A 57,671-nucleotide genomic window follows, 5' to 3' on the forward strand; every position below is an offset into this window, starting at 1 on the left:
GAAGGTGACCCTGACCAACCCATTATCACGGGTCGCACCTACCACGCGACCAATGTGCCGCCCTACCCGCTGCCGGCAAACAAAACCCGCACAGTACTTCGAACCGAAACCCATCAGGGAGAAGGCTTCAACGAACTGCGTTTTGAGGACGAAGCGGGGCAAGAAGAAATCTATGTTCATGCCCAAAAAGACATGAACTTGCTGGTCGAGAATGACCGCAAAGACAACATCAAACATGACTTGCATCTGGATGTGGAGAACGAGCGGTTTTCGCACATCAAGGTGGACGACCACCTGACGATAGATGGGCAAAGCAAAGAGCACGTGAAGGGTGATAAAACTGTCACGACAGACAGCTCAATACACATCAAACAAGCGACTAGCCAACTTGTCGATGCTGGCTCTGAAGTTCATCAAAAATCTGGTGCGAAGCTCGTTATCGAAGCTGGCAGTCAAATCACCCTAAAAGCAGGCGGATGTTTCATCACGGTGGATACCGCAGGTGTTCACATTTCTGGCCCGGTGGTCGACCTCAACGCAGGCGGCGGTGCAGGCAGTGGTTCAGGGTTTGGGGGAATCGCGCCGACGTTGCCGGGCCAAGTACCACCAAAGCCAGCTGACCCGTTACCCATGCTCTCACCGGCACAAATCGCGACGATGAAATCTGCAGCACCTTTTTGTGAAGAGTGCGAAGCCTGTAAGGATGGTCAATGCGCAGTGTAGATAACGAGCAAAAGACCCATCTCAACACCTATGCCATTTTTAACGGCACCAGTGAAGAGAACGCGCTCAAGCATTTTTATCGATTAGGTGGCAACGATGCCAAGCCACTTTGGAGCGGGACAGTTTACGCCGAATGGCATGATGTTATGCCCTACATGGCCGATGTCTCCGATCACGCCGCGTTTCTAAACTGGGAACAACAAGAAGCCCCCGACGATTGGGGGATCATCATCACCACAGAAGATACGTTTGAAAACGTGTTTAAACACTTTCGAAGTCTCACCCAAGTTTGGATGCCTTCCAGCGGACACGCTTTTTTCCGATTCTATGACCCAAGGTTCAGCCTGAATGTCGCGCAGTGCTGCAACGATGAACAGCGCAGCACGCTAATGGGCCCTTGTGTTAGCTGGAGCGCGAAAAACTGTTCAGTGACTAACACAACACCCACTCTGTTTCTAAACGAAAAGCCGTTTCCTTGGTGGGATGTGCCGAAGGATGTCGTGAAGCAACTCAACGAAAGCGACAAATCCACACTAATTGCAAACAGCGTTAAATGGCTTCGTGAAAATCATGCCGATCTCTATTTCTACTACCCCGAAAGCACACTGCAAGCAAAGATCACTCGTCTCGTGAACCGTCATAAAGAAGAGCTTGGATCGCTTAATCAATTCTTAAAAACGTCATTGGATAAAGAGGTGTATCGATGAGCAATACCACCATGACAATGGGTGATGTCGATAAAATGTTCAGTAACGTTAAATCTGAATTTGAAAACTCAATCGAAGATTATCGAAAGAAAGCTGATTCATGGATTTATGGCTGGGCATTAGAAATGGATCAGAAGATCTTTTTTAATGATAAATCCCGTTCCTCTGACATCGATTCATCAACAATTTCTGCTGATGTAATTGCCTGCCCGAATGATGGAAAAGTAACGTTAGTTCATGCCTTTGAGGCAGAAAAATTTATACCCATCACTGGCACTCCGTTTAAAATTCAGGCTGTCGAGAAGAAGGTTTACACAAGCTATCGCCACGGTACAAGCACAACAAGTTACAACCCTACAGGCCCCTCATTCAAAGGCAATATTGACGACAACGGATTTGCCGAAGTCAAACTTGGAGAAGAATTTCGTGGAAAACTGATTCGCGTTTATTTCTATCCAGATGTATCTGAGAGCGATGTGAAGGCAATGCTCGACTCATACGATCCGACAATTTCAAAACTAAGTGAATGGTTGGACGGCAAGTGGGAAAGTCAGAGAAACGCTTGGGAATCATTTATCGTATCTGGCTACAACTACAGCGACGAAGTGCTCAACTTTCTGAATGACATGGTGGATGCCGTTGTTGACGCGTGGGATGAAATAGCCGACCTATTTAAGCTTTTGGCAAATCCTACGAAGCTAAAAAACATGCTGTCTAAGTACGTTGAAAACCCAGAAATAATCGCTGATATGCTTGCTAATGCAAAGAAAGAAGCATCAGAAATGCTTTCACTACTAAAAGATGAAGCTCGTTGCTTCCTCTGCATTAAAGCCGTTTTTGCTTACTTCAGAATCCTAACTCCCTTACAAATTGCCGCAATTGTTTCAGTAACACTCGCGTCACTGTTAGTTGAAGTGATCATCAGCATCGTCATTCCTGGCGGCGCAATATTGAAAAACATGAACAGACTCAGGGATGCTGCTGGTGCTGCGTCAATGATTAAGGCGTAGGAGCATCAAAATGAAAGGCCCAGGGAAGAAAGGAAAGTCGGGTTCAAGAAAAACACGCAATATAGATTTCGTTTCTGATATCAAAGAAATTATCGATATCACAAAAACGAGCGCTAAAAACAGCAAGGATGTGTCCACACCTTTAATTCATAAAGGTGAAGGCAAGTTTAGTAATAATGCTGCAGCGACTCAAAATGTCGACGGAACTAATGTTGAAAAAGCAACCACCGGTTCTAGACAAGCAGAGCCAAAAACCTCAGTAAATACAGACGATTCAAAAGACGTTCAGAACAAACAAGGTACGGACGAAAACGGGAAATCTACAGAATCCGTTGAAAACATCGAAACGAAAGGCTGTCCCGTCTCTATGGTCACTGGCGAAGAATTGCTGCAACTCAGTGATGTCACCTTACCCGGTTCATTGCCCTTCACGTTCACTCGGACGTACAAAACGTCTGGCTGCGAGATCAACCAAAACCTTGGCTATGGTTGGACTCACCCACTCAGCCAATCGTTACTTTTCGATGGCGGTAAGCTGTTTTGGAAAGACGCTGAAGGCAAGCGTACCGAACTGCCTGAGCCCAATGAATCACGCCCAGCGATTTACAACGATCTCGCTGGGGCGGCAGTTTTTCTTGGTGAAAAGCCGGATGAATATGTGCTTGCTCAAGCAGGCCAACCCTTTCATCACTTTACTCGCAAAGGCAGCACTGCCCGTTTAAGTGCAATTAGCGATAACTACAATAATCGTCTAACACTCGAATACGATGGCTATGACCGCCCTATCGCGATCATCAATGAACACGGCATTGCACTGTGGCTTGTCTATCAAAATGGTCTCATCTCAAGCATTGAGTTTCGAACGCTAAAAACGGATGGGGCAAACAAAGAGTGGATAACAGAGCGCACCAGCTTTACCTACCACTACAACGATGACAATCAACTCATTGATGCGCTAAACACCGCGGGTGAGGGTGAGCACTACCAGTATGATACCGATAACGTCATTTCTTTGCGTAAGATGGCGGGTGGCGTCGAGTTTGGCTGGACATGGGAAGGTGGAGGCAAATCCGTTCGCTGCATACACCACTGGAGCAACACAGGCTACGACACCAAGTTCGAGTGGGATGATGAATCAAACTCAGTTGTTGTTACCGATACAGATGGCAGTACATCAGCCTATCAACATGATGACAATGCAAAACTGATTGAGCGCACTGACCCTGATGGCGCAGTCACCAAAAACGAATTTAACGAGAATGGTGACTTAGTTCTTTCTATCGACCCATTGGGCAACGAAACCCGCCATGTCTACAACGATTTTCAACAACGCGTTCTTACGATTCTTCCCGATGAAGAAGTCATTGAATACCAATATTGGCGTGGAAATCTTCGCCGAGTTATTCAAGGACAGCGTAATTGGCGCTACAAATACAATGCCACTGGCGACATTACCGAGAAACGCGATCCGCTAGGCCAAGACACCTTTTACCGTTACAACGGACAAGGCCAACTTTCCGACATAACCTACCCCGATGGCAGCAAACACAAGCTTGCATGGAACCGCCTAGGTATGTTGATTGGGGAAACCTACCCTGATGGTTCAAAAGCCTCTTATCGTTACGATATTTTCGGACGCATCATTGTCGAAAAATCCGCGATTGGCGCCGTCACACAATACGAATGGGACGATGCTGACAGGTTACGTAAAGTCATTCTGCCGTCGGGACAATCCAAACATTTTGCCTACAACGGTTACGGCAAAGCTACCCGTGTTGTTGATGAGAACGGGTTAGAAACACAATACGACTATCACCCCAATACTGACCTTGTCAGTCAAGTCATTCAGCCTGACGGTTCAACGCTTCGCTATCAATACGATAACGCCAAAAATTTCGTTACCGCGATCATCAACGAGCGCGATGAAACCTATCACATTGATTATTTCGCCAATGGCTTGGTGCGAAACGAAACCACCTTTGATGGACGTCGTTTCAGCTATGAATACGACCTCAACGGCAAACTGCTGAAGAAAATAGAAACGGGCACAGAAGGCACAGAGCTAGAGACCGTTTTCGAACGCGACGCCATGGGGAGGCTGACAAAGAAAACCTTACCTGATGGTAATGAAGTCGCATACAGCTACGATCAATTCGGGCAACTTGTTGGCGTCGATGACGGCGAAACACCGCTTGCTTGGCGTTACGATCTGCTGGGGCGCTTAACCGAAGAACATCAGAACTGGGCGTCAAACTTCTTTGACTATGACAGTGTCGGTAATTTAACCCACTGGCAGTTACCTGACGCGAATAAACTCAGCTATGAACGTTCAGCGGGCGGCGTACTAAACCGCGTATTGCTCAACGACGAACAACTGACTCGCCACCATTATCAACATGGTCTCGAAACAGCACGTAAACAAGGCGATATTCTTAGCCGTTTTGATCACGATGAACAAGGGCGCTTGACTGCCCATACGCAGCATCAAAATGGCCGACAGACACAGTCTCGCAATTACCAATATGGTGCTGACGGTAATTTAACTGAAGTGGCTGACAGCCGCTTCGGCACCGTCTTCTACGATTACGACCCCCTTTCTCGCCTTCAAAAAACCCGCGGTGTAGTTGAAGAGTCTTTCGCTCATGATCCGGCAGGTAACCTGCTAGACCAAGTGATTGGTGCAGAAGCAGGGAAAAAGCCGTTCGACGTTGACGGAAACCAACTCAAGTTTCATGGCGACAGCCACTATGACTACGACGAATTTGGCCGACTCATCACTGAAAAGCGGGGCAAAGACCAGCGCTTGGTCACAGGCTACGAATACGACGTTCAGCACCGCTTGATCAAAGCGTCACTCCCAGATGGTTCATTTGCTGACTACAAATACGATGCCTTTGGGCGACGCATTGAAAAGAAAGTCACCGATAAATTAGGCACGGAGAAAACCACCGAATTTGTTTGGCAAGGCGACACCTTAATTGCCGAAACCAGCAGCGAGCATTACCAGACATACGTTTACGAACCTGGCACCTTCAAGCCCATGGCAATGCTGTCTGGCGAAGGGGCAGATTGTGAGGTTTATCACTACCACCTAGATCAAATCGGTACACCAACAGACATTACCAATTTACACGGTAAATCCGTCTGGTCAGTACAATACCGCGCTTACGGCAATGTCCTAAGAAAACACGTTGAAGAAATCGTCAGCCCTCTACGTTTTCAAGGGCAATATTTCGACGAAGAAACCGGACTGCACTACAACCGACATCGTTACTACAGCCCAAATACTGGGCGGTTTGTTACTGCTGACCCTATAGGGCTTGCGGGAGGGTTAAACAATTACCAGTATGTGCCGAATCCGACTGGGTGGGTTGATCCGTTGGGCTTGGCGGTTGTTGAAGCTGATGGTGCTTGTTGTGGTAGTTCTTACAAAGAACGTTTAGATCAGACTCCAACCAATGGCGAATGGAGTGGTCCTCGGGGAGAGAGTACATTCACTTCTAATAACCCTGCTGTCAAAGGGCAGAAAGTTAATTATTCAAATGGATATCCAAACTTTACCCCTTTCACAAAACATACCGTTCATATCGATGACTTTATCAATAAAGTCATTAACAGCGCGGGAGACGCTAGATATGATCTACATAAAGAAGCTGACCAAATACTGGCTCAAAAGTTAGGCGTTCAAAGCTCTACCATAAAGAAATTCAGGAAAAAGCAAAAATTCACTTGGCATGAAGTAGAGGATATGGGTACGTTACAACTGGTGCCAACAAAGATAAACTCTAAGTTTGGGCATGTAGGTGGTATTAGTGAAGCAAAGAAAAGAGGACCAAATGATTAAGATGAATGATAAAGTATTTGGGGAACTTAGTTACAGTACCGCATGGAAAAGTTTATATGACATCACTTTATTCAAAAAGCCATATACAATCTCATTAATTGTTGAAGAAAATGACGATGAAAGTAAGAATATTCGTGAAGAGCAAAGGGATTCATATGTGTTTTTTTTAAAAAACATATCTTCCATAGAAAAAACAATTGAGCATATATTGATATCTTATACAAAAGAGTTTCTATCTGAATATAATAGAGAAGCAGAAGATGAAGATATAATAAAGAAATCAATAGAACCAACCTCAATAATATTCCCTATGGTTTTAGATGATGGGGATGTGAATTTCGGGTTTTTATTTGAATCAAAGTTTGACCCTGAAAATGGAATTGGAATTCAATATCTAAATGGTGACTATGAGGTATCAACTCAAGATATACTAACATAGAGTGATAAATATCTGGGACAGCAGATTTCATAGATCATGAGCAAAATTGCGGATTTGAAAGAGAGATATGAAGCCCTATTTGGAGCAGAACCCTGTGATAGTGACACTCTAAGAGATATTTAGAGTGCATTGGATATCTTTCTTCCGCCAGATTTTATGAAAATATCCAGATTTTTTTCTGGTGGCTTGAAAGGGGGAATCAGTCATCTAGCTCATGCTTCCAAAGGACCCGAAGATAATATAGTGATAGAAACCCTCAGATTGAGAAAATCAATAGGACTCAATAACAGATACATAGTAATAGCGGAACCTGCAGAAAGTTTGATCGTATTAAATATCGAGAGCTCAGAAGTCATATGGTGTTATAATTTAGACGTACACAATATTAACAATGGCAACTATTTGGTAACTCCTGACCGATGGGAAAATTACTTGTCATTTTTTAAATATTTACTGGACGAAGAAGATGAAGAATAGTTGGTGAATAACTCTATCCACAAACGGCCACGGCAGAGATTCAAGGGATGTCCCTAGATGCTTCTTTTTGTGGCCTGACACTGATACATAAAATTGCGTTTGAGCACAGATACTCAATCAAATCGAGTAGACTGCGTCAAAGCCAATAACCTCACCCCTTTACTATTGAAAACTTGAACATCAGTTGGGATGGTCGCCTTAGAAAAACAACTCCAATAACAGGGACCAGGCAATAACAGGGACAGTCGCCTTTATAGGAGACGAAAAATCGGCATGAACACCTTTTCAGTTTTGCGGAATAGTGAGCGATTTTAGATTGGCACAGCGCTCTTCTCCATAAAACCAACGTTCTGGCGTTGTAACGAGTAAAGGGCTAGCAACGCTAGCCCAGTTGGTATACAAACTCCACAAAGCTACGCTCACCCCTGCACCTCAAATCAGATCCAACCAATTCTCCTAATCTACTCCTCATTGTTCCGTTTACACGAACTATCAAGTCCAACAATGCGCAATTATCAACCAATCAAAGTTTCGATAAGATCACCTTCATTGTCACATATGGAGCATCACTGCTCTTAACTTGTTGAAAAGGTGAAAGTATGGATACGTTGAAAAGAATAATTGCAGTATCGATCATTTCGATACTTCCTTTGGGTATCAGCCATGCAGATGCTCAATCAGACAACACGTTAGCGGTTGCTAAATCCTTTCTCGAAGCCGCTGGCAGTGGTAACGGCGCAAAACTGACCGAACTCATGAGCGATGATTTTGTTTGGCATAACGAAGGCGACAAGCGCATCCCTTGGATTGGTCCTTGGAAAGGTCAAGAAGACGTGATGGGCAAATTCATGCCCGCATTCGGTAAAGGTTTAACAGTGACAAGCTGGAGCACCGACCACAGTTTTGCTAACGCTGATCAAGCGGTGTTTATGGGTTCAATGAGCGCTATTCTCAACAACACGGGGGTTGATACTGGCAAATTCACGTGGGCTGTTCGTGTTCATGTAGAAGACGATAAAGTAAAAAGCTGGAACTGGATGGAAGACAGCTATGCAGTATCGAAAGCATACAACGACGACACACAAGCGAACAAAGCGACGGTAGAGACCTTCTATACACTTCTGAGTAATCCGGGTTCTGAAGAAGCGGTAAAAGCCTTCAGCGCTAACACGGCAGATAACTGGGTAAGTGTCGGCAACTATTCTGGCAAGAATAAGTCGAAAGGTGCTTTCTTGGGTCAAATGGGATACTTCGCCAAATTAATCCCTGACCTAAATTGGAATATCGAAGAGATGACGCATGCTGATGATCGTGTGATTGTGCGAGGCCGCGCAACCGGCACACCAACGGGTCCTCTCTTCGGCGTTGATGGTGCTGGTAAAAGCTTCGACATTATGACGATTGATGTTCATACCATCGAGAACGGCAAAATCACCAAATCGCATCACGTAGAAGATTGGGCGGGCGCGTTAAAGCAGCTGAAAGGCAAATAAGCCTGGCAAGTAACGTGAATCTAAATGCTGGTCGGTTTGCTATCGACCAGCTTTTTTTAGCAACCTGCCAGTAAAAAGAAGCGAAATACGTAAGCGGTGAATAGAGCAATGTACCCCTACTTAACACCGACCTCTTCTCTTCCTGATTCTCTAACCAGACGGGAACCTACAACAAAGGATCAATCACCGCTTGCCAGTCTTCTAGGCTTGAGTGGTGATCAACAGGCACCAAACCCGCGTTATTGATGAACACCGTTGGCGTTGCCCAGACCGAGCGTGTGGCGGCATAGCGAATGGGCGTTCTTGCCATCACATAGATTTCACTGCTATCCATGCGTTCGAAAAACGCGTCTCTTTCTACCTTGCCGTATTCTTCGGCGTAGTCAGCAACGAGCTGTCGTAAATCATCATGGGTTTTATGAAGGAAAGGCCCGTTGTAGAACGTATCTTGTCGCTCATAGAGGAAGGTAGCGAACCCATAGAATTTTTCGGCGTTTCCTTCTGCCAAGGCAAACAGCCCCAAGCTCATGTCCCACGCTTGCCGATGATTACTCAGGGTTATCAAATGCGTTTTAAGGCTAACCGACGCGCCGGTGTAATGACGCATCACCTCTATGAGGTTTGGCCAAATTGCGCGTGAATGTGGACATTGGATATCGACAAAAACATCAATCGTCACCGACGCTTGGGGATCACCAAGAAGAATACCGCTTGGGCGGTGGGGTATTGGTATGCTCATCACTTCCTTGTGTACATTGAGTTTGTTGTTGTGTGTCTGTCAGTGTAGCGAATGACCTGCAATCCGTTCTAGAGGAAGAGTGTTTAACACATGCTACTGTCGGTTTTTTTCTTGATCACGTTGTCGTGAAATATGTGTCTGCCAAGGTTTGGTCGTTCGAGACCGTTATCGAACCACGCTAACGGCGCGTATCCTCTTTCAATGTGACTCGCAGAAAACAACCGCAACACTCCCTGCAATCAACCTGAATCCAGAGCCATATTCAACCTTGAGGGTTTAACCCCCGCATTTGAGATCACCTTCAAATAGAGAGGGTTACTTGCAATGATATATTCTCCGGTAACACATTGAGAGGTATAGAAAGATCGCCCATTCGAAGATGAAATACATGCTTCGTTTTTCGAAAGAAAAGCTCACTTCGAACACGGCATTTTCAACACCACCTCTTACGTACTTATCAAGCTAACCATGGTCCCCGGATGAAAAAATCACTTATCGCTCTGCTCTTGTTCAGTACACATTCCTATGCCGATAACCACTTTTATGCGGGTGGTAACCTTTCCATCTTCAATGATATGGAACTGAAATACAGTGGCATGTCAGCCGATAAAAACAGCGATATAGGTGGTAGCGCTTTCGCAGGCTACAGCTTCACAGTGTCACCCGGTTTGGAACTTGGGTTAGAAGTTGAATATCTGTACTTTGGTAAAACCGACTTCACCAGTTCAAGCCACGTAGACGCCGATGCTTATTACATAAACGCCAAACCCAAATTCGTCGAGAAAGGCAATAATCTTTACAGTGCCTTGATCTTGGGCGTTGGCTCGATGTCTTCCGAAATTAGCGCGATTGGTCAAAGTATCAAGGACACCGATCTTTCTTATCAGGCAGGCTTTGAAATTGGCTATATGATCGACAACTTAGATATCGGCGTTGGATACCGTTACCAAACGGCTGAGTTTGATGGCTTTGACGGAGCAGATGTTTCTAACCAAAGTGTCACTCTCGGCATTCGATACAATTTCCGATGAAATGAGAAAGGGAATGCGGTTGAGCCAGCCAAACCCTGCGCTGGCTCATGTTTGCTTTGCGACTCAGTACGTCAGGCACAATTGACCTTAGCATCACGCGCCTGAGATTTCCCCCAAAAGCTGCTCACAAAACGCATGCGTCGACAGGTTTCGTCGCTTCACTTGTTCATCCATATGTCCTGACTTCGCCACGCCCACCCAATCTTCCAACATGGCTTTAAAGCCCTTGGTTTCTAGCGTATCTGTCCAATCGGCCATTTCGATGCGTTCAGTTTTGCCGCCTTCAAATTTTTCGCCGCGCAGAAAACTGTCGAATTGGTAGGCTTCGTTTTCAAAACACAGGGATACAGATTCACAGGTTTTACCAAACAGACGGTTCATTTGGCCATTAAACAGCGTGCCGTTTTCTTCCCAACTCAGGTTAATCATGCCGATGTCACTGCCCTGTCGCTGGACTGACACTTGCATGTCTTGCTGGTCGATTTTGCCGTATAGATTGAGAGAATCGATGACATGAATCATGTCATCCAGGACGAAGTCTTGTGCTGTGCCTGTGAGGTTCAATCGGTGTTTGTGCCAGCTGATGGTACGAAGGTCATCACGCGCCACCAGCGAGCGCCAAATAGGAATGTAACGTCGATTGAAGCCGACAAATAAGGGGACGGATTTTTGTTCCGCCAAATCATGCAGCGTTTGGTAATCGTCAAAATTCAAAGCAGCAGGCTTATCGACGAAAACAGGAATACCCAGTTCAATAAAGAACGTCGCGATGGAAGCATGGGTTTCACTGCTTGTATGGATCATCACCCCATCAATGTTCATGTGCACAAGTTCACGATAGTCGCGGCACGTTTCAGCAATGCGGTACTCACGCGCCACTGCGGCAAGTTTTTCGGGGTTGCGAGTACAAAGAACAAGCTCAAGTTCAGGCAATCGCGTCAAGACAGGTAAGTAAGCTTTAGTGGCAATGTCACCCAAGCCGATAACAGCAATTCTCATTCTTTTTCCTTTGATTGATGAAGCAGATAGCAGGCTGATGTAGGCAGCTAAAACATCTATAGAGCTTATCATTTTCTACGCGAAATAAGTTTTTAAAACGTCTCGTTTAAAAGACATCGCCCGGATTCAAACACCGCAAAGGACAGAGCAAAGTGAAGCGAAATCAAAGTCCCAGCACTGATGTGTGTGATTTTTCAGCCCCCAAGGGATGGTGTGCGGGCTGCGGTCGCACTCAGGAAGAGTGCCAAAAATGGAAGGCAATGAAACCCTACGACAAAAACATCCTCCAAAAAGAACTAAAAAAGCGCATGTCCAAAATAAGGGCAAAAAGCACCAAGTGACCATAGAGGAAAACTGACGCTACGCATTTGGCGCTCCGACGCTAAACAAGTCACCTTTCATCGCGTTATAGGCTGTATTCCCGTTCTACTTTGGCAATGCGCGTGGTAAACGCCGCGTACCATTTCTTGCGCCCTAGCTTCTGCGCTTCAATATGCTCGACGTTCGCTTTCCACTGCTTGATGGAATCAAGATCTTTCCAGTAAGAAACGGTAATGCCAAGGGTATCTCGCGCCGATTCTACGCCAAGAAAACCGGGTTGCTGTTCGGCCAATTCAACCATTCTTGCAGCGGTTTCGCCGTAGCCTTCTTCTAGTTCTGTTCTGAGATTGGTAAAGATAACGGCGTAATAAGGGGGTGGCGGTGTGTTAGCGATGTCTGACATAAAAACTCCTTGTCTGTCATGTGTTGAATGTCCTTTCAACATCATGTCGAGCTAGCCTAGCTTGTCTTCATCGTATCGCCAACCCTCGACATTGAGATTACAGGAGAGGAATGATGAATAGATTGGCCTTAGTCATTACAATTCTATGGATCCATCATCACAATATCCCCATCACCGATCTATCACGCCCCACTTCGTTCCTATCACGTAAATATCGCCAATAATGCGACCATGAGCACAATTAAAAACACCAAAAAATCGAAATTGCCGTAATTCAATATCGAAACATTAACGCGAGGTTAAATACTTAACCATAAATTAACGCACTCAATGTAATAGCAATGAAATATCATTACAAACAGTGAATAAAATTCTATATAACATTCACCCTTCAACACGATAATTAATTTGAACTCTAATCAATCATTAACACTTTTTCTTCTGATTAGGGCTCTATAGCTTCCTTCCCAACACAATACGTATTTTCATCGACGACGTTTTCAGTCTCGACACGCCACAAAAAACATAACCCATACTATTCATTAACTTACATGCCACCCCCTCTCTTTCCTCGCGCTCCATCAACAAGAAAAAGATATGCTCTCACACCGAGAGTATATTTCTTCGCAGTCATTCACCCACAATATTGTTTAATTATTTTGCAATTGCGAATCCGTCGCATTTATAGAAAATGATTCGAATCCAAAATTGATTAAAATCAACAAAGCGTCATTCATGTTGCATGTAGCACCAATTTTCCCCGAATAAATATTCCCTCACATTTAGGGAGTATTTATAGTTCTCATCGCAATATTTCATCAAAGATTCTACGTTTCAGACCCTAACAATCATTCATTTGGTGAATGTTTTGTTAATGGGTTTGAAGCAAATAAAAATAGCTAAGTCAATTAGCACACAGATCCGCGAAAGCGATGTGAGAATGACAATGAAAAACTGGATCGATAAGGCGGTATTAGCGCCGATGAAGCGTCGAAGCTTCATGAAGTGGGGGGCTGCCATCAGTGGTGGCTCGGCACTGGCTGCTGGTTTACCACTGAAAGCGGTTGCCAAAACCACAGCACAAAACGCCATTGAAACCAAAACAGTATGGTCTGCCTGTATGGTGAACTGTGGTAGCCGTTGTGCGCTGCAAGTGCACACCCAAAACGGCGTGATCACTCAAATTGAATCAGACAACCGTGGTGATGACCAAGGCTTTGGTAATCACCAAGTGCGTGCGTGTCTGCGTGGCCGCTCTATCAAACACCGTGTTTACAACCCAGACCGCCTGAAATACCCAATGAAGCGTATCGGCAAACGTGGCGAAGGCCAGTTTGAGCGCATTAGCTGGGACGAAGCGCTGGATCTGATGGCGGAAAAACTCCAATACACCATCAAAGAATACGGTAATGATTCGATCTTCATTACCTATGGTTCAGGCACGCAAGGTTACCGCACCGACGGTAAAGACTGCTTCAAGCGTCTGTTCAACCTTGTGGGTGGTTTCCTTGATTACTACGGTAACTACAGCTGGGGCCAAATTCAGTTTGCTCTGCCGTTCACTTACGGCTCCATCAAACCGTCTGCTTACGGTAGCTACACCACGGAAATCGAAAACGCTGATCTGCTGGTGATGTTCGGTTATAACCCTGCGGAAACCCGCATGAGTGGTGGTGGTGAGATCCACGAGCACATCAACGCACAGCGTAAGAATAACGTGCGTACCATCATTATCGATCCGCGTTACACCGACACCATGTTGGGTAAAGAAGATCTCTGGCTGCCAATCCGCCCAGGTACTGATGCGGCACTGGTTGAAGGTATCGCACACACCTTGATCACCGAGAACTTGGTTGACCAAGATTTCTTGAACAAGTACTGCCAAGGCTACGACGCGTCTACCCTGCCAGCCAGCGCACCGCAAAACGGTCACTACAAAGCGCACATTCTGGGTCAAGGTCCTGACGGCATCGAGAAGACTCCTGCGTGGGCATCGAAAATCACCGGTATTCCTGTTGATCAAATCGTGCAACTGGCGCGTGAAATCGGCACCGCAAACGCGTGTTTCATTACCCAAGGTACGGGTATTCAGCGTCAAGCGAACGGCGAGCAAACTTCTCGTGCGATCGTGATGCTGCCAATCCTAACGGGTAACATCGGCCGCCCAGGTACGAACACCGGTGATATGCCTGCGAACTGGAGCTACCCAGCGCCACGCATTCCAACCGGCGTTAACCCTATCCAAGTGAAAGTGCCGTTCTTCAAATGGAGCGATGCAATTTTCCGCCACCACGAAATGACCGACAAAACCGACGGCATTCAAGGTGCTGAACGTCTTCGTACCCCGATCAAGTTCCTGCTGAGCTACTCAGGCAACATGATCATGAACCAGCACGCAGACATCAACAAACACCGCAAACTGATCGAAGATGAAAGCCAAGCAGAATTCATCGTGGTGTGTGATAACCACATGACCTCGTCTGCGCGATTCGCTGACCTGCTTCTACCAGACGTGACCACCATCGAAAACAACGAAGTGAGCTCTGACGGTTACTCTTCGGGTTCATTGGGCGGCGTGTTCCCGCTGGTTCGCGCTATCGAGCCATTGTACGAAACACGTTGTGCCTACGACATGTGTGTGGGTCTGTCAGAGCGCCTAGGCGTGAAAGATGCCTTCACCGAAGGCCGTACCCGTGACGGTTGGTTGGAATACCTTTACGAAGGTGCGCGTGCAAAAGATGCGAACCTACCAACGTTGGAAGACCTGCGCAAAAACGGTCCTTACACCTTGGCAGCGCCAAAAGAAGGCCGCATCGCACTGGAAGATTTCCGTAACGACCCAGAGAAGCACGCCCTAGGCACGCCGTCTGGCAAGATTGAAATCTACTCCACCAAGCTGGAAACCATCGCGAAAGAATGGACCTTGGCTGACGATGAAATCATCACGCCTATTCCTCAGTACGTGACCACGTGGGAAAGCCACTTGGATCCAAAGACCGAGCAGTTCCCGCTGCAATTCTTTGGTTACCACACCAAAGGCCGCACGCACTCTACTTACCACAACATTCCGTGGCTGCGTGAAGTGGTGTTCGACGGCATTTGGATGAACCCAATTGATGCGAAAGCACGTGGTCTTGAAAGCGGCGACTATGTTCGCGTGTTCAACGATCGTGGCGAAATTCGCGTTGCTATCAAAGTGACCCCGCGCATCATGCCGGGCGTGACTGCACTGGGCCAAGGCGCTTGGTACAACCCAGATAAAGACGGTGTCGATTTGGGCGGTTGTATCAACACATTGACCTCACAAAAGAACACACCACTGTCGAAGGGGAATCCTCAGCACACCATTTTGGTTCAAGTGGCCAAGGTTTAAGGGGAGATAAATAAATGACTCAATACGGATTCCACGTCGATACCAGTAAGTGTACTGGCTGTAAAACCTGTCAGGTTTCATGTAAAGACCGCAGCGATCTGCCTGTGGGCGTTAACTGGCGTCGTGTTTACGAATACGCCGGCGGTGACTGGGTACAAAACGAAGACGGCACAGTGAGCCAAAACGTTTACGCCTACTACATGTCGATTTCATGTAACCACTGCTCAAACCCTGCGTGTGTGAAAGCCTGTCCAACGGGTGCGATGCACAAACGTACTGAAGACGGCCTCGTGGTTGTCGACAAAGACGTGTGTGTTGGCTGTCAGTACTGTGGCATGGCGTGCCCTTACGGCGCACCACAATACGATCCAGCAAAGAAACACATGACCAAATGTGATGGCTGCTACGAGCGCATCGCTGAAGGCCGCAAGCCTGTGTGTGTTGAATCTTGCCCTCTGCGTGCATTGGATTTTGGTCCAATGGATGAGCTACGTGAAATGTACGGCACCAAGAACGATGTTGCGCCATTGCCAGATCCACGTCTGACATCGCCAAACCTGATCGTGACCACGTGTCGTAACTCTCGCCCAACCGGTGACACCACTGGCAGCATTCAAAACCCGACAGAGGTATCGCTATGAGTGAATTATCACTGGTTTTCTTTACCGTTCTGGCGCAATCCGCAGTCGGTATGTTTATCGCGCTAGGGTTGGTTGAGCTGTTCTTCAAACCTGAACGCAAAGGCATGAACATCGCATTCATGGCATCCCTAGCATTGCTAGGCTTGGGTGCAATGGCATCGGTGACGCACTTGGGTCAGCCTTTCCGCATGTTTAACGTGATGTTTGGTCTGGCACACCTATCAGCACTGAGCTTGGAAATCGTCGCGCTATCCCTGTTTGGTGGCGCAGCCTTTACCTACACCGCACTGCGCGTGTTGAACATTCAACCAACCCTGCAAAAGCTAACGCTACCAGCCGCCATGGCACTGGGTGTGGTCTTCATCCTTGCGATTGTTAACGTGTACCGTTTGCCAACCGTGGTGAGCTGGAACTCACATTGGACAACCTTCCAATTCCTGATGACCGCAGGCGTTGTTGGCCCTGTTGCAGCAGCGATGGCATTGCGCGTTCTGGCGCCTCAGCTTGGTAAAGCCCAAGTGTGCGCTGACCGTGCACTTGGCATGACAGCGCTGATCACCATGGCTGTTTCGTTGATTGGCTTTGGCGGGTATGCAGTGTGGCTAGGCCAACTAGAGGCTTACACCAACCCCTTCGCGATTGCGAACGCAGGAGCCTTCACCATGGCGCGCATCGGTTTGATGGCATCAGGTGTCGTGTTGTTTGCCTCTCAAGCATTGCGTGGCAACAACAAAAATGCGGGCATCGCCATTGCCGCGTTTTTGATGGTTGTGATGGCGGAACTGTCTGGTCGCGCGTTCTTCTACGACGCCTTCATCAGCGCAAGTTCTGGCATGTAAATCATCGCCGAATTGTTCTCAAGGGGCTGAATAGCCAGCCCCTTCTTTTTTGTTTTTTCTCGCTAGCTCTTTGTTTTATCGCGTTACCTTTTTCTTTTTTGCACCGTCTTTTTGTTTTTTTTGACAACACACGTTGTTTTTACCTTATTAATTTCAGTCGAATAAGCCCATTGCCATGAATGACTTTCGTTACCAAACGCTTGCAAGCCTTACCATCGCCAGCCACTTTTTTTACAGAGCTTTGCACCAAGCGCCAGATGCCGCGTTTATTGATGCGTTGTACGACGAAACGCTGTTCGAAGAGTGGCCTGTTGAAGTAAGAAACGACAAAGTGGAACACGGCTTAGCCCTGTTAAAAGCACGCCCTGACCTACACGCCATTTCCCGCGATTACGCACAATTGTTTGTAGGACCAAACACCCTTGCGGCTGCCCCGTGGGGTTCTGTGTATCTTGCAGAAGAGCAAACCACCTGTGGCAAAACCACCTTGGCGATCCGCGCCTTTTATGCAGACCACGGCATTGCCATCGACACGGGCGAGCGCGAGCCAGAAGATCACATCGGCTTGGTGTTTTCCTTCATCGCTTACTTGGTTGAAACCGCGCTGACCACGCAAGTGATAGAAATGGCCCACAACGACAGCTTGTTATCGCTGCAAACCTTCCTGACGGAGCATGTACTAACATGGGCACCGCGTTTCTTCGCCGTGATGCGTGAAGGCGCAACCACCGAGTTTTACCAAGGTCTCGCCCTTTTGGCCGAAGGTACGCTGGAACAATTGGCTTCTCAGGTAGATGCTCACTACAAGATTGTGACGGTTTACCGTTAATACAGGCGGCGATTTATCATGTCAGACAGAGACGAGCGTTATTACGCCGCGCAACTCAACATGCAAACATGCAGCCGTCGTGGGCTGTTTCGTGGCTTGTGGTCTGGCGTCAGTAAGCCCGTAAAATCACAAGCAGGCCTTGCCGCAAAGCGCACCGTGCCAAGGCCACCGACAGCGGTTGATGAAAGTCTGTTGAAGCGTTTGTGTGACGGGTGTGGAAAGTGTGCCGATGCTTGCCCACCGCGTATTATCAGCATGATTGAAGGTAAGCCAGTACTTACTTTAGATGGAGGCGCGTGCACTGAATGCAGAGAATGCCAACGCGCGTGTCCCACCCTGGCATTGGCCAATGCATCACCTGATACATTGCCATCCACAGGGGCTATTGCCACGCTGTCTGGCATGTGCATTCGCCAAATGAGTGCGCCTTGCCAATCCTGCTCTGAGGCATGCCCTCATCAAGCAATTGACACTGTAAATCGCAGTATCGCTATCGACTCAGAAAAATGTTCCGGTTGCGCCCAATGCCGTGTCGCCTGCCCTTCTCACGCCATTCAGATATTGATGAGATAACGCATTGCTCACGCCAAATGCTGCGTGCGATAAGCGCGTGGCGAATGCCCACTCCACTTTCGAAATGCCTGACGAAAATTCGCCGAATCCGAGTAACCTACGCGCTCAGACACCTCTTCAATACTGATGTGGGTAGACAGCAAATAATGGCGGGCTAAGCTGTAGCGCACATGATCCAAGATATGTTGATAGCTTGTGTTTTCGGTTTTCAGGTGACGTCGCAATGTACGAGAAGACATCCCCAGTTCCGAAGACAGGACTTCAATGGAAGGGTATTGCCCAGGTCTTTCCAATAGCATTTGCGTGATTTTTTCATGCAAGGTGAGCGCGCCATTCACCTTTGCCAGCATTTCATCACACGATTTTAAACACTGCGTCAGTGTCATGGCGTTGGCGGTGGGGAGTGACTCATATAACTTTTCAGCATTAAATTGCCACTCAAGACGCTCACTCTCGAAGACAACCTCGCACTGAAAAGTTTCCTCATAGAGCGCCGCATAGTCCGGCTTGGGATAAGGAAAATAGATAACGGTAGAAGGGAAAGGTTGCTGTATCACCTCTTCGCACAACTTCAACACCGCGGCAAACCAGTATTCGCAGCAAAAGGGCAGTAAGCTGTCTAGCTCGACCAATTGATCTGCACGAAAATACCCTTTATTGCCGTCAACCTTCATGCTTTTTCGCAATACGGGGCCTGCCAGTCTCAGGTATTTAAACCCCATCATCAGTGCATCAAGCAAGGTGTTACTGCTGAACACGGCGTAACCCAGAACACCAAAATCACTAAACCTTGCCTGTTGACCAACCTTTAAGCCCAAGCCCGGCTCGTCGGTTTTACTCAGTGCATTGTTAAACACGGCCAATTTTTGCATCAACGTAATGTGGGTGTCTGGCGAGTGAATACATCCCGCGTCTATCCCCGTGCCATCAAGCAACTCATCCATTGGCACGGTTGACTGGAGATAACGACTGAGCAATTGAAGATCCAATACGCCACACGCTTTCATGTCGGGTTCATAAGCGGCTATGTACTTCATTCCACCTCCACGAAACACAAAGAGTATTGTTGATCCATTGGCTCTGTCTCTCCCGTTTTCATCCAAAAATCATGACGAGATCTGCGCATCATTACGTCATTTTTGTCCGAATATCATCGGTATTTGTCTTTTTCTCACCTTCAAACGAGGTTAACAGAATGTTGTAATTTGGCAATCAATGATAAAAACATCAGGAAGACAGTGATGCCAATGCATGACCAAACAGACATGGTTGACCCAATCATCACCGACGAATTAAACGCATGGTTTCAATCACTCAAAGCGGCCTATCAGCGCGACACACAGCCAAGTTTGAAAACACGAAGAGCACACCTTCTCGCGCTGAAGAAGCAGCTTCGTCGCTATCAATATGTATTGGCGAACGCAATGAGTGAGGATTTTGGCGGTCGGAGCCACAGCGAATCCTTAATGGCCGATGTGCTTGGCCCTATTCTTGATATTAACCATGTGCTCAACCACCTTGGCACTTGGATGCAACCCAAACGCCGCCCGACAGAATGGCTGTTCAAGGGCAATAAATTGCAAGTGCGCTACCAGCCCAAGGGTGTGGTGGGCGTTATTTGCCCCTGGAATTTCCCCCTCTACCTTTCGCTCGGTCCATTGATCACCGCATTGGCCGCCGGAAATCGCTGCATGATAAAAATGCCGCCCAATTGCCCAGCAACAACACAGGCACTTGAAACCCTGCTCGCAGAGATTTACCCGCGCGATTTAGTCCGAATTGTGCATGGCAATCACCCTCAAGCAATGGAAATCAGCCACCTCCCGTTTGACCATCTTGTGTTTACAGGATCACCGAGTACGGGAAAAACCATCATGGCAAACGCCTCAGCGAACCTAACGCCCGTCACCTTGGAGTTAGGCGGTAAATCTCCGGCAGTGGTGTTTGATGATTACGATATCGAGAAAGCGGCGGAAAGAATCGCCCATGGGAAAAGCTTCAATGCGGGTCAAATCTGCATTGCGCCAGATTACGCCTTTGTCCCACAAGACAAGGTTTCGTTTTTTGTTGAGGCACTTGCCAACGCGTACAACGCCATGTACCCGAGCATCAAGAATAACCACGATTGCACGTCGTTAATTGATGCTGCCCAGCACCAACGGTTTCAAGCGTTGCTTGACGATGCCATCGCAAAGGGCGCAACAATCAGAAGATGTTCTGACACACAGGAAGGCCGAATTCAACCGCTTCACATTGCTACTCAATTAACGCCAGACATGCGAATTTGTCAGGAAGAAATCTTTGGCCCCCTGCTTCCAGTCTTTGGCTACCAGACGCTAGAAGACGTGTCAGCCTACATCACTGAAAGGCCCAGACCATTAGCATGCTACCTCTTTAGCCACAACAAAACGCAGCGCGAATGGTTTCTCAGTCGCACCCATAGCGGCGGTGTCACCATCAACGATTGGGGATGGCATGCACTCAACCATTCAGTGCCTTTTGGCGGCATCGGTAACTCCGGTATCGGCAACTATCATGGCGAAGAAGGTTTCAAAGAATTAAGCCATGCCCGCACCGTGCTGCAAATGCGCCGCTGGTTCCCCATCCATTTCTTCGCCCCACCTTACGGCAACTGGGTACAAAAATGCGTCATGCGCTTATTCATTGGAAAAGCCGACGCCACGCTTTCATCCCCCAAAAGAACGCAAAAGACCTGAGCTCAACCACCTCGGCTTAAACACGCAAACAGAGTGCAACCTCAACGGTCAACAAGGAGTACAAGTCATGCATAATTTAGCGGTTAATCTAGAGCGGAGCGCGGCGCTTTTCCCCAACAAAGTGGCCATTCGAATGGGAGAGGAAAACGTCACTTTTTCCGAACTGAATACACTCGCGTCGAATGTCGCCACCCATTTGGTTGCACTTGGTTTAAAACCAGGCGACAAGGTCGCCCTTTCATGTCCAAACGTACTGTATTTTCCTATCGCCTATTACGGGATCCTCAAAGCAGGCTGCATCGTGGTCACGCTGAACGTTTTGTTAAAACAGCGGGAAATTACCTATCACCTGAATGACTGCGACGCCAAAGCCTACCTGTGTTTTGATGGAACCGAAGATTTGCCCATGGGAAAATTCGGCCATGAAGGCTTCCAACACGCCGATGCCTGCCAACATTTCATTGCCATGCCCGGGCAAACGTCATCACCGACCCCCTCGTTTCAACACTGGTTATCAGCGCCCGCTTCGCCCTTTGAATCCATTGTTCGCCAAGGCGATGACACCGCCGTGATCCTTTATACCTCTGGCACCACCGGCCAGCCCAAAGGTGCGGAGCTGTCCCACAGCAATATGATGACAAATGCCATGTCATCTCAGAATCTAATGCGATTGGAATACAGCGACACAGCCATGGCCACGCTGCCTCTTTTCCACAGCTTTGGTCAAACCGTGATCATGAACGCCAGCATTCTGACAGGAGCAACCATGGTGTTGGTCCCTCGTTTTGAGCCCAACGAGGTGATGAACCTTATCGTAAACAACAAAGTCAGCGTTTTTGCCGGTGTACCAACCATGTACATTGCGTTACTGCGGGCCAGTGAGCAATCAACAGCACTGTCTGAGAAGGTAAAACAAAGCCTGCGTGTCGGTATTTCTGGTGGCTCTGCGCTTCCTTTGGAAACCATCAGGCAATTTGAATCCCGTTTTGAACTGCCCATCCTTGAAGGCTACGGGCTTTCCGAAACCGCGCCTGTTGCTACCTTCAATCATATCGACAGTGATCGCCTCGCAGGCAGTGTTGGCCAACCCCTTTGTGGACACATGATCAAGATCATCGACCTTGCCGGTAACCTCTTACCAACCCATGCGCACGGCGAAATATGCGTGAAAAGCCCGAGTGTGATGAAGGGCTACTTCAATCGCCCTGAAGCCACCAAAGACGCATTCGCTAATGGCTGGTTTAAAACCGGCGACATCGGGTATCTGGACGCGCACTGCAATCTGTTCATTGTCGATCGCGTGAAAGACATGATCATTCGAGGTGGTTACAACGTGTACCCGCGTGAGATTGAAGAGGTGATGATGTGTCACCCCAGCATCGATACCGTTGCCGTGATCGGTGAACCGCACGAACGGCTCGGGGAGGAAATACACGCACACGTCATTTTAAAAGCAGATGCAGACGACACCAGCGAAGAGACCCTTGTTGCGTGGTGTAAAGAACAACTCGCGGACTACAAATACCCGAGACGCATCATTATCCGTCAAACCTTCCCGATGACCGCCACAGGGAAAATTCTCAAACGGGAACTGCATCAAGAACAACAAGGAGAATGAACCATGGAGCACTACGATTTTATTGTGGTTGGCGGTGGCTCGGCGGGTTGCGTCATGGCATCACGCTTGTCAGAAGACCCTCGCGTTTCCGTTTGCCTTTTGGAGGCAGGAGGAAAAGATAACAGCGCCCTTATTCATACCCCTGTCGGCATGGTTGCGATGATGCCCACCAAAATCAATAACTGGGGGTTTGAAACGGTGCCACAAAAAGGGTTAAACGGCCGAAAAGGGTACCAGCCAAGAGGGAAAACGCTGGGTGGCTCCAGCTCCATCAATGCCATGATGTATGCGCGCGGTCATGCGTTTGATTATGACCACTGGGCAAGCCTCGGTAACCAAGGCTGGAGTTATGCCGATTGTCTGCCCTTTTTCAAACGAGCTGAACACAACGAAATCCACCAAAATGCCTATCACGGCCAACATGGCCCGTTGAATGTCACCGATCTTCGCTCTCCCAGCCCATTGCTTGAGCGATATCTTCAAGCCTGCGAATCGATTGGTGTACCCAGGAATCCTGACATCAACGGCGAAGAGCAATTCGGTGCAATGGCCACACAAGTCACCCAACGCAATGGCGAACGGTGCAGCGCCGCAAAAGCGTATTTAACCCCCCATTTAAATCGCCCCAATCTTACCGTGATCACCAAAGCCACCACGCACAAGGTGCTCTTTGAAGGGAAAAAAGCGATCGGCGTCGAGTACGGTTTAAAGGGGAAACGATATCAGATTCACTGCAAACGAGAGGTCATTCTTTCTGCTGGCGCATTTGGCTCACCTCAGTTGCTGCTGTTATCAGGTGTTGGGGCAAGCGCAGATCTTGAGCAACACGGCATTACCCCCGTTCATGAACTGCCAGGTGTAGGGGAAAACCTTCAAGATCATATCGACCTTATTCATTCCTACCGATGCAGTGCAAAACGTTATTCTTTTGGTGTATCGCTCAGCATGGCCTCCGAACTGACCAAAGCCATTCCTGACTGGACCAAACACCGACGAGGAAAACTCAGCAGTAACTTTGCCGAAGGCATTGGCTTTCTTCGCTCAAGTGATGACGTTGACGTGCCAGATTTGGAGTTTGTGTTCGTTGTTGCTGTCGTTGATGATCATGCGCGAAAAATTCATGCCAGCCACGGGTTCAGCAGCCACCTCACGCTGTTGCGCCCTAAAAGCATTGGCACGGTGAAATTAAACAGTGCAAGCCCCTATGACTCACCGCGTATTGATCCCAATTTTTTTGATCACCCAGACGACATGTCGGTGATGATAAAAGGATGGAAGAAGCAATATGCAATGCTTGAAAGTAAGGCGTTTGACGATATAAGACAAGCGGGTTTCTACCCCGTCGATCCAAACGATGATGACGCGATCGAGCAAGACTTACGTAACCGTGCAGACACCCAATACCACCCGGTTGGCACGTGTAAAATGGGCACCATAGATGACCCCATGGCCGTTGTTGATGCCGAACTCAAGGTGTATGGACTCGAGAACCTCAGAGTAATCGACGCCTCTATTATGCCTACGCTGGTGGGCGGTAACACCAATGCGCCCACCATCATGATTGCAGAAAAAACAGTCGCTGCAATAAAAGCAAAATACGCAATCAAAAGCGATGCGGCATAAAAAAAGTTCGCTCAGTTTGGGCGAACTCTTTCACTTTTTTCGGGCACTTGCTGCAATCACTCAGAGCCAGCTTTCAATCGGTAGCAAACCACTAAGCCATGCACCAGTACGCAGTAAAAATCCGGAATCGGGCTCGGTATCAAACGAACGACGATAGTGGTGATCAATCCAGTGCATTTCTCCGCCATCCATCTTCACTTGATAGGCGTTTTTACTGAGTTCATCAAAGAAAGTCCGCTGTGCATCGTAGACGTAGCTAGGCGTATCAAACACCACCGCCATTTCCGTGTTCAACCGGGCAGAGCGTGGGTCCAAGTTCATTGAGCCAACAAAGAGCTGTTGCGAATCAAGCATCATGACTTTGGCATGAAGGCTTGAGCGACTGCTCCCCGTCACACTCCAATGATGACGTAAATAGGTGTGCGCCTTCATTTCCCACAACTCAACGCCCCCTTCCACCAGCGCTTGGCGATATTTCGCATACCAGCCATGCACGGCGAAAACATCGTTCGACGCTAGGGAATTGGTCAGCACCACGATACGCTTACCACTCAGTGAGGCTTTAATCAGCGCGCGCGTGCCCGCTTCTGTCGGCACAAAGTACGGAGAAATAAGGATCATCGAGGATTCAATTTCTTCAAGCACCTCCGTAAGCCCAGTGATCAATAGGCTATCGCCATCATCAACTTTCGTAGGTGAATCAAACAACAAACGCGCAGGCCCCCAATTCAGGGCAATCTGATTATCTTTGATTTTCTTGTACAGCGGCAACGTCGCGAAGTTGTATTCATCGCTGGTGAACTTGTGTTCGATACGCGACGCCTCACGCCAACGGGCAACATCTTCCGTGTTAGGGATGCGCTTACTCTTTTGAATCCACGACATCGGCACCGAATGTTCGCTGTTCCAATACATATCGAACTGCTCTGCCGTGTCTTCTACCACAGGGCCGTTGAGCAACACATCGAAGTCGCCAAATTCCACGTTCGAACGAAACGAGAAGTACTCGTTACCAATATTGCGGCCCCCAACTACAGACACCACACCATCCGCCGTAATCGACTTATTGTGCATACGACGGTTCAAACGCGCTGAATCCGTGATCCAAGAAAGCATTCTCAGGGCACGAAATTGATGGGGATTAAACAAGCGAACATGAATGTTGGGGTGTCCATTCAGATACGCAATATCACTGTCTTTACGGCTTTGCATGTCATCGATCAGTAATCTGATTTTTACGCCACGTTCCGCCGCTTCATACAAACGCCAAACAATCAGTTGGCTCGTTTCATCATTACTGAAAATGTAATACTGCAGATCGAGACTGTGCTCCGCCGACTCAATCATGGCCAAGCGAGTCAGTAATGCATCATGCCCAGTCTCTAGCGGGAAAAAGCCTGAAAACACATCAGGCACATCCTTTGGCTTCGAAAAATAATTCGACAGCACAGTATTGGCTTGATAGCCCCCATGATATTGCTCTGCTTTAGGAGCATGTCCTTCGCCATAATTTGGCTGATAGGTAAAAGCCACAACGACACACACAGTGACGATGGCAAAAAAAGAAAGTAGAAGCTTCTTTCTCAAGAGGTTGAATCCATTCGATTACGTTGCCTACAAACTACCACACCGTGCTCAATTTAGCGCATATAGTGAGACAATATTTATGAGTTCACAGCACCTTTTAAACATGAACATTTGTTGCATATAACAACTTTGCTGCACGTTGCTCTCAAACGAAGAAGAATAACCTTTCCACCTCAAAATAAATCGTCAGGCAATTCGATAAATCACGCTGTGAATCCAATGTTGCTTTACATGTCACCAAACCCGCACAAGAAGCAACCCTGCACTTACTTGCTGGGCTAAATACGGAAAGACAGCGGGTCAAAAGTCCCCCCCTCACCGACTTTCCTTTTTCATCAAATAAAATGCTGTGAGCTGTAAGCATTATTAAAAACCAACGCAAAAACGTTTATTTAAAACCGCCAAAAAAATAACACAAGCCATTGTTTTTATTTAAATTAAATGAATTTTGTTACTTTGGAGGATTTGCACTTTTTGTGATCACGCCAAGATATTGAAAGTATTACATTAGTCAATTTCACGCATATGCGATGCACTTCAAAAATACACACAGCATAAAAAGGGTATTTTCCTCGCGCGAAGACATATTTTTCGCTTTTACAGAGGTTTACACATGAAAATAAAAAAGCGTGTTATAGCGCTAATTGCAACGGTCGGCATTTTGATTGGGTGGGCATCACTTGGAGGTTCTGCCGCCATCATGCATGCAACATCGAGCACAGAATTCTGTGTTTCTTGTCACAGCATGCAAATCCCCTATGAAGAATATGAAGGCTCGGTACATTTCAGTAATGCGAAAGGTATTCGTGCGGAATGTTCTGATTGTCATATTCCGAACGACCCCATCGGGTACGTCGTGACAAAAATCCGCGCAAGTAAGGATATCTATCACGAGTTCGTTACGGGGAAAATTGATACTGAAGACAAGTACGAAGAACACCGCATGGCAATGGCGGAAACCGTTTGGGCGCAAATGCGTGAAAACGACTCCGCAACCTGCCGCTCTTGCCACTCAAACGAAGCCATGGATCTGTATTCCCAGACAGAAGAAGCGGCAAAAATGCACAAATATGGCGTGGAAAACAATCAAACCTGTATTGATTGCCACAAAGGTGTTGCCCACTTTGCCCCTGAACCAGAAATGGACAGCGCGGCGTTTGATGAACTTTTTGCACTTGCTGACGCCACGCCAACGAGCACATCTGTCGTTTACCCAATCGACATGATCGATTTGGGAGAGTTCGGTCAAGTGAATCCAACGACGGCGATGAACGTCATCAGTGAATCAAACGGCCAACGCACCGTTGAAATCTCTGGCTACCAAATGAAAGGCGCAGAGCGTGTACTTTATATGGGCAATGGGCAACGGGCCATCATCGCCAACTTAAACGACGCAGGCCAAGCTGCTGTGGTAGCGGGCACGTTTAAGACCGATGAATACGGCAACGAATGGCGCACAGCCAGCATCACGTCAACCATCACCTCACCAGTGCTTGCCTCACTGGATCCGCTTTGGGACTACGCTGCCCAACTCGACAACGTTTACTGCTCAACCTGTCACGCAAAAATTGCCGCAGGTCACTTTACCGTGAACGCGTGGGGACCCGTTGCGAAAGGCATGGGTGACCGCACCGATATTTCTGAACTTGATCTTGAAATTCTGACCAAGTATTTCCAGCACCACGCCAAAGACGTGGCTGGCCACTGATAGCAAGGAGTTATCACAATGACTAATATTTCTCGTCGATCTTTTCTCAAAGGAACGGGCGCAACGGCTGGCGCATTAGCAGTGACTTCATTGGTGCCGCTTTCAGCTCAAGCAAAAACCCAAGGCAATGGTGTGCTTACCGCTGGCCGTATGGGACCGATGATCGCCACGGTTGAAAACGGCAAACTGATTGCTACGAAAAGTGCGCTTCCTCAAACCGTTCCAAACAGCCTTCAACTGACAGGACCAGACCAAGTTCATACCAAAGCACGTGTGAAATACCCAATGGTGCGTAAAGGCTATTTGGCGAACCCATCTAGCCCAGAAGGTAAACGCGGCAGTGATGAATTCGTCCGCATATCTTGGGATGAAGCCTACAAATTGATCCACGAGCAACAAAGCCGTATCCGCACCAACTATGGTGCAGATTCTGTATTTGCAGGCTCCTATGGCTGGCGCTCAAGTGGTGTATTACACAAAGCACAAACTTTATTGCAACGCTACATGAGCATGGCGGGTGGTTATTCAGGTCACCTTGGTGACTACTCAACGGGTGCTGCGCAAGTGATCATGCCGCACGTAGTTGGCTCAATTGAAGTTTACGAACAACAAACTACCCATCCTGTCATCCTTGAGAACAGTGATGTTGTTGTGCTTTGGGGCATGAACCCAATGAACACACTAAAAATCGCGTGGAGCTGTAACGACGGCAGCGGTTTGGAATTCTTCCATCAACTGAAAAAGTCGGGCAAAACCGTTATCGCGATTGACCCAATGCGCTCAGAAACCATCGAATTTTTCGGTGACAATGTTCAGTGGATCGCCCCTCACCCGATGACCGATGTTGCATTGATGCTGGGTGTTGCCCATGCGTTAGTGACAAGCGGCAAACACGATAAAGCCTTCCTTGATAAATACACCATTGGCTATGACAAGTTTGAGCAATACCTGAAAGGTGAGACTGACGGTGTAGCAAAAAACCCTGTATGGGCCGAAAGCATTACTGGCGTTCCAGCAAAAAAAATCGAATTGCTGGCAGAAATTTTTAGCCAAAACCGCACTATGTTGATGGCTGGCTGGGGTATTCAGCGTCAACAATACGGCGAACAGCGTCACTGGATGTTGGTTACCCTGGCTTCAATGCTGGGTCAAATCGGTCTGCCTGGTGGCGGTTTTGGTTTCTCTTACCACTACTCAAATGGTGGTAACCCAACGCGTGATGCAGGTGTATTGCCAGCAATTTCAGCCTCTATCGGTGGCGGTTCTTCAGCCGGTAACGATTGGGCGGTTTCTGGCGCATTGAACAGTTTCCCGGTAGCACGCATCGTTGAAGCTCTTGAAAACCCGGGCGCGACATACCAACACAACGGCCATGAACTGACCTTCCCTGAAATCAAAATGATTTGGTGGGCGGGCGGTGCGAACTTTACCCACCACCAAGACACCAACCGTTTGATCAAGGCGTGGCAAAAGCCAGAGCTGATCGTGATATCCGAACCGTATTGGACGGCTGCGGCTAAGCATGCGGACATCGTATTGCCAATCACTACCTCGTTCGAGCGCAATGACATGACCATGACGGGTGACTACTCGAACCAACACCTTGTACCGATGAAACAAGCGGTGCCAGCACAATTCGAAGCCCGTAACGATTTCGACGTCTTTGCTGACATGTCAGAGCTATTAAAAGCGGGTGGTCGTGATGTCTTCACTGAAGGCAAAAACGAGATGGATTGGCTAAAAGGCTTCTATGACGATGCACAAAAAGCGGCACGCTCAGCGCGCATTCGTATGCCTAAATTCAACAAATTCTGGGCCGACAACGAACTGATCGAAATGAAGCTAAACAAGAAAAATGCTGCATTCGTTCGCCACGAGTCTTTCCGTAATGATCCTGTCATGAACCCCCTCGGTACCCCAAGTGGCAAGATTGAAATCTACTCGCGCACCATTGAAGGTTATGGCTACCAAGATTGCCCAGCCCACCCAACTTGGCTGGCACCTGACGAATGGACAGGTAACGCGAAGGACGGTGAACTGCAACTGATGACAGCTCACGCTGCGCACCGCCTTCACAGCCAGTTCAACTACGCGCAAGTTCGTGAACAATACGCCATCGCAAACCGTGAACCTATCAGCATCCACCCCGAGGATGCTGCTGCACACGGCATCAAAAATGGTGATTTGGTTCGTGCATTCAATGGCCGTGGACAAGTGCTAGTTGGTGCATTGATCACTGACGGCATCAAAAAAGGGTCTGTCTGCATCCATGAAGGGGCTTGGCCAGACCTTGATCCTGAAACAGGGCTTTGCAAAAACGGCGGCCCTAACGTGCTAACCAGTGATATCCCAACATCACGCTTGGCGAATGGCTGTGCCGCGAACTCGTCGCTGGTGAAAATTGAAAAATACACCGGCCCAGCGCTGACGTTAACTGCCTTTGATCCACCAAAGAACGGTTAATCTTCAAACAAAATATCACGCATCAAAAGCCTGTCCCCAGACAGGCTTTTTTTTACGCTGTAACAAGGGGAAATAAAGGCATCGTTTCATCTCCGTCTTTGGGTATACTAGCGGCAACTAACATCGCCAGGTGGAATTCAAAATGGCTAAAACCCTGACTCCAGAACGCATCGCAGAGATCCTTAAATTCGACGTAGACCAACGCTATAAATATCTAGTGAAGGAAGTTGTCGAGAACCGTGAAATTTGGATTCTGATCGATGAACACGGCTGTGTGATGCTGAATACCGAAGACGAAGATTGTGTGCCAGTGTGGCCAAATGAAGCGTTTGCTCAAGAATGGGCAACCGGTGAGTGGGAACACTGTAAACCAGAAGCGATTGGCCTAAACAAATGGCATAGCCGCTGGACGAACGGTTTGATGGACGATGAGCTGTCTATCGTGGCATTCCCGAACATCGAATTGGAAGGCGTTGTGCTGTTCCCTGATGAGTTCGATTTCGATCTGTCTGATCAAGCGAAAAAACAAAAGCGTTAAGCACTTTCAAGCCCAAAAGGGTTTGGACGATGACTGAACGTGACATGTTGAATAAAAAAAGAGCGGGCATTGCCCGCTCTTTTTGTTTGTGCCGTTCGAATACATCACTGTTTTGGCTTAGTGCTCGTTTTAGTGTCGTATCCGGTCTAGTCCAGTGCGACGGGCTTTACCCTTGTGTGCTCTGCCAACACATTGATAGCAGCCGCTTTGTAGAGCGGGTTCGCTTCAATGTTTTCGTAAAGCCACTTGCAGCTAAACACCATTTTGATGGCATGCACTTCTGGCACTGACGCAATACCTTTGGCAATGTCTTGCCAATCGGATGTATCCACGTATGCTTGCGCATCTTCCGCTACTGTCGGCAAGGTTTCTGGGAAGCCTTTTTCAAGGTACAAGCCAGTCAGCCATACCCAATATCGCTGCCAAAGCTCCGCCAATACAGGGCGAGCGCCGTTGCCGCTATCCAGCATTTGTTGGGTGATATCCGCCAATGCTTGATACGCCGTCACACCATGCAAGGTGGTGAGTGCAGGCTCGTACAAGTACAAGCTAATGGCACGATCACCAATTTCTTGAATCTTCAGCTCAAGGTTTTCTTCGGTTATGAAGAAATTCTCAGCAACCGCGATGTCGTGAAGCACAGGTTCAGAACATAAACGTTCACAAACGCTCAGGCTTCCACCCCAAACACTGATTTGCGGTTTCGCGGCGTGCAGCAATGCCCAATTCTCCGCCGCACTGGCTGACAAGGTTGTCAGGTTAGTACGCGGTGGCAACATACGCTTGTACAAGTCTTCGTAACGTATCGCCCAGTAGGCGAGTGCATCCGCAATCAAACCTTTGTCGCCATGCATCATGGCAAAGCTCAATCTGATCAATGGGTGAAACAAACCCATTGGCAGTGCGTATTGCAACCGTTCAAGTACAGTTAGCAAGTACGCATTTTGATCGTCAGAGGCATTTAATCCATCAAAGAAAACCCGCTGAAAGTCACTCAGCATGTTGGCTTGCCCTAAGTACTCAGGCCAATTTTCTTGTGTGATCACACCCTTGTCCATCAGGCGTAAGTCATCACTGATTTTTGAGCGATAACGCGGCCAAGTTGAACGGAAGTTACGAATGTCTTCATCGCTCGCGCCCAAACCTTGCAATGACATGATGGTCATTGGGTAATGGTTCGCCATGCCGCCTTTCGTCACGCCGCCCAAGTTGGGGTGAAACGCACTGTCTTTCAGCATTTCATCGTTTACCAACGCAGACATGTCGGGCGCTGCGTTGAATAGTCTTGTCGCCGTGTTTGATTTTGTGAATAACATAATGACTCCTCCGTACGTTGGTAAATATTGTTTTGTTCGTGTTTTTTCTTAGCGCATAGAAAACCGCGCTTACAAAAAGTCGACCGTTGGGGCAACAGGCACAATACCGTGCGGGTTGCGCAGTGGACTTTTCGAGTTGTAACCGCGGCGGTACACATCCAGATCGATGGTGTCTCGCACGCCCGGTTGTTTCACCAGTGTTTTTAAATACGCCGAGATATTCGGGTAATCACGTAACGCTTTCAGGTTGCATTTGAAGGCGGTGAAATACCCCACATCAAAGCGCACCAGTGTCGGCAATAATCGCCAATCCGCTTCGGTGATCGCATCGCCCAGCAAGAAGGTCTGCGCGCCAAGGCGGGCTTCGATCTTTTCCAGAGATTCAAACAACACGGTCACCGCTTCGCTGTACGCCTCTTGTGTGCGAGCAAAACCCGATTTGTAAACGCCGTTATTGACGGTGTTAAAAATCCAATCGTTCAATGCATCAATGTCTTGCGCCAATGCGGCTGGGTAAAAATCTTGCTCATCACCCGTGACGTCATTAAAAGCGCTGTTGAACATGCGAATGATCTCTGAGGATTCATTGCTGACAATGGTTTGGGTTTTCTTATCCCAGAGCACGGGCACGGTGACGCGCCCAGTAAAATCAGGATTCGATTTCACATAAAGCTGGTGCATGGCTTCAAGGCCTAGCAATTCGTCCGTAAAGCGCGGGTTGCTCGCATCAAACACCCAACCTTGGTCGGTGCGCAACGGCGCGACTAACGACACACCCACCACGTCTTGCAGCTTTTTCACTTGGCGATAAATCAAGGTGCGATGCGCCCACGGGCAGTTCAGTGCGGCAAACAAGTGGTAGCGACCCGCTTCCGCTTTAAAGCCTGCATCGCCGCTTGGCCCTGCTTCGCCAGTCGCTGTCACCCAACTGCGGAATTTAGCCGTGCCGCGCACAAATCGCCCTTGTGCGTTTTCATATTCTTTGGCTTCCAATTCACGCAACGCATCATCGGTCAGCCAACGGCCTTCAACTAATTTTCCCATTGCTTCACTCCTTTACTGCGCGTCACTCGCTTGTTCTGCGTTGACGTGTTTGAATCATTTTCCTATTTGTTCACGGCCGTGTGGTGTCGTGAAATCCAATGCTGGGCCAAGCGGCACAATGCGCGTCGGGTTCACCGTTTCATGGCTGCCGTAATAGTGCGCCTTGATGTGGTCGATATTCACTGTCTCGGCAACGCCCGGCTGTTGATAAAGCTCGCGCAAGTAGCCTGAGAGGTTTGGGTATTCGACGATACGGCGACGGCTACACTTGAAATGTCCGACATAAACAGCATCGAATCGGACCAGGGTGGTGAACAAACGCCAGTCAGCTTCAGTGATTTGTTCGCCGACCAAATATCGGCGTTCTTCCAAGCGCTCTTCCAGCTTGTCCAAGGCGCTGAAGAGTTCCTCCACCGCTTCGTCATAAGCTTCTTGCGTTGTCGCAAACCCTGCGCGATAAACGCCGTTATTGATGTTCGGGTAAATGAAGTCATTAATGTCATCGATTGCCTCTCTCATCGCCTCGGGGTAGAAGTCGCCTTCTTTTGCGCCAACGTCATCAAACGCGCTGTTGAACATGCGAATGATTTCCGCGGATTCATTGCTCACTATCGTTTGGGTTTTCTTGTCCCAAAGCACAGGCACGGTAACCCGTCCGGTATAGTCAGCGCGTGCTGCCGTATACACTTGGTGCAAATACGTTTTGTCGTTCACGCTGTCTGCAATCACGTCGTCGCCCGGCAAGAATGTCCAGCCGTCATCGCCCATAAAGGCATTAACAACAGACACTGAAATCATGTCTTCTAGCCCTTTTAACGCTCGAAAGATCAAGGTGCGATGCGCCCAAGGACAAGCGAGAGAGACATACAAGTGATAACGACCAGGTTCGGCTTTAAACCCGCCTTCGCCGCTTGGCCCTGCTGAGCCATATTGCGTTACCCAATTGCGAAAGCTGGTGGCTTTGCGGGTAAAACGTCCGTTGGTTTTCGATGTGTCATACCAATCAGTGCGCCATTTCCCGTCGACTAATAAACCCATAATGTGTCCCTCATAAGCTGCATGTTGTGCTGATGGAGCAACAATACGGGTTGTTGGGTTACGCATAAACATACGTAATAGGAAATGATTGTTCTCTTATGGAGAACGATTATTCGAAAGAGCCATCAAGCGAGCTTCAGGTAAACACTGTGGTAAATGGGCATGAGGTAAGGCAAAAGAAGCCCCTGATTGTGAGCGCGCTATCGGTTCACGTGCGCCCAGAACCCTGCACAAATCATTTGTTTGCGTATAATGATGCCAAGTGAGCAGTGAGGTATTTCATGTCAACGATCAAAGATGTGGCAAAAGAAGCCGGTGTGTCTATTGCGACCGTTTCTCGTGTTATCAACAAATCTCCGAACGCCAGTGAGCAATCCATTAAGGCCGTGACCGAGGCGATGAAAAAGCTCTCCTATCGCCCCAATGCCGCCGCAAAAGCGCTGGTCAGCCAGAACAGTGCCACGATTGGCGTGTTGGTCGCAGACGTTTCCGATCCTTTCTTTGGCACGCTCACACAAGCCGTTGATCGTGTTGCCCGCGCGGCAGGAAAGCACACCTTGATTGGTAACGGTTATCACGACCCTCGCGAAGAGCAAGAATCCATCGATCTGCTGATCAACAACCGCTGCGATGCACTGATCATCCATTCAAAAGCCCTGTCTGATGAAGCGCTGATTAGCTATGCCGAAGAAGTAAAAAGCCTCGTGCTGATCAATCGCCACATTGATGCGCTGGCAGGGCGCTGCATTTCTCTCGATAACTTTCGTGGCGCGTATTTGGCCACCGAGTTTTTGATCAAGCACGGCCACACCAAGATTGCGCTGATTTCTTCTAACCACGACATTGAAGATGCGCACGAGCGGAAGAAAGGATTTGAGACCGCACTGCGCGACCACGATATCTCTCCTTGCGAGCGAAGGGTGGTATTGGGCGACCCGAGCAGTGACGGCGGAGAAGAAGCGATGACGCAATTACTCACGCGCTCTGTAGAATTTACAGCCGTGGTGGCGTACAACGATTATATGGCGGCGGGCGCGATGTCGGTCGCACAAGAAAATGGCATCAATGTGCCAGATGATGTGTCGATTGTGGGCTTCGATGATGGCTTGATTGCACGTTACGTCTACCCGAAGCTCACCACCATTCGCTACCCCATTAAAATGATGGCAGAACAAGCCACTCAGCTTGCGCTTCAACTCTCCAAGGGGTTAAGTGATGTTCCAGAAATCATGCAGTTTACGCCGACGTTAGTTCGACGTGACTCCGTCGCGCCCGTTCGTAAAAAATAGAGCGAGAAAACAACAATACATTGAGGAAGAGGGGCGACCCCTCTTCCTCTAAAATTATAACGATCAAGACGTTACGCCCTCGCAGCGTCTTTCACTAAACCAGCACCGGTTTTTGCCTGACACACATAGATATCGGCTTTGAGACCCGTTAACGCTTCATACTGCGCATCAACAGCTGCTCGCACATCATCAATCTGAGACGGTGACACTAACGCCACGATACACCCGCCAAAACCGCCGCCCGTCATGCGCACGCCACCGTCATGGCCAATCACAGATTTAACAATGTCGACCAAGGTATCCACTTCTTTCACCGTGATCTCAAAATCATCACGCATCGAAGCATGAGATTCCGCCATCAACGCGCCCATTTTTTTCAGATCACCACGACGAAGCGCCTCCGCTGCAGCCAAAGTACGCTGATTCTCAGTGATCACATGGCGTGCACGACGCGCGACTTTTTCATTCAGGTGCTCAGCGTTGTCTTCAAATGTTTCGAGGGTCACATCACGCAATGCCAGCACGCCAAAAAAACGGGCCGCTGATTCACACTGCAATCGACGTGTGTTGTATTCGCTGTCGACCAAACCACGTTTTTTGTTCGAATTGATGATCACCACAGCAATGTCGTTCGGCATAGAAACAGGCAAGGTATCTAACGAACGGCAATCAATGAGCAAGGCATGGTTCTCAAGCCCTTCCGCGGAGATAAGTTGGTCCATGATGCCGCAATTGCAGCCCACAAATTCATTTTCTGCCTGCTGACCAATTAAGGCGATATCGGCCTGCGTGACATTCAGCTGGAACAGCGATTTGAAGGTTTGACCAATCACCACTTCAAGTGATGCAGAGGAACTGAGCCCTGCCCCTTGCGGCACGTTACCTGTCACCGCCAAATCAACGCCGCCAATGTCATAACCGCGTTGTTGAAGGCAAACCACCACGCCACGAATATAATTCGCCCACATTTTCTCAGGCAGGAAGGCGATCTCTTCATCGAGCGAGAACTGATCTTGCTCGTTATCAAAATCCACGGCGACAACGCGTATTTGGTTATCGTCTCGTTTTGCTGCCGCAACCACGGTTTGGTAATTGATGGCGCAAGGCAACACGAAGCCATCGTTGTAATCTGTGTGTTCACCAATCAAGTTCACGCGTCCTGGCGCTTGAATGGTATGTGTTGCGTCATAGCTAAACGCCTGCTGAAACGCGTTGTTGGCGTTTTGAATAATATTTTTCATACAGTTATCTCTCGCTAGCACGCTGTTTAACAGCGTGGATAACGCGTTACTCTTCAATCCATGTGAGTTTTATAGTGCACGTCGCTCAGCGCGCGCAGGCGTTCTGCCGCTTGTTCTGCGGTTAAATCTCGCTGTGTTTCTGCCAACATTTCATAGCCCACCATAAATTTGCGCACCGATGCGCTTCGCAGAAGAGGTGGGTAGAAAAGCGCATGCAATTGCCAATGTTCGATGTCAGTCCCCGCCTCAAAAAACGGCGCATAGTGCCATCCCATCGAATACGGGAAGGAGCACTGGAACAAGTTATCGTAATAGGTCGTCAGCTTTTTGATTGCCAACGCAAGATCATCACGCTGCTCATAGGTCAGTTCTTCTAAGCGACGAATGTGGGTTTTAGGGAGCAACATGGTTTCAAATGGCCACGCCGCCCAATACGGCACAACCGCCAACCAATGCTCTGTGTCTACCACGGTTCGCGCACCGTCGCACATTTCCGCTTCCACGTAATCCACCAGCAAATTACGCCCATGTTGCAGGTAATAATCTCGCAGCAGTACGTCTTTGCGCGCGATTTCATTTGGAAGAAAGCTGTTCGCCCAGATTTGCCCGTGAGGATGCGGCTGAGAGCACCCCATCGCTTCACCTTTATTTTCAAATGCCTGAACCCAAACGTATTGTTGACCCAGTTCTTCGATTTGCGCATTCCATGTATCAACCACCCCGCGAATCGCTGACAAAGGCAATTCAGGCAACGTTTTACTGTGATCAGGGGAAAAACAAATCACGCGGCTCAACCCCCTTACACCTTGTGCTTGGAATAAAGGGTTGGTCGGTTCAGGGGCATCCGGGGAATCCGGCATCAAAGCGGCAAAATCATTACCAAAGACATAGGTGCCTTCATAATTTGGATTTTCATCACCAGACACTCGGGTGTTTCCGGGGCACAAGAAGCAACTGTCGCTGTATGAAGATAAAGTATCTGTCGAGGGCTTTTCGTCCTGACCACTCCAAGGACGCTTTGCGCGGTGCGGAGACACCAGCACCCATTGACCCGTGAGCGGGTTATAACGGCGGTGTGGGTGATCGACGGGATTAAATTCAGTGTTATCCATGTCAGCTCTCTCAATCCATTCAAGCGAAATTCGTGGCATGTTTTTTCAACAGCGCAGCAATGTCTGTTTAAGGCTCGCCACTCGCGTTTACTTTAGTGTTCGATTCACAAGAACGTGTAATTTCGCCACCGTTTAAAGAGTAAACACGTCATGTAAACGTTTCCATTCAGTCTAGATGAATAATGCGTGTGCTTCAAATCTACCTGTGCATTCAACCGCGTGCTCAGCAGGGAGACACCATTTTTAGGCACAAAAAAGCCGCTGTCGGAAACAGCGGCTTTCAAAAACTTAATGCTCAGAGGTTGTTAGCCTGCGTGGTAGGTTGGGTAATCCAACAGCCCTTTTTCAGCCCCCCCGAACAAGGTGCTAGGATCGTGCTGTGCTAGCGGGTAGCCATTTTTCATCCGTTCTGGTAAATCAGGATTCGCAACAAATGGGCGACCAAAACCAATCATGTCAGCCTCTCCGCATTGAATAGCTTGCTCGCCTTTTTCGCCGTTGTAGCGACCCGCGTAGATCAGCACACCGTCATACACTTCACGCATGGCATGTTTGAACACAGCTGGCGTTTCTGGTGCATCGTCCCAATCCACTTCTGCGATGTGAATGTAGACAACGTTCAATGTGTTCAACAACGCCGCCGCCGCGACATAAGTTTCAACTGGCGTGCTATCGACCGTGCCATTGAGCGAGGTGAATGGTGCAAGGCGCACACCAACGCGCTCAGCACCAATCGCGTCTGCCATGGCTTCAACCACGTCTTTTAGGAAGCGCAAACGGTTCTCAATGCTGCCGCCGTATTCGTCAGTGCGGTTGTTGGCTTCAGAGTCAATGAACTGATTCACCAAGTAGCCATTCGCTGCATGCAGTTCAATGCCATCAAACCCAGCATCTATCGCGTTCAGTGCTGCTTGGCGGTACTCTGCAATCACGTGTTTGATGTCGCCTTTGGACATTTCGCGAGGTTCTACCACATCAACAAAACCCGGTGCGTCTGAGCCGTTGTCGATGAAGACTTTCACGTTTTCTGCTTTCAATGCAGAGGATGAAATAGGTTGCTGTCCGCCAATGTTATCAGGGTGCGTCACACGGCCAACATGCCAAAGCTGCGCGAAAATCACGCCATCTTTTTCATGCACCGCATCGGTGACTTTTCGCCATCCTGCGATGTGTTCTTGGCTGTAAATGCCGGGTGTCCACGCATACCCCTGACCCATTTCAGAAATTTGCGTGCCTTCGGCAACAATCAAACCCGCACTGGCACGCTGTGCATAGTAGGTGGCCATCATGTCATTCGCGGCGTTGCTTGGTTGGGTGGCGCGTGAGCGGGTCATTGGAGGCATCACAATACGGTTTTTTAGAGAAAGCGAACCGAGTTGGATCGGTTGAAACAATGCATGGGTCATGTCGGACTCCTATTACTGAATGCCAGTGAGAATACGCATGATTGCTCAAGAGTTGAAATTATGGATTTTTATAAAATCTATAAATTTATGTTATGTAAGTACCGAAGATAGAAGAAAGGATGAAACGCAGAAAAATCAGGTACAGGCTTACGCGCCAAAAAAGAAACATCCCGCCAATCCATGCTGATAGCATGCCATTGACGGGATGAAGATTATCGAATCAAACTACGATGTCATGATCGCCGATCAACGGTAGCTGTATTCACCGAAACCACTAGAGAAAACCCAACGGTTGCCGTTAGACCAATACACTTCTGGCTCTTGAACACATTGTCCACCCGCATTCACAAAGCCTGCACCGTAGAATTCGTTGCCACGAGTTAAACTACACAGATTGGCATCGCTTCCTGGTTTGGCTTTAATGCGTTCACCGACATCAGCGGCATTGTTCAAAGACAGCCATTCGAATTGATTCAATGCAGACAGCACAGGGCGTTCACCACTTGTGTCACGCACTGTGATTTCATCACCGCCTGTACACTGAAAATCACCATTGCTTAAGTCTTCGACATAGCCATGCAGCAATGTATCCGCACCATTGACCGCCATCGGGAAACGACACAGGTACGGCGTGTTATCCACGACACGTAATGTGGCTAAATTCGCCAAATCTTTCTTATTCAAATCCGCAGGATCGAAAGAAGACGTATGCGCAAACCAGCTTGATGGCAATGCCGAATCTAACACCTCATAGCCATGCTCTTGACCAATGATCACAGGGCCAATCAGATCGTTCACCGCGGGGTTACGCGGAGTTGTCACTGTATCAAGCACTGTACTCGTCCCTGCTAGCGTAGAACAGCTCACTGTCATTCGCTCTGGGTGTACATCCATCGGCAAGTTCATGTGGAACTTGTTACTTTCGCCACTGCTGTAACGGCTGCCCGCTAACGCAATACGTTGCACTGAGCCATCTTCGCCATCAACAATCAGCTCACACTGTTTTTGAGAAGCTAATGTGTACTGAGTAATGCCACCTTGGTGCGAGGCGTACGCCCACAGCGCACCATTCGCATGTTTCATGTTGTCGATCTGCTTACATTTACCGTCAGCAATAAAACCTGCGCCATCATGAGACGTACCCGGCTTATTCAAGGCACACAGGGTTTGCTCACCCAATGCCACTGTTGGTGTATAGGTAACCTTGTTCAACAACTCGCCTTTACTCGCAAGCAATTGGTAATCCATCGGTTGAGAAACCGGCGTTTCACGCTCACCCTCCACCAGCCAATACATATCCGACGAAGCACGACAGACGTTTTCATCAGCCACTTCATGGCCCACAAAATTCGCTTGCTCACCCTTTGCATTGGTGTAGCTGAACTGACAAAGCGGCAACCAAGTATCGTTGTCTTTGATGGTTTGCCATTGCGTCGTCAAACGGTCAGCCGCAGTTATGCCTGACACCGCCTGCCAACCTTCCAGTTGTGGCTCAATCACGCTTGGCGTCGGCAGGTCAAACAGGTTGCCGTAATTGGAGTAAACCAGCGGATAAATCTGGCTTGGGTTCAGCTCTGCAGGGTCATAAATACCCAACACAGTGATCACTGGCACGCCTTTCGCGGTTGGCTTGGCGAAGTCAGATTCCACTTCCGCATAGTGCTGTGAATACTGATCCCACTGAACAAAACCCGTACTGCTATTCATGTCCAAATTGTTCGAGCGATTGAACCAATCTTGCGTAACACGCGCAGCAATTGGGTGCTCAAGGGTGTAGTTACTGATTAAGCCAGTCAGCGCACCTTCGCCACCGCCCATTGCCTCTCGCATGAAGCGGAATTCACCCGCAAACGGAGGCACAGATTCACCACTGTTGGTGTTGTCTACTGTGATCGGATCTGCCGTCCAGTGGAGGTTACCAATGAAGCGGTTGTAGCGGGCATCCCAACCCCAGCCAGATTCCATGTCATGAACGGAATAGCCTTGCGGATGGTGTCCTCGGCCAAAGTTATGACCCAGTTCGTGTGACCATTCGTTACCACGTGTTGCATCCAGCGTAACGATGCCACCACCGCCACTGCCACCGTGTTGCACCACTTTGGAGGCAATAACTCCCGTATCAGGATCTTTTGCCAAGTATTTACCGCGGCTGTTATGTGCGGTGATATGGCTGAATGGACGCGGCCAGCTCGCGTTGCCGCCCGCCGTATCTATCACACCAAAGTTGGCGTTATTGATGCCGATGGAGAATAGGCGCTTACCGATGTATTCACGCATATCTCCGCCGTGCCATCCTGGTGTTTCATATTCACTGGCCTTGGTGTACACCTTGCCGTTTGGCAGGGTGACTTTTCGTAAATGTATCGGCGTGTAATCAGCCATCACCAGTTTTGAAACCGGAATTTTCTGGAAGTAATCCGTCGCCAGTGTTGGCATGCGATCAATCATGTCATAACGATCGCGTGGCTCTACAAGCATGCCAATATCAATGTTTTGGATCACCATTTCAGGCGCGCCACCAAACACCAGCATGTCGCTGCTCAGCGCACCTTCACGGCCTCGGTTATCACTGAAACTCAAGGACAGGCCGGGTTTCATCCATTCCCAATTTAGCGGGAAACTCCATGCATGGTGTGAGAACACCACTTTGCTGCGATCCGTTTTAATCTGATCCGTGTCTGCCAACGCACTTGGAGGCTGCATAGGGAAGCGACCCATGTGTACACCCTCTACGGACACATCAACCCACATTTGGTGAATGCCATATTGAGAAGGCGTCACTAACAGTTGTGCCGCACGATCCATCACCAGGTTTGGATGACGCAAATCATCGTTGCCATTCGGCATCACGCTGGTGTGTGTTTGAGCGAAGTTCACGTGTCCACGCAAGTTACCCAACAGATGGTTTTGCGCGTCGCGGCTATCGTTGTAACTCAAACGAGCAGGCAAGGTATTGAAGGTCAACAGCTCAGTATCGCAGCTCAATGCATTACAACCTGTCAGCGCCACTTCGTACTCTGTGTCCGGTTCAAGATCGCCAATATAAAAGTGTGAGCCCGTGGCTGGATAGTTGAACGTGATGGACGATGCATTCTCAGGATGGGTAGTGATCGCGATGTTGTATGCCGCATCTTCACTGGTCGCTTTCCACGCCAGTTGAGCGCCCGTGTCAGAAACAGAGGCAGTTTGAAGCTCTGTGATATCAGGGGTTGCGATGCCACCACAGTCGGACATCACCGTACGGAGCACCATGTCGCTTTCCCAAATGTAGCTGCCATCATCATGCTGCGAGCCACGTGCGGCGGGAATGTACTCAACATAACAACCCGTATCATCAGCGGTCATCACACCCCATTCGCGGTGCAGTAAGTAGAATCCACCGTTATAAGGGACATACTCCCAGTCTGCATTCACAAACGGAAATGCAGCGCTGAATTCACCGTTGGTATCATTGAGTGGGAAACGCGGGAAATTCTCGTGGTTCAACCAATATTCTTTTCCTTGGTATGTCAAAAAACGACGACCCTCTCGCTCAACAACATTGGCGGGATTTTGCGCCAACTGCTGCATATTTTCGAGTGAGGTACGGGTTTGCTCTCCCAAAGACATCAATGTGGTGTTGTCTGCAAGTGTCGGCAGGCTGACTAGCGCACTTCCTATAAGCAATGACAAAAGTTTTAGTTTCATAAATTGTCCCTGAACGTTCTATTTAGAATTATGTGATTCAGATCCAATTTTCATCTAATTATCAATACGTCGCAGCCAGTAATATGCAATTCGTTGATCTTGGTGCAGAGCGTTTTTTCTCATTGGCGATATTACTTCCACATTAGTGAGACTATTGCAGATAAAAACATCAAAAAAATAAAGCTAAATCATCATGTTAAACCGCATAGACGCTGATAAAACAGTCTATTTAGTTGGTCAATGAGAGCGTATGAATGCACACTAGGGCATGCAAAGGAAAATGATGCAGGCCAATCACGGTGCTCGTGTGGGATCCGCACATGAATGACCCGCTACTTGAATGCGTAATTTAAGACAATGTTGCGTTGAACAAAGAAAAGGATGAGGAAGAAATGACCAAGAAAATCATGCTATCCATGGCGCTACTTGGCAGCACCTTTTTAATGGGTTGCAGCCAGCACAGCCTAATGGATGGCAAGGGCAGCATCTCGGCGACGCCCATTCAAGGTATCGAGCAGATAACGCAGCAATCAGACACTCAGTTTGATGTTGTATGTCCAACAGGGATATGCCGATTTGAACTTGCGACAAACACGCCGAAGACAGTCACTCTCAGCATGTATTACGGCGTAGATCAGCCGTTTAAAAAGCTAGAAGGCATCGACGTTTGCAGGCAACCCGAAGAGGCGATCAATCGATTATCGCAGTACCAATTTGACGTAACGCTGCTAGGCGGTGCAAAGCCCCATGAGATTCAGGTGATCGATTACTATCGAAATTAAAAAAGCGGGCATCCAGCCCGCTCACTCAACCAAACGTTTGAGGGTTAGTTGTAATTTGCTACCCGATGAGAGAACGCATTCATCGCACGTACACCATCAATTTGATCGTCAAACCCCATGGGTAACTTCGTGATTGGCGATAACACATCTGGTGTGGAGAAATACGGCTGACGATTCCCCCCCATTACCGTTCCTTCTCTCGAATACCCAATGGCAGGGTTACGGGCTTGCTCAGGCAAAGACACGCCGTGATTCAATGACATGTTGTGCCCCAATTCATGACGCATCACCGTGGTGCCGCAATGCACCGTGCCGCTCGCCACCATGTTGTATCTGCTTGCGCGAACCCAAGCTAGGCCACAGCCACTTTCGGTGCCTTCGTAATAGATCCCATCAGCTTTCAGCGCATTACGTCTGTTTTGCGCTGTTTCATTGGAACGCAACGCGGACAGCGCATCGCCAAGTTTTAGCCACGAATCAGGAGATTGAAACTTTTCGATGCTAACAAATCGAAAACGGAAATTTGCCTTCGAATTAATGAGTGCTTCGTTGGTTAACGTCATGCCTTCGACAAGGCGTTGACGTGAGGCAGATTCACCCAGTTTTTCAACGTTTCTGTGGCTGTAATACCCCAACAAATCAATCGTGACCGTTTCTCGCTCCCAGTTGCCAGATGCATTCACCACAAAGGTGACGTGCTCTCCACGATGGATAACTTCGTTGTTCATGGCTTGTGCACGCACAGTGAAAGACCACCAAGCGTCTGTTTTCAGATGAACGCGAAAACCTTCAGGGCTTTGTGGTAAGTGTAAATTGCGCTGCCAATTCCCATTGGAAAAATACACACTCGTCGTGGGAGAGACGACAGCCAACGCACCGTTTTTTACGTCACGCGCATTGAAAGATTTCTCAGGGTGAGAAAAGAGCGCCCAATGACGTCGATCACTGCGATACACAAACACATACTCGTCGCCCGTCCTTAAGGAGACCGGGGTCGTCATCGTGGTGTTCGCATTCTGAATCGTTGCCGTCCACGCCGCACGAGAACGGATAGTGACAGTGTCGCCTTGGTTACCGTCAGCAGGTAACGAAATATCGTGAATAAAATTATGATTCGCGAACTGTACTACGGTGTCTGGGGACGTTGGTGCTGGCACCATACCGTCTCGAATATCACGCGCATTGATCACACGTTGAGGCATTTCCTGAAAAGCCCATTTTTGGTAGGCCGCGTTATACGTCAGCTTATACGTATCCCCTCGCTTCAATCGTGCAGAACTCTGCGTCAGCAATTGCTCACCCGCAATCTGTGAATCCCATGCTGCATTTGATGAGATGATGATACCGCGCAGTTTTTTCGCCTCTTCGGGCAAGGCTATTGTTCGAGTCCAATTCCCATTCCAAACGCGATAGTGAACATATTGTTGTCCCGCGCTGTTATCCACTTGGTCTCCCGTCGCATTGGGCGATTGCTTTTCCAAATCGAGAGACCATGACGCAGTACTTGCTTTATACCGCACCGTAATGCTGTCTCCCGTCGAAAGAAGCAGCCGTTCAAATGGCAGGGTCTCATGCTCAATATTTGATGAATAATTTGCCTTCGATACCACTTTAACCACGGTATTGTCTTGAGGTTTTAGGGGCAGTTTAATGTTGCGCACCCAGTTCCCATTCAACGTGGTGAAGGTAATATTTTTGTCATTACTCGGCAGTTGCCCATCTACAACATCTCTGGGCGTAAGATTTGCTGCCACGGCAAGGCTGGAAGCACATAAACATACAAGCGATATTGCCAAGGCGATGTAGCGTCTGAAAAACGTCACTATCATTTCAAGCATCCTCTGGTTCATTCGATAAATTGCAGAGCAACTCTACGCAAACCATGTGTCGATAACTGTCCATATAGTGAGATGTATTTAATTGTTTTATATAAACAAATACTAATTTAACTTATTGGAATTGCTACAAAACCACCTCTTCAACGTTACCTGTAACAAAGAAGAAGCGGCCTTGTCATTATCACGACGTTGTCGAGGTAATTTACTCCGGTCGCGACACGGGTGTTGAGGAAACCCAAACCTGTCGCATCATCCAGGGTTTCACATACAGACACTGCGGGGACGTCTCCAAAGACAAAGCCTGTCCAGAAAAGAAATACGTAAATCTATGCGTCTAGAAAAAGGATTCATCAGGAAATGACTTGTGTTCAACAACACATTTTATGGTAGGAAATTCATACAGATTGATGCATTACCACTATTCAATGCCATCAAAAAATCGTTGTGGTTTCCCATACCAATAAGGAATACTGGTCACCATCAGAATGACGAGAGATCCGCAATGAAGATTGATTTAACCCGCTTAGTGACCGAGAGTCGAAATGCCGCCAGTGCAGACATCGATACCTTATCGACGTTAGACATGCTCAAAGTGATCAATCAAGAAGATCAGAAGGTTGCGCTCGCTGTAGAAGCGCAATTGCCCAACATCGCGCTCGCAGTAGATGCCATCACAAACGCCTTCGCAAACCATGGCCGTTTGATTTACATGGGCGCAGGCACATCAGGCCGACTGGGTATTTTAGACGCCAGCGAATGCCCGCCTACTTATGGCACAAAACCCGAGATGGTTGTCGGCTTAATTGCGGGTGGTCACCCTGCAATTTTGAAAGCGGTTGAAAATGCTGAAGATAACGCCGAGTTGGGTCAACGCAACCTTGAAGCGTTGGCTTTAACAAGCAATGACGTTTTGGTCGGCATTGCTGCAAGCGGCAGAACGCCCTACGTATTAGGTGGTATGCGCTATGCGACATCGGTAGGAGCTACTGTCGTTGCCATTGCGTGTAACCCGCAGTGCGCCATGGTTGATGAAGCAGATATCGCCATCACCCCCATTGTTGGCCCTGAAGTGGTCACAGGTTCTTCGCGCATGAAAGCGGGCACTGCACAAAAACTGGTGCTCAACATGCTCACCAGCGGGGCAATGATTCGCAGTGGTAAGGTGTATGGCAACTTGATGGTCGATGTGGAAGCCACTAACGCCAAATTGGTACAACGACAAGTGAACATTGTTGTGGAAGCGACAGACGCAAGCTCCGAAGAAGCGGAAGCTGCGCTCAATGCTTGCAACCGCCATTGTAAAACCGCCATCTTGATGCTATTGGCAAACATTGATGCACAAGAAGCCACCGCGCGACTAGAACGACACCATGGTTTTATTCGGGCTGCATTGAATTCAAAATAGCGAAAGCGATGCCGTCAGATATCGCCAGCCCAATGCGTGCCGCGTTGGGCTTTTTTTGTTGTTCTTCGATTCACCCAAAATACGGCCATTGCCTATTCACAATGTCTCAAACACCGCTATAATCTCCCCATCTTATCGCTAGGAGTGACCGCCCCAATGAAGAACTAACGTCCTGATATTCAAATCACATCTTGTATTTGAACACTCGGGGTTAGTGGGCGTTGCTTTTGGCATATCTCTCTCGCATCACAGAATTCGCACATTGAATTCTCGTTGCTCATCATCGAATTAAATCACCTTTTAGGGCGACGTGTATTCGTTGATCACACCTAAGCTATCGCTCAGCCGATTTATATCGATAAAACGGCGCAACCCCTTTTACTTGTATTTTGTAAGGGGAAAGGCATATGCCTGCATTAATCACTCACCAACTTTCATTCCAGCTTGATAGCGGGGAATGGCTCTTTCGTCACCTCAATCTCAGCCTAACGAAAGGCATCTCGGGCTTTGTCGGTCGCAACGGCGCGGGCAAATCCGTCCTGATGTCATTGCTTCTTGGAAGGCTAGAACCTGCCGAAGGCGATATTCAGCGAGATGGCAATATCGGCCACTACTCTCAGTTACCTTCACACTTGATTGACAGTGATATCACCATTGCGGATTTCCTTGGCATCACAGACACACTCACCGCATCTCGAGCTATTGCACAAGGAAGCACAGACCCACGTTATTTCAACATCATTGGCGATGATTGGGACATCGAGTCTCAAACGGAAAAACAGCTAACAACCTTGGGGATTCACACACATGTAGACGCACGTTGCCAGACACTGAGTGGTGGTCAGCTCGCATTACTGCAACTGCACCGCCTGTTCAGCGCAGAACATGACATCTTGCTGCTCGACGAACCCACTAACCACCTCGATGCAAAAGGTCGGCAATGGCTCATCGAACAATTGTCATGCTTTAAAGGTATTGCGTTAGTGGTCAGCCACGACAGAACCTTGCTTCGTCATGTTGATGGTATATATCAGCTCACTGGACTAGGGCTTCGCTATTTTTCTGGCAACTACGAGGTGTTTTTCTCGCAAACGTCTCTTGAATCGAGTGCGCTTGATCGACAAATCAGCCAATTAAAATCAGAAAAAAAGAACATTGAGAAGCAAGCGCAAATCAATAGAGAAAAAGCACAACAGCGCGCAGCAAAAGGGAATCGAACACTCAAGTCAGGCAGTCAGCCCAAGATCCTTATGGATGCTAAAAAAGACGGCGCAGAGCGAAGCGTTTCTGCCTCAAACACAAACCAACAAAATCAGATGAAACGGAACAATGAAAAATTGCAATCGCTTGAAGAACTGAAAGAGAAGAGAAAGCCCCAAGCGATGCATCTTCCGGTTTTGACGCGTGGCAAAAACCAAACCTTGGTGCACGTTGAAGGTTTCACGCTGCCGTTTGGTGAACAAATACTGCTAAATTTTACCGTAAACCAACACGACCGGTGCTATTTGAAAGGCCCAAACGGGTGCGGAAAATCCACCCTGCTTACCACCATTCTCAAAGGCTATTCGCCACTGCCAGGGGAGGTAAGGCGGAATGTTTCAGCTGTGTATTTGGATCAGCACTTTGGTTTGCTGGATGCCAACGCATCCATGATTTCAAGCCTAATGAGCCATTGTGAAGGGCTTCAAGAAAGCGATGCCCGAACCTTACTAGCGGGGATCGGATTTCGACGTGATACCGTTTACCGTCAAGTTTCACACCTCAGTGGCGGTGAAAAAATGAAGCTTTCAATGCTGATGGTCAGCCACACCCAACACGCACAGCTTTTATTGCTGGATGAACCTGACAACCATTTAGACATTGAAGCCAAACATGTATTGGCGGCGGCGCTCAATGCATACAAAGGCGCTTTTATATTGGTAAGCCATGATGAAGATTTTGTCGCTGACGTCTCTGTGAATAAAATCCTACACATGTACACCGACTAGCATCACGCACTCGCTGCGCTTTTGTCATTCAAAAGCGCAGCTCTCTTCTGCTGTAAATACCGTTTTGTTTTCTCTCCCCGAGCGAAGGGTTTTATTTTTGATCCCATCTGCATCTAAATGCCCGCGCACACCGTCTCTTGTTTTGAAACCCTTTTTCACATGGCCGTGAGAAAAAATGCGCTTACCACTTCGACACCGAAGTGCCCATGAAAGGAATGAAAGATGAAACACTGGACTCTATTGGCTCTGTTTTTTCCAGCGCTGGCCTTTGCATCCGCGAATACCCAAAACACAAACGTCGGCGACGTGTATGTCGATGCGAACGGCAGAACGCTATACACCTTTTCCAAAGACATTTCTGGCATGCCTAAATGCAATGACGGGTGTGTGGCCAAGTGGCCACCTTTACTTGCAGATCAAGCAAACAACGCTTTATTTTCAGGGGAGCCGGACTTCTCCACCATTCAACGGCGCGATGGCAGTAAACAATGGACCAAAAATGGTCAGCCGCTTTACCGCTGGATAAAAGACAAAAAACGTGGCGATATATCAGGCGCGGGTATTAAAGGGGTATGGCCTTTGGCACGCGCAGATGACGTGTCACTCAAGCTCTACAACGCGGGAAAAACGCGCTTTATTGTTAATGAAAGCAACTACACCCTCTATACATTTGATAAAGACATGGGGGGAAAATCGGCATGCTATGGCGAATGCGCCGTGAAATGGCCACCGGCTTTTGTCCCATCTACACTCACCTCTAAGGGCATCGATTCGCTGTCTTTCACTGGTAACTTTGGTGTTACGGAGAGGAAAAACGGCAAATACCAATGGACGCACAATAACAAGCCTTTGTATTTGTGGTTTAAAGATAAGGCACCCGGCGACACGACCGGTGATGGCGTGAAAAACGTTTGGCATATCGTGCAGCAATAAGGATATTCAGTGAGCGTCGATAAACAGCAATTAACATCGCTACTCTCACGCATAGCGCTTCGAGACCGAGAGGCTTTCGAAGCGCTTTATGCTTTGACGAATGCGCGACTTTTCAGCTTAGTCAAATCCATCGTGAAAGATGATCAACTCGCCGCAGACTTGCTGCAAGAGGGTTTTTTGAAGCTCTGGTTTAACAGCAAACATCACCCCGTTGAACACCCGTGGGCGTGGCTTTGTCAAAGCATGAGAAACCTTGCCATTGATGAACTGCGCCAACGACGACGGCGTCAACAAAACGATGCGGACTCGAGGTTTCTTTCCCAAGAAACGGCAGCGGGTGACAGCCCATCATCTAAAAACACGAAGGAGCCTCAACGCCTCGAACTGTGTCTCGAGGCGTTGCCTTATGATAAACGCAACGCCATCGTGCTCGCCTATCAACACGGCATGACACACCAAGAAATCGTTGAACACATCAATTCGCCACTGGGTACAGTGAAGTCATGGATCAGACGCGGACTGCAGGAGTTAAAACGATGCCTAACCGAATAACAGCCAAACGCTATGCGGCATTCGAGGTTCGCGACAGACTCGCTGCGCAATATGTTTTAGGCACGTTGACACCGCGTGTTCGTCGCCGACTCGAACAATTAATTCAACAAGATCCAACATGGTGGGAAAACATCGCCCATTGGCAAAAGCACTTTAGTGGGCTAACGCCATCGATGGATGATCACCTCGACGAGCAAGGGTTTTCTCCCGCCCCCAAAAAGGTATGGGATAGCATTTCTCTCGCGTTGTTTCCACGAACACACAGGAACGCACCAGAAGCACCCTCAAGCCACCCAACGCGTCGATGGCCAACATGGTTTACGCCTGTGGGGTTTGCATGCGCACTCATGTTGGGGTTGTTCCTCAGGCCCATAGTGACACCTGATCCTATTACCCCTACAAGCGAATCCACACAAACAACGTCTTTGATAGCTAGGGTTCAACCCGCGGCATACTTCGCAATGATGTCGTCTAACGTTGAAGAAAATCAGTTTGCGCTGGTGGCGTACCAAGGTGCGAAGCCCGGAGAGTCAACGATCCGTTTACAACGAAACCTTAGGGAAACAAATCTTCCCTCAGAGACAGCCATGGTGTGGATGCGTGATAAGTCGAGCGGAAAGCTACAGTCCATCGACACCCTCAGGCGCATTAACGACACGCGTTTCATGACCCCAACAGAATGGAAGGCGCTGAAAAATAGCTCGGAGTTGTTGGTGACAGAAACCAATGACCCAAGCAGCACAGTGATTTACCAAGGTGATTGTGTTGAGTTAAGCGACTGGAACGCCATTTAACGCGCCACGCCAGAAAGCATATTTGCCCTGCGCGAGTATGCTTTCTCGGCTTTTGCGATCGAATGCACACAAATAAAGCATAAATCATCATAAATACTAAGGAGTTACAGGAAAAGCACCACATTGGTGCAGATCACCCCCTCCCCATGCACAACCATGATGCATCAAACGTTACAGAGCCGTTAACACCCCGTGCAATTCATTCACTTCCGCATGAGTTTTTAACCACTAAATATCAGTAAGTTATCACTCTCACGCACCCTATTGGTGTGCCTCTGCACTTTATTTGCGCAAATCGGCACGATATGTGCTTTAACTTACTTAGGAAAATTTAATTCTCAGGGAAGTAGAGGAAAACATTGTGGAAAATATCAGTAGCGCGATTCAGACGCTGACCGAAAGCGCGAACACGCTCTTTATCTTGATGGGTGCCATCATGGTCTTGGCCATGCACGCAGGTTTTGCCTTTTTAGAAGTCGGTACCGTCAGACATCGTAACCAAGTCAACGCACTGGTTAAAATCATGTCAGATTTCGGTTTCTCGGCACTCGCATACTTTTTTATCGGCTATTGGGTAGCCTACGACACAACCTTTTTCAGCAGCGCAGAAGCACTCTCTGCTAACAATGGCTATGAGTTAGTTAAATTCTTCTTCTTGATGACATTCGCAGCCGCCATCCCCGCCATTATTTCTGGTGGTGTGGCAGAGCGCGCCAAGTTCACGCCAATGTTGATTGCTGCTGCAGTTATTGTTGCGTTCGTTTATCCGTTTTTCGAAGGCCTGATCTGGAACGGTAACTTCGGCTTCCAAGACTGGCTAGAAGCCACCTTTGGTGCCGCTTTCCATGATTTCGCAGGTTCGGTTGTTGTTCACGCAGTGGGTGGGTGGATTGCACTCGCAGCCGTGCTCATTCTCGGTGTGCGTAAAGGCCGCTACCGTGGCGACCGCTTGATTGCATTTGCCCCTTCGAACATCCCTTTCCTTGCCCTTGGCGCATGGATTCTTACCATCGGTTGGTTTGGCTTTAACGTCATGTCAGCGCAGACGCTAGACGGCATCAGCGGTTTGGTCGCGGTGAACACCTTAATGGCAATGGTCGGTGGCATCGTTGCATCACTTGTCGTGGGTAAAAATGACCCAGGTTTCCTACACAACGGACCACTAGCCGGTCTGGTTGCTGTGTGCGCGGGTTCTGACCTAATGCACCCAATTGGTGCGCTCTTCACCGGTGGTGTTGCGGGTGCCTTGTTTGTTTGGTTGTTTACCTTGACCCAAAATCGTTTCAAGATTGATGACGTGTTGGGTGTTTGGCCACTGCACGGCGTGTGTGGCATGTGGGGTGGCCTTGCGGCGGGCATCTTCGGCTTAGAAGCGTTGGGTGGCCTTGGTGGTGTGAGCTTTATGTCTCAGCTCATCGGCACCATTGCAGGTGTTGTCATTGCCTTCGTGGGCGGTTGGATTGTTTACACGGCGGTAGACAAAACGGCGGGTATTCGCATGACCGAAGAAGACGAATACAACGGTGCTGACCTCGCCATTCATAAGATTGCGTCCACCTCAGAAGATTAATGGCTAAGCGCTTAGCGCTAACGCAAAAAACACGAAAGAGCCCAACGGAATTGGGCTCTTTTTTGTTGCTTAAAATCACATGGTTGCATAGCTTTCAACGCCTCATATTCCTGAAATATAGACATCCGACTCCAACGTTCACATCAATACTGTTTACTGTATTTGATGAGATATGTCGTTGGGAGTTTTTGCATGAGCCACCAAGATATCGATGAAAATCACGTCGCCGATCCACCACAAGATGATTTGGTTTCTCGCCTAAAAAAGCGCGTCGCTAACCACCCCATCGGTGCATCCATCATTATCATCACGGCGGTGGTTATCGCCTTGTCTCAAGCCGTTCCCCCCATCGTGTCGCTCTACGAATACCTCACCGTACAAACCCGTGATACCGATTACCTCGATGATGAAAATTTTCAAATTGGCCAACGCGAGTACTTCTTCAACGATAACAATGACGCGGCATACGCTGCTTATCTCGCCGCAGCAAATGATGAAAACCCCCTTGCTCAGGCAGCCATAGCCAAGTTTCTATGGCGAGGTTTAATTGGGCCAAAAGATGAGGATGGCGCAAAGTATTGGGCGACTAAAGCGTTACCTCAGCTCAATAAATTGGTCGCTGTAGATCATGCCGAAGCGTTATATACCTTGGGTTGGCTAACCAACTATGGCGTCGGCGTGGCGAAAGATGAGAAGAAGGCTATTTCACTCTATGAGCGTGCTGCATGGAAAGGGATTGCTTGGGCGCAAACCAATTTAGGGGCCATCTATGAGGCAGGCGAAAACCTACCAAAAGACGCTGTGAAAGCCGAGTATTTTTATACGCTCGCCGCAAACCAGGGGTACGTCCCCGCACAATATGAATTGGCTCTCTTGTATAAATATGGTGACGACGGCGTTCCCATAGATTTGATAGCAGCCATGAATCTATTGACGCTGGCCGCTAACAAAGGAGATCCGGATGCCCAATATCACTTGGGTGACATGTACCGCTTTGGAAAAGGCGCTGAGATTGACTTAGAAAAAGCGGTGCATTTTTACACCCTCTCGGCAAATCAAGAAAAAGACTCTGCACAATGGGCGCTGGCTTATTGCTACAGCAAAGGTTTAGGCGTTGATAAAGATCCTAAGCGCGCGGTTTCGCTCTACACACTGGCTGCCGACCAAGGTCATTCCTCGGCACTAAACAACCTTTCGATTCTCTATCGGAAAGGGGAAGGGGTGGCTAAAAACCTTAATAAAGCCATTTTGTTACTCCAACAAGCTGCCGACAGTGGCCACAGCACAGCCCTCAATAATCTTGGCCAGCATTATGAGAAAGGCGAAGGCGTAACCAAAGATTTAAACAAGGCCTTTGAATTGTATTCACGCTCCGCGGCACTCAAAAATTCAGCGGCTCAAATCAATTTAGGCATGCTTTATCGATATGGGGATGGTGTTGAAAAGAATGTTGAAACCGCTGCCAAATACTATCAACTTGCCGCCGAACAAAACGACGATCGCGGTCAAACCTATCTTGGTGAGCTCTATGAGTTTGGTGACGGTGTTGAAAAAGACGACGTAAAAGCGATTGAGCTTTATCAATTGGCCTACGAACAAGGCAATCAACGGGCAAAAATGCGATTAGGCGCAGCCTATATGTATGGCATGGGAGGATTAGACACGGACGAGGAAAAGGCCAAGGCATTGTTGCTTGATGCCGCAGACAACAATGAAAACCTCGCGAATTGGTTTCTCTCCAGCCTTCATGCCAATAAAGAAAGTCCACTTTATGATGACGAGGCTCGTATTCGCTACCTAAAAACCGCGGCAGAAAATGGGCATTTTTGTGCGCAAAACAACTACGGGGTATATCTCGAGGAAAACTCGCCAGAAAGCGCTGAGGAGGCGGTGACTTGGTACGCAAAAGCCGCCAGCCAGGGCCACCAGCGCGGGCTAAAGAACTTCATCGCACAATTGGAATTGGGTAACGCCACAGAAGGCGACATCGCCCTTGTGCGTGATTACTACCTTGAACAAGCCGGAAAACAAAACATTCGCGCAAACCTGATTCTGGCTGATTGGCACAACCGCGGCGTGATCGTCGAAAAAGACATCATGAAATCGGTGAGTTATTTCTTTGAGGCCAAGAAGCTCGGCAGTGATGAAGCGGATGAGAAAATTGCCGCCGTGCTAGCGCCGCAGCATACCTTTGCAGCGACCTGCCCGACGAACATCTAAGGTTATTTCATCACGAAGTGCGATTGATAAAACTTCGGCGTAACGGCGAGTTTCTTTTTGAATTGGCGTTGGAAATGGGCTTGATCTGAAAAACCGAGCCTGAGTGCAACATCAGAAATATCATCGCCCGATTTAAGCATGATTTTGGCGCGTTTTATTTTCTCATCCATCAAATAAGCATGCGGTGGTAAACCAAATTGATGTTTGAAAGCGCGAAGCAGTTGATAGCGGCTCATGCCCGCTTCCTGTGCCAGCTCATCTAACTGATGTGTGTGTTCAATATCATCCAAGAGCCGCTCTCGAATGCGCATAAGCGGGGGTTGAGACATCATCACTCTGAGTGAGTCTTGCTGCTGTTTCCCTAAAATGCCCTCGATAAAATCATAAAAGCATACCTGAGCATGTAGCACACTCGCGTCGCTTTTCAATGCCTCAAACAAAGCACGAAAACGCTGCTGAATATCGGGGTTACGTTCGAAGTCATGAATAAAAGGGGTGTAATCATGCGCATCGCTTTGAAGCACATCGCGTTGAACATCACCCATTTTGAGTGTGTCTACAAACAGCATGCTGTAAGACCATGTACCAATATTGGGGTTACAAGAATGCACATCCGCGGGATTAATTGTCACCACATCCCCTTTGCCGATCGCATGCGTCGACTGTCGGTTTTTGTAGTTCGCACTCCCCTGTTGAATGATCCCGAAAGAAAACTCATCGTGCGAGTGCGCTTCATAACAGGCAGAGCTTTGATTGGCGACACGCAATTCGACCCAAGGCAGCAATGTGCTTTGCTTAAAGCTGGCGCTTTTATCCTTCTTCATGTGTGCCCTCAAACCCCTTTGGCATAATCCCTAACGCTTCCTTTCATCTTTTACAATGCAGACAATCACTATAGCCACATCATAGTGACTGAAACGGCCAATAACACACTCATCACTCTATTAAAGTGACGCTGTTGAACAGGATTATCAAGGTAGTTAGCCAAAACTGTGCCGATAACCGCCCATACCCCGACGCCTATCAAACAAATGACCAAAGACACCAAGGTAAATAACATGAGGTAAGTTTGCTCATCATCCTGCCCCACCACAAACAAACTGATGCCAGACATCGCAACCAACCATGCCTTTGGATTCAGCAGTTGCGTGAGAGATCCTGTCCATAGCCCTGAACGCCCTTTTTTCGACGCATCAATGCCTGATACTGGCGCAGTAAAAATCTTGTACGCCAAATAGAACAAATACACACTCCCGCAAACCCGCATACCCAATTCCATCTTAGGCAACAGCGACAACAACAGTTGCATGACACTGCCAGAGAAAAACACCACCGCTGCATACGCGACCGATGCACCCACTACATGTTTAACAGCTTCACGCACGCCGAAGTTAACCGCCGTGCTGGTCGCCAGAATATTAACCGGCCCAGGCGTTACAGCGCCAACAAACGCGAATGTCGCCATGGCGACAAGGATATTTTCCATCACAACCACACCTATCTATCCTTCTCTTGAGCGTTTGAGAATACGTTAGGCGTATCGCCAAGTATTGAACGATATTGCACTTAGGTGCGCCGCGGTTGAACGGTTAAAATTCATACGGAATGATATGCCATCACCATCATAAGAGTTTGATTTCGCATTAATAAATCTAAGAATTCTGGTTTTTTATTGGAAGATTATAAACTTAGTGGCTACGCTAATCGGGTTGCAATAAGCATTGTCATTCAGGATGAATGACAATGCTTACTTATAAATCAGAATCTGCCGTCAGTTGTCGAGATAAAAATATGAAAGCCTTAGCTCAACTCGCTCACCGCTATATGAAGGATCAATCAGGGGTTACCGCTGTAGAGTACGCCATTATGGGTGTTGGCATCTCCGCCATCATTCTTGCAGTCTTCATTACAGACCCAACCTTCAAAGATACCCTCATTTCTGCATTTCAAATCATTGCTACAAACATCGATTCAGTGAGCAATTGATCCTGATTTTTTGACGATGGGAGCCACACCATGTTCGTTGTATCACTCACTTACAAAGTCGCACTCTCTGACGTTGATCAGCACATTGATGCGCACATTGCTTACTTAGAAAAACAGTACGCAGACGGGCACTTTTTGGCATCAGGACGTAAAGTTCCACGCACGGGTGGGATCATTTTGGCGCAAGCCAAGGATCGCGAACACCTCGACACGATTCTGCGCGCCGATCCTTTCTATCAGGCGGATGTGGCGGATTATGACGTAATGGAATTTGAGCCTTCCATGGTCGCCGAAGGTCTGGATGCGTTAAACGGATAGCGGCCGCAAAAGTCAGGATAAAAAACTGCCAAAAAAAGCGGCGCAATGGCCGCTTTGATTCTTGATTGAAATCGGCTGATCAGTTGAAAGCCACCGTCGCCACCACTTGCGCATGGTCAGATTGCTTCTTGTTCCCCACGCCATCATTTTTCAAATGCGCGTCGTATACATCAAACCCAGACACTCGACCAGCAGCGTGATTGTTCTTCTCATTCAAGGCGTTTGAGACAAACACGTAATCCAACGTGCCACCCTCACCGCGATGATAATGCGTCGGCGTTCTTGCGGTGCCATCAGGGTTAGGGGCCATGTCGAAGGCATCGTATAACTTGAGTTTGTAACTTGCGACCTTGGCCTCAATGGGCAGGTCAGCCCAAGCGACACCATCAATGTCATACACTCGGCCTCGGTTTGAGAGGGCTTCGATGGCAATGGAATGGATGTTGTCATTCAAATC

Annotated in this window: 46 protein-coding genes (1 of these 46 running past the window's edge); 30 read left to right on the top strand and 16 right to left on the bottom strand. The window is 48.4% G+C overall.

Features of this window, described 5'->3' with window-relative positions; translation table 11 throughout:
• The 6 genes from BCT27_RS03140 to BCT27_RS03170 all read left to right on the top strand — a co-directional run.
• The coding region (locus BCT27_RS03140; protein ID WP_422386135.1) for a bacteriophage T4 gp5 trimerisation domain-containing protein at positions 1 to 723 on the top strand (723 nt) is incomplete at its 5' end.
• Entirely contained in the window at positions 711 to 1,430 is a 720-nt protein-coding gene (locus tag BCT27_RS03145) for a DUF4123 domain-containing protein (protein WP_102395002.1), read from the top strand. The genes BCT27_RS03140 and BCT27_RS03145, both read left to right, overlap by 13 nt.
• A complete protein-coding gene (locus tag BCT27_RS03150; RefSeq protein WP_102395003.1) occupies positions 1,427 to 2,440 on the top strand; it encodes a Rhs family protein in 1,014 nt (337 codons plus the stop codon). The genes BCT27_RS03145 and BCT27_RS03150 overlap by 4 nt, the downstream gene beginning before the upstream one ends.
• 10 nt (positions 2,441 to 2,450) lie before the next feature.
• The gene (locus tag BCT27_RS03155; RefSeq protein ID WP_157939229.1) at positions 2,451 to 6,284 is read left to right on the top strand and encodes an RHS repeat-associated core domain-containing protein; all 3,834 of its coding nucleotides are present in this window, start codon (positions 2,451 to 2,453) and stop codon (positions 6,282 to 6,284) included.
• Complete coding sequence (locus BCT27_RS03160; protein ID WP_102395004.1) at positions 6,277 to 6,723, top strand: DUF6985 domain-containing protein; 447 nt, start codon at positions 6,277 to 6,279, stop codon at positions 6,721 to 6,723. The genes BCT27_RS03155 and BCT27_RS03160 overlap by 8 nt, the downstream gene beginning before the upstream one ends.
• Before the next feature lie 1,076 nt (positions 6,724 to 7,799).
• A complete protein-coding gene (locus BCT27_RS03170) occupies positions 7,800 to 8,693 on the top strand; it encodes a nuclear transport factor 2 family protein (RefSeq protein WP_102395006.1) in 894 nt (297 codons plus the stop codon).
• A 166-nt stretch (positions 8,694 to 8,859) separates the two neighbouring features.
• Here BCT27_RS03170 and BCT27_RS03175 read toward each other — a convergent pair whose 3' ends face one another.
• Complete coding sequence (locus tag BCT27_RS03175; protein WP_102395007.1) at positions 8,860 to 9,432, bottom strand: DsbA family protein; 573 nt, start codon at positions 9,430 to 9,432, stop codon at positions 8,860 to 8,862.
• A 479-nt stretch (positions 9,433 to 9,911) separates the two neighbouring features.
• Between BCT27_RS03175 and BCT27_RS03180 the strand changes: the two genes are divergently transcribed.
• Entirely contained in the window at positions 9,912 to 10,463 is a 552-nt protein-coding gene (locus tag BCT27_RS03180; protein WP_102395008.1) for an outer membrane beta-barrel protein, read from the top strand.
• Positions 10,464 to 10,556: 93 nt separating this feature from the next.
• Here the strand turns inward: BCT27_RS03180 and BCT27_RS03185 are convergent, their stop codons facing one another.
• Positions 10,557 to 11,462 carry a Gfo/Idh/MocA family protein gene (locus BCT27_RS03185; RefSeq protein WP_102395009.1) on the bottom strand — a complete coding sequence of 302 codons (906 nt, stop codon included), beginning with the start codon at positions 11,460 to 11,462 and terminating at the stop codon, positions 10,557 to 10,559.
• Between the two features lie 152 nt (positions 11,463 to 11,614).
• Here BCT27_RS03185 and BCT27_RS03190 point away from each other — a divergent pair, with 152 nt between their 5' ends.
• Positions 11,615 to 11,803 (top strand): DUF1289 domain-containing protein, encoded by a 189-nt coding sequence (locus BCT27_RS03190; RefSeq protein ID WP_102395010.1) that lies wholly within the window; start codon positions 11,615 to 11,617, stop codon positions 11,801 to 11,803.
• A gap of 65 nt (positions 11,804 to 11,868) precedes the next feature.
• Here BCT27_RS03190 and BCT27_RS03195 read toward each other — a convergent pair whose 3' ends face one another.
• Complete coding sequence (locus BCT27_RS03195; RefSeq protein WP_028021542.1) at positions 11,869 to 12,186, bottom strand: antibiotic biosynthesis monooxygenase family protein; 318 nt, start codon at positions 12,184 to 12,186, stop codon at positions 11,869 to 11,871.
• Between the two features lie 946 nt (positions 12,187 to 13,132).
• On the opposite strand from BCT27_RS03195, the gene BCT27_RS03200 reads away from it, so the two are divergent.
• From BCT27_RS03200 to BCT27_RS03220, 5 genes are all read left to right on the top strand, one after another.
• A complete protein-coding gene (locus BCT27_RS03200) occupies positions 13,133 to 15,559 on the top strand; it encodes a DMSO/selenate family reductase complex A subunit (RefSeq protein WP_102395011.1) in 2,427 nt (808 codons plus the stop codon).
• 14 nt (positions 15,560 to 15,573) lie between these two features.
• Positions 15,574 to 16,200: a DMSO/selenate family reductase complex B subunit gene (locus BCT27_RS03205; RefSeq protein ID WP_017015020.1), complete on the top strand. Its 627-nt coding sequence runs from the start codon at positions 15,574 to 15,576 to the stop codon at positions 16,198 to 16,200.
• Complete coding sequence (locus BCT27_RS03210) at positions 16,197 to 17,039, top strand: dimethyl sulfoxide reductase anchor subunit family protein (protein WP_102395012.1); 843 nt, start codon at positions 16,197 to 16,199, stop codon at positions 17,037 to 17,039. The genes BCT27_RS03205 and BCT27_RS03210 overlap by 4 nt, the downstream gene beginning before the upstream one ends.
• A 175-nt stretch (positions 17,040 to 17,214) precedes the next feature.
• Positions 17,215 to 17,868: a TorD/DmsD family molecular chaperone gene (locus tag BCT27_RS03215; RefSeq protein WP_102391582.1), complete on the top strand. Its 654-nt coding sequence runs from the start codon at positions 17,215 to 17,217 to the stop codon at positions 17,866 to 17,868.
• A gap of 18 nt (positions 17,869 to 17,886) precedes the next feature.
• Positions 17,887 to 18,441 (top strand): 4Fe-4S binding protein, encoded by a 555-nt coding sequence (locus tag BCT27_RS03220; protein WP_102395013.1) that lies wholly within the window; start codon positions 17,887 to 17,889, stop codon positions 18,439 to 18,441.
• An 8-nt stretch (positions 18,442 to 18,449) separates the two neighbouring features.
• Here the strand turns inward: BCT27_RS03220 and BCT27_RS03225 are convergent, their stop codons facing one another.
• Positions 18,450 to 19,478: an AraC family transcriptional regulator gene (locus BCT27_RS03225; RefSeq protein ID WP_102395014.1), complete on the bottom strand. Its 1,029-nt coding sequence runs from the start codon at positions 19,476 to 19,478 to the stop codon at positions 18,450 to 18,452.
• A 204-nt stretch (positions 19,479 to 19,682) separates the two neighbouring features.
• On the opposite strand from BCT27_RS03225, the gene BCT27_RS03230 reads away from it, so the two are divergent.
• From BCT27_RS03230 to BCT27_RS03240, 3 genes are all read left to right on the top strand, one after another.
• Positions 19,683 to 21,158, top strand: coding sequence for a coniferyl aldehyde dehydrogenase (locus tag BCT27_RS03230; protein ID WP_102395015.1), 1,476 nt, complete (start codon positions 19,683 to 19,685; stop codon positions 21,156 to 21,158).
• A 67-nt stretch (positions 21,159 to 21,225) separates the two neighbouring features.
• Positions 21,226 to 22,776, top strand: a complete 1,551-nt coding sequence (locus tag BCT27_RS03235) for a long-chain-fatty-acid--CoA ligase (RefSeq protein ID WP_102395016.1) — start codon at positions 21,226 to 21,228, stop codon at positions 22,774 to 22,776.
• Between the two features lie 3 nt (positions 22,777 to 22,779).
• A complete protein-coding gene (locus BCT27_RS03240; RefSeq protein WP_102395017.1) occupies positions 22,780 to 24,399 on the top strand; it encodes a GMC family oxidoreductase in 1,620 nt (539 codons plus the stop codon).
• A 60-nt stretch (positions 24,400 to 24,459) separates the two neighbouring features.
• Here BCT27_RS03240 and BCT27_RS03245 read toward each other — a convergent pair whose 3' ends face one another.
• Positions 24,460 to 25,986 carry a phospholipase D family protein gene (locus BCT27_RS03245; protein WP_102391589.1) on the bottom strand — a complete coding sequence of 509 codons (1,527 nt, stop codon included), beginning with the start codon at positions 25,984 to 25,986 and terminating at the stop codon, positions 24,460 to 24,462.
• 613 nt (positions 25,987 to 26,599) lie between these two features.
• Between BCT27_RS03245 and BCT27_RS03250 the strand changes: the two genes are divergently transcribed.
• The 3 genes from BCT27_RS03250 to BCT27_RS03260 all read left to right on the top strand — a co-directional run bounded on the left by BCT27_RS03250 (position 26,600) and on the right by BCT27_RS03260 (position 30,695).
• Positions 26,600 to 27,694 (top strand): NapC/NirT family cytochrome c, encoded by a 1,095-nt coding sequence (locus BCT27_RS03250; RefSeq protein WP_102395018.1) that lies wholly within the window; start codon positions 26,600 to 26,602, stop codon positions 27,692 to 27,694.
• A gap of 18 nt (positions 27,695 to 27,712) precedes the next feature.
• Positions 27,713 to 30,157, top strand: coding sequence for a trimethylamine-N-oxide reductase 2 (locus tag BCT27_RS03255; protein ID WP_102395019.1), 2,445 nt, complete (start codon positions 27,713 to 27,715; stop codon positions 30,155 to 30,157).
• Positions 30,158 to 30,299: 142 nt separating this feature from the next.
• Positions 30,300 to 30,695 carry a DUF2750 domain-containing protein gene (locus BCT27_RS03260; RefSeq protein ID WP_017009258.1) on the top strand — a complete coding sequence of 132 codons (396 nt, stop codon included), beginning with the start codon at positions 30,300 to 30,302 and terminating at the stop codon, positions 30,693 to 30,695.
• 146 nt (positions 30,696 to 30,841) lie between these two features.
• On the opposite strand, the gene BCT27_RS03265 is transcribed toward BCT27_RS03260, so the two are convergent.
• From BCT27_RS03265 to BCT27_RS03275, 3 genes are all read right to left on the bottom strand, one after another.
• On the bottom strand, positions 30,842 to 32,011 hold the full coding sequence (locus BCT27_RS03265) for a questin oxidase family protein (protein ID WP_102395020.1): 1,170 nt from the start codon (positions 32,009 to 32,011) through the stop codon (positions 30,842 to 30,844).
• Between the two features lie 69 nt (positions 32,012 to 32,080).
• Positions 32,081 to 33,055: a glutathione S-transferase family protein gene (locus BCT27_RS03270; protein ID WP_102395021.1), complete on the bottom strand. Its 975-nt coding sequence runs from the start codon at positions 33,053 to 33,055 to the stop codon at positions 32,081 to 32,083.
• Positions 33,056 to 33,109: 54 nt separating this feature from the next.
• Complete coding sequence (locus BCT27_RS03275; RefSeq protein WP_102395153.1) at positions 33,110 to 34,093, bottom strand: glutathione S-transferase family protein; 984 nt, start codon at positions 34,091 to 34,093, stop codon at positions 33,110 to 33,112.
• Between the two features lie 281 nt (positions 34,094 to 34,374).
• Here BCT27_RS03275 and BCT27_RS03280 point away from each other — a divergent pair, with 281 nt between their 5' ends.
• Entirely contained in the window at positions 34,375 to 35,382 is a 1,008-nt protein-coding gene (locus BCT27_RS03280; protein ID WP_102317577.1) for a substrate-binding domain-containing protein, read from the top strand.
• A gap of 71 nt (positions 35,383 to 35,453) precedes the next feature.
• Here BCT27_RS03280 and galK read toward each other — a convergent pair whose 3' ends face one another.
• From galK to BCT27_RS03300, 4 genes are all read right to left on the bottom strand, one after another.
• Positions 35,454 to 36,623 (bottom strand): galactokinase, encoded by a 1,170-nt coding sequence (gene galK, locus BCT27_RS03285; protein ID WP_102395022.1) that lies wholly within the window; start codon positions 36,621 to 36,623, stop codon positions 35,454 to 35,456.
• A 53-nt stretch (positions 36,624 to 36,676) separates the two neighbouring features.
• Positions 36,677 to 37,735, bottom strand: coding sequence for a UDP-glucose--hexose-1-phosphate uridylyltransferase (locus BCT27_RS03290; protein ID WP_102395023.1), 1,059 nt, complete (start codon positions 37,733 to 37,735; stop codon positions 36,677 to 36,679).
• Between the two features lie 305 nt (positions 37,736 to 38,040).
• Entirely contained in the window at positions 38,041 to 39,141 is a 1,101-nt protein-coding gene (locus BCT27_RS03295) for an alkene reductase (RefSeq protein WP_102395024.1), read from the bottom strand.
• 246 nt (positions 39,142 to 39,387) lie between these two features.
• Complete coding sequence (locus BCT27_RS03300; RefSeq protein WP_102395025.1) at positions 39,388 to 42,828, bottom strand: M66 family metalloprotease; 3,441 nt, start codon at positions 42,826 to 42,828, stop codon at positions 39,388 to 39,390.
• A 392-nt stretch (positions 42,829 to 43,220) separates the two neighbouring features.
• On the opposite strand from BCT27_RS03300, the gene BCT27_RS03305 reads away from it, so the two are divergent.
• Complete coding sequence (locus BCT27_RS03305; protein ID WP_102317572.1) at positions 43,221 to 43,610, top strand: hypothetical protein; 390 nt, start codon at positions 43,221 to 43,223, stop codon at positions 43,608 to 43,610.
• Positions 43,611 to 43,654: 44 nt separating this feature from the next.
• On the opposite strand, the gene BCT27_RS03310 is transcribed toward BCT27_RS03305, so the two are convergent.
• Positions 43,655 to 45,439 carry a zinc-dependent metalloprotease family protein gene (locus tag BCT27_RS03310; protein WP_157939230.1) on the bottom strand — a complete coding sequence of 595 codons (1,785 nt, stop codon included), beginning with the start codon at positions 45,437 to 45,439 and terminating at the stop codon, positions 43,655 to 43,657.
• A 511-nt stretch (positions 45,440 to 45,950) separates the two neighbouring features.
• Here BCT27_RS03310 and murQ point away from each other — a divergent pair.
• The 7 genes from murQ to BCT27_RS03345 all read left to right on the top strand — a co-directional run bounded on the left by murQ (position 45,951) and on the right by BCT27_RS03345 (position 54,910).
• Positions 45,951 to 46,853: an N-acetylmuramic acid 6-phosphate etherase gene (gene murQ, locus BCT27_RS03315; RefSeq protein WP_102395027.1), complete on the top strand. Its 903-nt coding sequence runs from the start codon at positions 45,951 to 45,953 to the stop codon at positions 46,851 to 46,853.
• Between the two features lie 407 nt (positions 46,854 to 47,260).
• Positions 47,261 to 48,841: an ABC-F family ATP-binding cassette domain-containing protein gene (locus BCT27_RS03320; RefSeq protein WP_102395028.1), complete on the top strand. Its 1,581-nt coding sequence runs from the start codon at positions 47,261 to 47,263 to the stop codon at positions 48,839 to 48,841.
• A 222-nt stretch (positions 48,842 to 49,063) separates the two neighbouring features.
• Positions 49,064 to 49,774: a hypothetical protein gene (locus BCT27_RS03325; RefSeq protein WP_102395029.1), complete on the top strand. Its 711-nt coding sequence runs from the start codon at positions 49,064 to 49,066 to the stop codon at positions 49,772 to 49,774.
• 9 nt (positions 49,775 to 49,783) lie between these two features.
• Positions 49,784 to 50,326 carry an RNA polymerase sigma factor gene (locus tag BCT27_RS03330; protein WP_102395030.1) on the top strand — a complete coding sequence of 181 codons (543 nt, stop codon included), beginning with the start codon at positions 49,784 to 49,786 and terminating at the stop codon, positions 50,324 to 50,326.
• A complete protein-coding gene (locus BCT27_RS03335) occupies positions 50,311 to 51,120 on the top strand; it encodes a hypothetical protein (protein ID WP_102395031.1) in 810 nt (269 codons plus the stop codon). Before BCT27_RS03330 ends, BCT27_RS03335 begins: the two co-directional genes overlap by 16 nt.
• 361 nt (positions 51,121 to 51,481) lie before the next feature.
• Positions 51,482 to 52,690, top strand: a complete 1,209-nt coding sequence (locus BCT27_RS03340; protein ID WP_102317565.1) for an ammonium transporter — start codon at positions 51,482 to 51,484, stop codon at positions 52,688 to 52,690.
• Positions 52,691 to 52,882: 192 nt separating this feature from the next.
• On the top strand, positions 52,883 to 54,910 hold the full coding sequence (locus BCT27_RS03345) for a tetratricopeptide repeat protein (RefSeq protein ID WP_102395032.1): 2,028 nt from the start codon (positions 52,883 to 52,885) through the stop codon (positions 54,908 to 54,910).
• A 2-nt stretch (positions 54,911 to 54,912) separates the two neighbouring features.
• Here BCT27_RS03345 and BCT27_RS03350 read toward each other — a convergent pair whose 3' ends face one another.
• Positions 54,913 to 55,734, bottom strand: coding sequence for an AraC family transcriptional regulator (locus tag BCT27_RS03350; RefSeq protein ID WP_102317563.1), 822 nt, complete (start codon positions 55,732 to 55,734; stop codon positions 54,913 to 54,915).
• 68 nt (positions 55,735 to 55,802) lie between these two features.
• Positions 55,803 to 56,396, bottom strand: coding sequence for a LysE family translocator (locus BCT27_RS03355; protein ID WP_181955888.1), 594 nt, complete (start codon positions 56,394 to 56,396; stop codon positions 55,803 to 55,805).
• A 257-nt stretch (positions 56,397 to 56,653) separates the two neighbouring features.
• Between BCT27_RS03355 and BCT27_RS03360 the strand changes: the two genes are divergently transcribed.
• Complete coding sequence (locus tag BCT27_RS03360) at positions 56,654 to 56,896, top strand: Flp family type IVb pilin (RefSeq protein WP_241908493.1); 243 nt, start codon at positions 56,654 to 56,656, stop codon at positions 56,894 to 56,896.
• Positions 56,897 to 56,926: 30 nt separating this feature from the next.
• Positions 56,927 to 57,214: a YciI family protein gene (locus tag BCT27_RS03365; RefSeq protein ID WP_102391605.1), complete on the top strand. Its 288-nt coding sequence runs from the start codon at positions 56,927 to 56,929 to the stop codon at positions 57,212 to 57,214.
• 79 nt (positions 57,215 to 57,293) lie between these two features.
• Here the strand turns inward: BCT27_RS03365 and BCT27_RS03370 are convergent, their stop codons facing one another.
• Positions 57,294 to 57,671, bottom strand: the end of a protein-coding gene (locus BCT27_RS03370) for an endonuclease/exonuclease/phosphatase family protein (protein ID WP_102395034.1). The gene runs 654 nt beyond the window's last position; 378 of the gene's 1,032 nt are visible here — the last part of the coding sequence; its start codon lies off the right edge, out of view — the gene reads right to left on this strand; it ends in the stop codon at positions 57,294 to 57,296.

It is taken from the genome of Enterovibrio norvegicus, assembly GCF_002876705.1.
Taxonomy (GTDB): Bacteria; Pseudomonadota; Gammaproteobacteria; order Enterobacterales; family Vibrionaceae; genus Enterovibrio; species Enterovibrio norvegicus_B.

Excerpts from the sequence above, each read along its gene's own strand:
- BCT27_RS03230 (WP_102395015.1), top strand. The coding sequence starts at position 19,683 with ATGCCAATGCATGACCAAACAGACATGGTTGACCCAATCATCACCGAC.
- galK (WP_102395022.1), bottom strand. The coding sequence starts at position 36,623 with ATGAAAAATATTATTCAAAACGCCAACAACGCGTTTCAGCAGGCGTTT.
- BCT27_RS03170 (WP_102395006.1), top strand. The coding sequence starts at position 7,800 with ATGGATACGTTGAAAAGAATAATTGCAGTATCGATCATTTCGATACTT.
- BCT27_RS03145 (WP_102395002.1), top strand. The coding sequence starts at position 711 with ATGCGCAGTGTAGATAACGAGCAAAAGACCCATCTCAACACCTATGCC.
- BCT27_RS03180 (WP_102395008.1), top strand. The coding sequence starts at position 9,912 with ATGAAAAAATCACTTATCGCTCTGCTCTTGTTCAGTACACATTCCTAT.
- BCT27_RS03255 (WP_102395019.1), top strand. The coding sequence starts at position 27,713 with ATGACTAATATTTCTCGTCGATCTTTTCTCAAAGGAACGGGCGCAACG.
- BCT27_RS03270 (WP_102395021.1), bottom strand. The coding sequence starts at position 33,055 with ATGGGAAAATTAGTTGAAGGCCGTTGGCTGACCGATGATGCGTTGCGT.
- BCT27_RS03205 (WP_017015020.1), top strand. The coding sequence starts at position 15,574 with ATGACTCAATACGGATTCCACGTCGATACCAGTAAGTGTACTGGCTGT.
- BCT27_RS03215 (WP_102391582.1), top strand. The coding sequence starts at position 17,215 with ATGAATGACTTTCGTTACCAAACGCTTGCAAGCCTTACCATCGCCAGC.
- murQ (WP_102395027.1), top strand. The coding sequence starts at position 45,951 with ATGAAGATTGATTTAACCCGCTTAGTGACCGAGAGTCGAAATGCCGCC.
- BCT27_RS03200 (WP_102395011.1), top strand. The coding sequence starts at position 13,133 with ATGAAAAACTGGATCGATAAGGCGGTATTAGCGCCGATGAAGCGTCGA.
- BCT27_RS03350 (WP_102317563.1), bottom strand. The coding sequence starts at position 55,734 with ATGAAGAAGGATAAAAGCGCCAGCTTTAAGCAAAGCACATTGCTGCCT.
- BCT27_RS03155 (WP_157939229.1), top strand. The coding sequence starts at position 2,451 with ATGAAAGGCCCAGGGAAGAAAGGAAAGTCGGGTTCAAGAAAAACACGC.
- BCT27_RS03185 (WP_102395009.1), bottom strand. The coding sequence starts at position 11,462 with ATGAGAATTGCTGTTATCGGCTTGGGTGACATTGCCACTAAAGCTTAC.
- BCT27_RS03150 (WP_102395003.1), top strand. The coding sequence starts at position 1,427 with ATGAGCAATACCACCATGACAATGGGTGATGTCGATAAAATGTTCAGT.
- BCT27_RS03175 (WP_102395007.1), bottom strand. The coding sequence starts at position 9,432 with ATGAGCATACCAATACCCCACCGCCCAAGCGGTATTCTTCTTGGTGAT.
- BCT27_RS03290 (WP_102395023.1), bottom strand. The coding sequence starts at position 37,735 with ATGGATAACACTGAATTTAATCCCGTCGATCACCCACACCGCCGTTAT.
- BCT27_RS03225 (WP_102395014.1), bottom strand. The coding sequence starts at position 19,478 with ATGAAGTACATAGCCGCTTATGAACCCGACATGAAAGCGTGTGGCGTA.
- BCT27_RS03360 (WP_241908493.1), top strand. The coding sequence starts at position 56,654 with ATGCTTACTTATAAATCAGAATCTGCCGTCAGTTGTCGAGATAAAAAT.
- BCT27_RS03210 (WP_102395012.1), top strand. The coding sequence starts at position 16,197 with ATGAGTGAATTATCACTGGTTTTCTTTACCGTTCTGGCGCAATCCGCA.
- BCT27_RS03265 (WP_102395020.1), bottom strand. The coding sequence starts at position 32,011 with ATGTTATTCACAAAATCAAACACGGCGACAAGACTATTCAACGCAGCG.
- BCT27_RS03300 (WP_102395025.1), bottom strand. The coding sequence starts at position 42,828 with ATGAAACTAAAACTTTTGTCATTGCTTATAGGAAGTGCGCTAGTCAGC.
- BCT27_RS03345 (WP_102395032.1), top strand. The coding sequence starts at position 52,883 with ATGAGCCACCAAGATATCGATGAAAATCACGTCGCCGATCCACCACAA.
- BCT27_RS03220 (WP_102395013.1), top strand. The coding sequence starts at position 17,887 with ATGTCAGACAGAGACGAGCGTTATTACGCCGCGCAACTCAACATGCAA.
- BCT27_RS03320 (WP_102395028.1), top strand. The coding sequence starts at position 47,261 with ATGCCTGCATTAATCACTCACCAACTTTCATTCCAGCTTGATAGCGGG.
- BCT27_RS03355 (WP_181955888.1), bottom strand. The coding sequence starts at position 56,396 with ATGGAAAATATCCTTGTCGCCATGGCGACATTCGCGTTTGTTGGCGCT.
- BCT27_RS03260 (WP_017009258.1), top strand. The coding sequence starts at position 30,300 with ATGGCTAAAACCCTGACTCCAGAACGCATCGCAGAGATCCTTAAATTC.
- BCT27_RS03275 (WP_102395153.1), bottom strand. The coding sequence starts at position 34,093 with ATGGGTTTATTAGTCGACGGGAAATGGCGCACTGATTGGTATGACACA.
- BCT27_RS03310 (WP_157939230.1), bottom strand. The coding sequence starts at position 45,439 with ATGATAGTGACGTTTTTCAGACGCTACATCGCCTTGGCAATATCGCTT.
- BCT27_RS03160 (WP_102395004.1), top strand. The coding sequence starts at position 6,277 with ATGATTAAGATGAATGATAAAGTATTTGGGGAACTTAGTTACAGTACC.
- BCT27_RS03195 (WP_028021542.1), bottom strand. The coding sequence starts at position 12,186 with ATGTCAGACATCGCTAACACACCGCCACCCCCTTATTACGCCGTTATC.
- BCT27_RS03235 (WP_102395016.1), top strand. The coding sequence starts at position 21,226 with ATGCATAATTTAGCGGTTAATCTAGAGCGGAGCGCGGCGCTTTTCCCC.
- BCT27_RS03295 (WP_102395024.1), bottom strand. The coding sequence starts at position 39,141 with ATGACCCATGCATTGTTTCAACCGATCCAACTCGGTTCGCTTTCTCTA.
- BCT27_RS03240 (WP_102395017.1), top strand. The coding sequence starts at position 22,780 with ATGGAGCACTACGATTTTATTGTGGTTGGCGGTGGCTCGGCGGGTTGC.
- BCT27_RS03325 (WP_102395029.1), top strand. The coding sequence starts at position 49,064 with ATGAAACACTGGACTCTATTGGCTCTGTTTTTTCCAGCGCTGGCCTTT.
- BCT27_RS03305 (WP_102317572.1), top strand. The coding sequence starts at position 43,221 with ATGACCAAGAAAATCATGCTATCCATGGCGCTACTTGGCAGCACCTTT.
- BCT27_RS03250 (WP_102395018.1), top strand. The coding sequence starts at position 26,600 with ATGAAAATAAAAAAGCGTGTTATAGCGCTAATTGCAACGGTCGGCATT.
- BCT27_RS03280 (WP_102317577.1), top strand. The coding sequence starts at position 34,375 with ATGTCAACGATCAAAGATGTGGCAAAAGAAGCCGGTGTGTCTATTGCG.
- BCT27_RS03335 (WP_102395031.1), top strand. The coding sequence starts at position 50,311 with ATGCCTAACCGAATAACAGCCAAACGCTATGCGGCATTCGAGGTTCGC.
- BCT27_RS03365 (WP_102391605.1), top strand. The coding sequence starts at position 56,927 with ATGTTCGTTGTATCACTCACTTACAAAGTCGCACTCTCTGACGTTGAT.